We start from the raw sequence: 42,167 nt of genomic DNA, 5'->3' as shown, positions 1-42,167 counted from the left end.
TAGGCCTGCCGCTAGCGTTCATCCTGAGCCAGGATCAAACTCTCCATTGTATAATGTCCTGCACCCTGCCGAAACAGGGCTGATGTCTTGTGCTAATTCAACCCGTATTGACGAGTTTAAATCAATTTTGCGTTTGTAAAATGCTTGTCTTAATTGCTTAAGCCAAGTCTTACCATTTGTCTTTTCCAAACATTCAAAGAACGTGTGCCGATTCCATTTGAATCAGCAGTGTGGCCGACTGGCCGGTGCTTGCATCTCAACCTTTCGATTTGGGAGTGCAAAGGTAACAATATTTTTTAATTTGCCAAGTAACAGGTGAAAAAAATATTATGGTTTTTTTCTAAATCACTCCCTTTCGAACAATTTTGTTTCCCATATCAGGGAAGCGGGGTGCAAAGGTAGTTTTTTATTGCTAACTAAACAAGTAAAGGAGATATTTTATTTTCATCTTTCGCGCTACAATTCCGTTTGATTCGAAGCGGGGTGCAAAGGTAACGTTTACTTTCTAAGCAAACAAAAGATTGCGAAATTTATTTTTCAACACTTCTTTTCCCGTTCATCCGTTTGATTCGGGAGTGCAAAAGTAAAGCGCGGGTTTTGCCTGTACAAGGCATCAGAGAACATTTTTATCTACTGTCTCCGGGGTATTGCTTCGCTTTTGCACAAAGGATATTGGTAAATAGAACGTTATACGGGCAACTGTTCGTCGCTATTTTATCTGATTGTTTCAAAAACGAAGAAATCGTCCAGATTGGGTCGGTATCGACGGGGGCGAACAGCCTCGAACTGGCGGACGATTTGGCCAAAATGAGCGAGAAAGGGAAGACCAATGGTTTCGTAATCGTAGGCACCGTCATTGATAACACCATCAGAATTGACATAAAGAACTGCGCTTAGCAAGAATTCGGAATGGTACGATGAGTCAGCGAAGCAGGCCACGTCGGATAAAAAGCCATGGGACATGCCAACGATGTTGTAAATGCGTAGCCCTTGCTCAGCGGTAATCAACGGGCCGCGGCCGTAGTAAAGGTATTTTTTATATGCGTCGAAGTAGCGGGGCGCAGCATAAGCTCGGAACCCGGACTCGTGGGGCGTGGCGTGGAGGTAGCGTCGAAGGAAGTGATAGTCGGTAGCAGTAAGGTGAGGACGCTGGGAGGTGGGCGCTGATTCGGGGAAAAGCAGGTTGCGCAGGAAAGTGCTGATATCAGCCAAAGGCAGGTAATTGGCAGTGGTGAAATCGTAGGGCTGGTGGATGAGGCGTTTGCCGACTTGGTACGCATGGCCTTTAAAAACGGGGCCGAGCGGACTATTGTAAGGTATTAAATTGACGAGGGCTGGCTGCTTATACAGAGTGTCGCCGACGGAGTTGTGAAAACTGATGGGGTTGGTGTGGCGGTTAGCGGCCGTATCGCAAGGAGCGAAGCGGCGGGTGATGCGGGCGTTGGGGTAACCAAGTTGGGCAAGGCGCTCGTTGAGGGGGCGTTGGCCGAGGAATTCATAGAGGCGGTTGTAAGCGAGGTTGTCGCTTACGAGCAGCATCCGCTTGATGTAGTTGCCCACGGTAGCCGTTTGGTCAGAGTCGGCGGGAGCGGCGAAAGGAACGGGGGTCTGACAACGGAAAGCGGTGCCGGTGGCCATAATAGTGCGGCGGCTGACGCCGTCCTGATGCAGGTCGTTCAGCTTCTCTAAGGATAGAGCAACAACGGGGAGCTTGACTAGACTGGCAGGGTTAAAATATCGGCCCGGGTTGAGATGATAAGTATGAGGAGTAAAGTGGGGGTTGTTTTGGGCGTCGCGGTCGATTTGAGTGTAGATGACTTGCAGCTCATAGGTGGGATTATCGGCAATGCGGGCCAAATCGGGGGACGAGTGGAGCAGAGAATCGAGAAGTGCTGAGTCGCTGCTGTGCGGAGAGGTAATGCTTTTGCTGCGGAGTGGCACGGTGGGAGCGCAATAGGCCAAGGCAGTGAAAGTTATTGCCAATGAAAGCAGTCCTATTATGTAAGTGTAACGAAAAGCTATAAACTGGGCAAGCATAGACAGGTAAAATTGACGGGGGCCGTGGTGGGGTACCACGGCCCCCGTACGGTGGCTCGATTTAGATTGGGTGATTCAGTTGCTGATGGGGCCACGGCGGCGGGCCAGCATCAGGTTGGAATCGGTTTGTTGCCAGTTGTAGCCGGTGCCAAAAGGCAGCGGGCGGGGGCGGTGCAGGCTATCGGTGTAGGCAGCAGTTAACTCGGGCTGGTAGTGCTTGGCGAATAAGTTGATGGGCCGGCGGTAAGTACCGTAGTGGGTGAACTGCCAGGCCCCGGCGGGAAAGTACTTCATGGCAATGCCGGAATCGTCTTGCAGCAGGTAGTTGCTACGGGCCAGCACCAAGTTGCGGATTTTAGAAAAGTATGCTTTGTGCATGAGGTAGGTGGCCGACTTCACATAGGTGGTGAGGGGCCCCAGGGTACGCACGTAAGTTAGCAGGGCCGGGTGGGGCACGAGCTTGGCGTCGCTGATGTCGGCGGAGAAATAATAGATGGTTTGAATTTGGCCGTCGGGGGCCCGTACCTGAATTTCAGCCCCGGGAATGTTGGCGCGGCCGCCAGCGCGGGTAGTATCGGCGGTGCCGGGGGCGAGCTGGCCGGGGGCGGTGAGCTGCACGGGACGTACGGCCAGCACTTGGCGGTGGGTACGGGCTGCAAAAAGCATGATGAGCGGCACGGCTCCGTCCAGTTCCACCGATTTTAAATCGATGGCCATGTCGTTGGTGCGGAAAAAGCTGAAGTTTAGCACCGACCACAACGAAGCTTTGATGGCGGGGTACAGCTTGGGATTGGCAAGGGAAGTACGGGCGGGAACGCTGCCCACGGGCTCCAAGCCCACCATGACGTAGGCCTTGCTAGTGGGAAACATCGTGACGACGTTGAGGAAATCGGGGCCACTGAACGGGTAGAAGATGGTGGGGCTGTGGCGCTGCACGGAATCCAGCTCGTGGCTGGCCCATTTGGTCATGCGGCTGGTGTGGGTGCTGGTATACTTTGCCCAGCTTTTATCCTGGTCTTTAGCGAAGGCCTGGAAGGCGGGCTGCCCAGTGAGGGCCGCCAACGGGGAGTCTGGGCGGACGGGCAAGCCCCCGAGGTAAGCGGCAACGTCCTGCACGTAGGCGGTATCGGTGGGGGCCGTCGCAACAACCGGTTCAGCAGCAGGTTTGGCAGCGGGCCGGGCAGAATCGGCCGGTGCGGCTTTGGTAGCGGGAGGAGCCGGCGTGGAGGCCCGGGCGCTGGTAGCCGGTTCGGTTTTGGTGGTCGGTTCAGAGCAGGCCACCAAGACAATTAGCGCGACGGGGAGCAGCCGAATAGCGGCGGTGCGAAGCAACATATATATAAGGAATGAAAATGCAGGGGCCCCGCCGGCACCCTTATCTTGAAAACCGAAAGTTACGGGTTTGGCGCAGGCCGCGCGACGCGGAAAATGCGCGTGGTTAGCAGGTATATCACGAGGCCAGCAATCAACGTGTACAAGCCATACTTCGACTCGGTGGGCTTGTCGCGCAGGATGAAGGCGAGCGTCCAGCCGCTCAGGCCCAGGAAAAGCAGTGGCGTGAGCGGGTAGCCCCAGGCGCGGTAGGGGCGCGGCAAGCCGGGCTTACGCCAGCGTAGCACAAACAAGCCCAGCACCGTGAGGAAAGTGAACAGGTTCAGCACGAAGCCGGCGTACACCAGAACTTCTTTGAACTTGGGCCGCAGAATGAATACCAGCGTGATGGCAACTTGCAGCACAAGGGCCCGCACGGGAATGCCAGCGCGGCTTTTAGGAGCCAGGAAGCGCAGGGCCGGCAAATCTTCGCCCATTGTCTGCACGATGCGGGGGCCCGCAAATATCATCGAACTGATGGTGGACACCAGCAAGGCTGCGATGATGCCGCCCGTGAGGCGGCCCGCCGCGGCCCCGAACAGCGAGGTGGCCGCCACGAAACCGACTTCCACCTGGCCCTTCAGGCCGGCCAGCGGCGTGGAACGCAGGAACACGTAATTCAGCCCTACATATAATAGGAGTACGGCGGCGGTGCCGGCCAGCAGGATGCGCGAAAGGTTGCGGCCGGGGTTGTGAATTTCGCCGGTGAGGTACGCGGCGGCGTTCCAGCCCGAGTAGGCGTAGCTTACGTAAACCAGGCTGACGGCAAAAGCGGGGCTGAGCACTGCCCGCCAGCCGGCCGCATCGGGGGCGTAATGCAAGGGCTGCCCCTCCCCTGCCAACAGGCCGGCCCCGATAAACGCCACCAAAACGCCAACTTTCAGGGCCGTGATTACCACTTGCAGGCGGCTGCCGGCGCGGGTACTGGTGCCGTGGACCAAAGCCAGGGCGAGCACCACGCCCACCCCCAGCAGCGTAGCCCCCGTGGTGGTGGTGCCTTGTAGCAGCACCTGCCCCAGGCTGGGCCACACGCTTTTAGCGTACTCGCCCAAGGCCAGGGCCGCTAGGGCCGTGGGGGCCGCGAAGCCCACGGTGGCCGACACCCAGCCCGACAAAAAACCCAGCGCCGGGTGGTAAATCTGCCCCAGGTAGTGGTATTCGCCGCCCGAGCGCGGCATGGCAGCGGCCAGCTCGCCGTAGCACACGGCCCCGCAGAGCGCAATGAGGCCCCCCACCACCCACAGCGCGAGCAGCGCGAAGCCGCTCTGGATGTCGAGCACCTGAAACCCGAGGCTAGTAAAAACGCCCGTGCCTACCATATTGGCCACCACAATGGCCGCACCGGTGAGGAAACTTATCTTGTATGGTTGATTTTGCACGCTAGCAAATGTCGGGCTTTGCACCGTCTAAAATGAAAAAAGCGCCGAAGCGCATTTTTCCTACTGTGCCAACGGTAAAATTCGTTACTCTGCAACCGCGGCTTTGGGTTTTTTGTAGAGCGGGACGGTGCTGCACGGCTCACCGTACATGATGCTGCTCGTGACGGGCAGCAGCTTTTGCATAATGGCCACGTAGGCAAATGTGGGCACGGGCTTCTCGCCGCAGCCCTTCACTACCACCTTGGCGTCGCGGTATTCTTCGGCGTCGAGGCCGGCAATAGCTTCCTCGAACAACGATTGTTCCAGGGCCTCCAGGTTGCCGAAGACGTAGCGGTGGGCGTGGTTTTGCAGCTTGATGGCGAGCAGCATGTAGGCCCAGGTGGGCACAATGGCGTCGGCCGAGCAGACGATGGCTACGTTCTGGCCATCGTACCGGGCCCAGTCGTGGGTTTTGATGAACTCGCGAAAATCCTTTTCGCGCAGGATGAGGCCGTGGAACAGGTTGTCTTTGATGTCGTACAGCACCCGTTCTCCGGAATGAATAAATTCTTCCAGGTTGAGGGTAACGAGGCCGCTGTTGGCGACGCGGTTAGTGAAGAGCGGTTCCATATCTACAAGGAAATATCGAGAGAATAAACTAAAAACAGTGTTTCACAGGGAACAGTTACAGCGGAGGGCCACAACGAGTCAGCAACTATGAAAACGAAGTTTTGTGCACATTGCCAGCAGGAAGCTACTACGCTGTACCGCATTCAGACGCAGGCCGGCGGCAAGGGGTGGTTTTTCGTTTGCAAGAACTGTTGCATCGAAGCGAAGCCCCGACTGGGCTACCGCTACGGTGGCACCTGGCAGGGCTACCGGCATTAGCACAAAAACTCAAGACCGAGGCGTGGTCGTGTACACTTCTTTCAAATAAAACGGCTCGTAATAAGCCACGTCCTGAAACGCTTGGCGGCGAAAAGCTGCCACGCCCAGGGCCCCCACCGCCACGGCCGATGGCTCGATGCCGGCCAGAAAGCCAATGTTGGCCTGCTCCGTTACCAGCGGCTGGAACTTGACCGCGCCATTGCCAAAGCACAGCACCCGGCGGTGGGCCATTTGTTCGGCCAGGGCCCCGGGTGCGAGGATGAGCGGCGCGGGAGCCAGCACTTCCTGCCCATCGTGAGCGTAAATAGCTGTGTACACCTCCATGCGCCGCGCGTCCAGCATCGGGCAAAACAGCGTTTCTTCTGCCCCCGCCGTCACGGCCGCTACCTGCGCCGCCAGGGCCCCCAGCGTGCTCACCGCCACCAGCGGGATATCCAGCGCAAAGCACAGGCCCTTGGCCGCCGCCGCCCCGATGCGCAACCCCGTGTAGGAGCCGGGGCCGTCGCTCACGGCCACGGCGGCGAGGTCGGCCAGGGCGTGGCCAGTGTTTTCGAGCAATTGCTCAATTAATACGGTGAGGTGGGTGGAGTGCGATTTTTCCAGCCGCAGCTCGGACTGGCCAATCAGGCGGCCATCGGCCACGTTGTGTAGCGCGACGGAGCAAACGGGGGAAGAGGTTTCGAGGGAAAGGAGCATTATTTAATAAGTATTCCAACAGTTAACCAATCTAGTATACCTCATTCTTTTTGATTTTGTAACCTGTTAATCTTAACATTTCTAGACACAAATCTTTGACAGGATGTTTTTCTACATCCACAGAAACAACTTTATACTTTCCCTTATAATAAACTTCCAATGTCCAGTCAGAACCATCTGCGTGTGGCCCAGTACTATAATTACGTTGCATTTGCCAAAATTTCATCGCCTTTAATTTCTTCACAACTAATGGCGTTTTATTAGTTTCTAACAATGCAACTTGTTGTTGGTGCACGTAAGGAAACGGTTTTCCAAAACACTTTTCTCCTTTCTTAACCGGACAATCATGATTGAGACGAGATAGATTCTCTTTGTACAAAGCAAACCATTCTTCGTACAGTTTTCTAGTACCGCTTGAGTCCCGGATTTCTGGACGGTTCTCAATGCGAACGACTACATAATGGTGAAACGAGCGGTACCAGGAAAAGCGCAATGCGATTCTAGTAGTGTCGGTTAGTTTCTCATAATCCTCTTCGTTATTACGCGCAAAATAAACTTGTCCCCACTGTTTATCAGTAAGAGTACTATTAAAATGAACAGTGTCAACCCAAGCTAATGGATTGACACTGTTCATTTTTGGAATCACCTTCTCTTGTTGATGTGAACATCCCGCAGAAAGGAAACAAGTAATTGCCAGAGGACCTAAAAAAGCGGATTGCAACTTCATACTAACTAATTGTTCGTGCTACTTCGTCCCCGCCGACTTGCGGGCGCTAGCGGCTTGGCCGCTGGGTTTCAGCAGGGCGGCGTAGCGGTTGGGGTCGTTGAGGACGGCCACGGCGGCGATTATTTCTTGTTTCCACCAAGTAAGCCAAGAATGAGGTCAAGCTTGGTATCCATCGCAGCAAACTTGGTGTCTGCAACAGTTTGGTTTTCTTTCAATCCTATTACTTCACGTTTTATACCGCCCAATTCGTTTTTTATACCGCCCAATTCGTTTTTTATATCGCCCAATTCATTAAGCGCAAATTGAACGTTGTCACTTTGCTGCATTGCTATTTCAGTTTGTTGCAGGACCAAACTGACCAACTGTTTAAGCTGGGCAGTGTGGCGGTCAGCAACAGCGAGCGTTTGGGAAACTAAGGGTTCAAGTTGGTCTAATCGTTGATCGGCAGTCATAAGAAAGAGTAGATAATTGATTACGATGTAGGCGGGGCCCGTAAACTGCTACTTCGTACCGGCCGACTTGCGGGCGCTGGCGGCTTGGCCGCTGGGTTTCAGCAGGGCGGCGTAGCGGTTGGGGTCGTTGAGGACGGCCACGGCGGCGAGGATGTTGGGGTCGTCGTCGAAGCCGGCTTCGGTGCGGCCCTTCTCGTAGTAGTAGCGCGACACGATTTCCTGCTCCAGAATTTCCTTAATCTCGGGCTTGAAGCGCTGTAAGTCGTTGGCCTTGTTGACGGTCATTTTGCGGCGCATGGCTTCCAACTCGGGCTTTACGTCGTCGTAGTGTTTTTCTTCCTTCACCTTCTTGCTGAGGTCGGTGAGGGCTTTTTCGGCGTCGGTGCTGTAGCTGATGTTTTTGCCCTGGAGGTAGGCCACAAATTTCTGGTAATCAGCTTCTGAAAGCTTGAACTCGCGGGGAGGCGCGATGGTGGCGTGCTCGGACCGGAAGCGGGTGGCGTAGTCGAACAAATAGCTTTTCTGGAGCAGTACGCGGGTGATGTCGGCAATTTCGCGGTCGGCTACTTCCACGTCGGGGGCCACACCGCCGCCGTCGTACACGGTGCGGCCGGCGGTGGTTTTAAAGGCCGTGCGCAGCGAATCGGGGAATTTGCCCAGCGTGCCGTCGTCGGCGCGGTGGCTGTAATCGATTTCCTGGATGCAGCGGCCGCTGGGGATGTAGTACTTGGCGGTCGTCACCTTCAGCTGCGAGTTGTAGCTAAGGGGCCGGGTGGCTTGCACGAGGCCCTTGCCGAAGGTGCGCTCGCCCACCAGCACGGCGCGGTCGTAGTCCTGCAACACGCCCGACACGATTTCTGAGGCCGAGGCCGAGCGGTTGCTCGTGATAATGGCCACCGGAATCTGGGTGTCAAGCGGTACGTCGAGGGCTTTGTAGGTTTTGTTCCACTCCGTCACCTTGCCCTTGGTGCTCACCACGTCGAGGCCCTTGTCGATGAACAGGTTGGAAATGTTCACGGCTTCGTTGAGCAGACCGCCGGGGTTGTCGCGGATGTCGAACACGATTTTTTTCGCGCCCTGGGCTTTCAGCTTGGTAACAGCGGCACGCACCTCCTTGCCCGCGTCCACGGTGAAGCCGGCCAATTGGAAATAGCCAACTTCGGGCGAAATCATGCCCACATAAGGCACGTTTTCGACCTGAATTTTATCGCGCGTGACGGCCACTTCCAGCGGCTTGTCCTGGCCGTAGCGGGTCACGAGCAGCTTTACCACCGACTGGGCCTGGCCCTTGAGCAGCTTGCTGATATCAGCGTTCGACTTTTTGTCGACGATTACCCCGTTGATGTTCAGGATTTCGTCGCCCGGCAGCAGGCCAGCTTTTTGGGCTGGGTAGCCTTCGTAGGCGCTCTGCACCACGGTTTTGCCGTTGCGCTTCACCACCACGGCCCCGATGCCGCCGTACTGGCCGGTGGTCATGGTGCGAAAGTCCTCGATGTCGTCTTCCGGGATGTAGTTGGTGTAGGGGTCGAGCGACTTGAGCATGGCGTCGATGCCCGTTTTCACCAGCTTGCCGGGGTTAATTTCGTCCACGTAGTAGGTGTTCACCTCCCGGAAAGTCGTGGCGAAAATGTCGAGGTTCTTCGCAATCTCGAAGTAGCGCTCGTTGTCGGAGGCCGAGCGGAACGAGAACAGCAGCGCGGCGCTGCTAAGCGCCAAGCCGGCGTAAAGTTTGTGGCGGGAAGTCATGGAGCGGGCAGGGCGAAGGGCGAAGCTACGCGGTGGGCGGCAAAGCCAAACCAAGGGCCGCGGTACCGAGCAAACGATGGAAGGCGGAAATTAATTTTTTTTCCACCAACGCCAACGCACTTTTTTCCTTACCGGTATAAATAATTCCCAACACGCCCACCGGATGGCCTCCGGGGTGCTCCAGCAGCCGGTGTTTGTTGAGGCGGTAGGCCTCGCGGATGAGGCGCTTGAGGCGGTTGCGGTCCACGGCCCGCTTGAAGCCGCGCTTGCTCACGCTGATGAGCACCTGGGGCGGGGCCCCGGTGGGTGCCTCGCTTTTCAACCACACGATGCGGAGCGGGTAAACGCCAAAAGAGGAACTCTGCTTCCCAAAAAGCTCGTCGATGAGCTTTTTGCGGCACAGGTGTTCCTCTTTGGGGAAGGTATGAGACCTCTTCGGCGCGGTGGGAACGGCCTCACCCGCCGGCCCGCTCTCCGCGGAGGAGAGGAAACCGAGGGATTGGGTTGGTTCCATAGCTGAAAAGCTGCCAGCCATTAGCTTTCAGCTAACAGCTTGTGCCCTAGCGCTTGTGGCGGCCTTCGTCGGATACGGTGAGGCGCTTGCGGCCTTTGGCACGGCGGCGGGCCAGCACGTTGCGGCCGTTGACGGTTTCCATGCGGTTGCGGAAGCCGTGCTTGTTGCGACGCTTGCGCTGCGAAGGTTGGTAGGTGCGTTTCATGTCAAATCAAGTTTCGAGTTGGGCCGGCAAAGGTACGGGGCTGCGCCAAGAATAGCAAGCCCCGGGACCACAATTGGTTCCGGCCCACGGGCTTGGGCCCCGGCACGCAGCCGGGGGCGGGCCGGAACTTGGCTTCGGGCGCGGCGGCCTGCGTATGCAGGGGCCCTAGCTTTGCCCACCCAACCGTTCGCCGCCGGCCATGATTCAGTACCGCGTTTCCTACGAAAACCCGCTCACGTTTTACCTGCAAGTAGAAATGCGGCTGGCCGTGCCCGCCGGCGCAACGGCCCCGCTGGCCCTGCAACTACCGGCTTGGCGGCCGGGCCGCTACGAGCTGCAAAACTTCGCCCAAAAGATTCAAAAAGTTGAAGTCAGCGATGCGGCCACCGGCCAGCCCCTGCCCTACCGCAAAACCACCAAGGACCGCTGGGAAATAGCCGACGCAGCCGGCAAAGAACTGCGAATCAACTACAACTTCTACGCCCACCAGATGGACGCGGGCGGCTCGTGGCTCGACGAGCAGCAGCTCTACCTCAACCCGGTGCAGTGCTTTATGTACGCCGAAGGACGCGAGCAGGAAGCGTGCGAGCTGACGCTGGCCGTGCCCGAGGGCTGGCAGGTGGCCTGCGGCCTGCCCCAGGGGGCCCCCAGCGTATTGCTTGCCGCCAACTTCGACCAGCTGGCCGACGCACCGCTCATCGCCAGCCCCACGCTGGTGCACCAACAGTACGAGGCGGGGGGCCTGCCTTTCCACATCTGGGTGCAGGGCGAGGCCACGTTGAATTGGCCACGGGTGCTGGCCGATTTCAAGGCGTTTTCCGAAGCGCAGGTGCAGCTGTTCGGGGGCTGCCCGGTGGCCGATTACCACTTCCTGAACCAGCTGCTGCCCTACAAACACTACCACGGCGTGGAGCATCACAACTCGACGGTGATTACGCTGGGGCCCGCCGAGCTAATTATGACGGAGGCCTTGTACAAGGAGTTTTTGGGCGTGAGCTGCCACGAGCTGTTTCACACCTGGAACATCAAAAGCATCCGGCCCGCCGAGATGCAGCCCTACGACTACGCCCGCGAGAACTACTTCCGCACCTGCTTCATCGCCGAGGGCATCACCACCTACTACGGCGAATATTTGCTGGCCCGCAGCCACGTGCGCACCCCGGCCCAATACTTTGAGGAGCTGGGCACGGTGCTGCAACGGCACTACGCCGACGCGGGCCCCGACAACCTCTCGCTGGCCGACGCCAGCGTGGACCTGTGGCTCGACGGCTACAAGCCCGGCGTGCCCGACCGCAAGGTGTCGGTGTACCACAAGGGGGCCCTGGCGGCGCTGCTGCTCGACCTCACGCTGCGGCAGCTTTCGGGCCACGTCCGCAGCCTCGACGACGTGCTGCGGCGGCTGTACGCGGAGTTTGGCCAAACCGGCACCGGCTACGCCGAGGCCGACTACGTGCGCATCGTGGAAGCGGTGGCTGGCCGCAAAATGGGGGCCTATTTTGACAAGTTCATCTACGGAACCGAGCCCCTGGCCACCCCACTCGATAAAGTGCTGCACACCGTGGGCTGCCAGCTGCTGGTGGCCGAAAACGCCTCGGCCTCGGAGGGCCGCTTCGGCTTCCGCACCGTGGGGCGCAACGAGCGCACCGAGGTCAGCGGCATCTGGCCCGGCTCGCCGGCCGCGGCGGCCCTCACCGTAGACGATGAAATCGTGGCCGTGAACGGCCGCCGCGTGGACCTGAACCTGCAAACCCTGCTCAGCACGGGGGCCCCCAGCTACGAAATCAACGTATTCCGCCAGCACCGGCTGGTGACCGCGACGCTGACGGCCACTGCCGGCACCAGCTACGGGCCCCGGTACTCGGTGGCGAAGCTGGCCGAAGCTGACGCGGCCCAGCGCGAAGGCTTTGCGAAGTGGCTGGGCCGGGAGTTCTAGCCTGCTGGTATCTTTTGCAGCAAAAAGCCCCGCCGGAATACTCCAGCGGGGCTTTTTGGTTGTAAGCAAATTCACACAGGTTTAGTGTTTGGCATCGCCGCCTTTGCCCACTTTACCGGTATTCACCGACATGGGCTTGTTGCCCTGGGGGTTGCTGCGGATTTTCTGCACGCCTTTGCCGGCGCTGTTGCCGTCGGTGGTGTTGCCGTGGGCCGATACGTCGGTCGTGTTCGGGCTTTGCACCTGGGTGCTTTTTTTCTTGGTGTTGGCCGCGGGGTTAACGGACGTTTTGGCGTTCGTGAGGTCGGTTTCTTTCTTGGATAAAGACATGGCAACGGGGTTTGCGGTGGGAGATTAGGAGTGTACCCGCTTGGCCGCAAAAGAGTTGCCGCCGGGGCCCTACACCGCCGCTACATTGGCAATAGCCGAGGCCGGCACCACCCGCACGAGGTCGGCGAACTGGGCCTCACGGGCTTCGATTTCTTCCGCCGTGAGGTGCAGCAGGCGCTCAGTACCGAATTTCTCGACGCAGAACGAGGCCATCGCCGAACCGTGGATGACGGCCCGCTTCATGTTTTCGAACGAGCAGTCGTCGGTGGCGGCGATGTGGCCGATGAAGCCGCCCGCGAAGGTGTCACCGGCCCCGGTGGGGTCGAATACTTCTTCCAGCGGCAGGGCCGGGGCGAAAAACATCTTGTTCTTGTGGAATAGCAGGGCCCCGTGCTCGCCTTTCTTTATGATGAGGTACTTGGGCCCCATCGCCTGAATTTTCTTGGCCGCCTTCACCAGCGAGTACTCGCCCGACAGCTGGCGGGCTTCCTCGTCGTTGATGCTGAGCACGTCCACCATTTCGATGGTGGCCAGCAGCTCTTCCAGGGCCACGTCCATCCAGAAATTCATCGTGTCCATCACAATCAGCTTGGGCCGGTTCACGAGGCGCTGGATGACGAGGCGCTGCACGGCGGGCGTCAGGTTGCCCAGCATCAGGTACTTGCAGTCCTGGTAGCCGTCGGGAATAACCGGGTCAAAGTCGGCCAGCACGTTCAGCTCGGTGGCCAGGGTCTCGCGCGAGTTGAGGTCTTGCGAGTACTTGCCCGACCAGAAAAACGACTTCTCGCCCGCCTTGATTTGCAGGCCCTCGGTGTCCACGCCGTGCGTTTCGAGCAGCTGGATGTCGGACGGGGCAAAATCGTCGCCCACCACGGCCACGATGTTCACGGGCTTGAGCGAGTACGAGGCGGACAGGCTGATGTAGGTGGCGGCCCCGCCCACAATTTTGTCGGTTTTACCATACGGGGTTTCGAGGGCATCGAAGGCAACGGTACCAATGACGAGAAGACTCATTTAAGGAGAGTTAGGTTGTGGAATAGTCCGGTGGGAAATGCAAGTTGGCCCGTTTTTGAACCGGCCGGCCCGGGCCCCGGCCAGTGGCTGGCCAGGGTTAAGACACGGCAATAAATAAAAAAGTCCCCGGAACGGCTTCCGGGGACTTTTCAAAGAGGGTAAATAATGGGGCTCGAACCCACGACCTCCGGAATCACAATCCGGCGCTCTAACCAGCTGAGCTATATCTACCGTGTGGTTTTTGGTGGTGCAAAGATAGGAAAGGATGCGGGCGCAGGCAAAAAAACTTCGGAACAAGGCAAATGCCCGACCTTTGCGGGATGGAACCCACCGCTGCTTTATCGTTCAACGATTTCAAACTCAACAAACAACTCCTCACGGCCGTGGCCGAAGCCGGCTTCACCGAGCCCACGCCCGTGCAGGCCCAAACTATTCCGCTGCTCCTGGCCGGCCACGACGTGCTGGGCGTGGCCCAGACCGGCACCGGCAAAACCGCCGCCTTCGGCCTGCCCCTGCTCATGAAGGTGAAGTACGCCCAGGGCCTGCACCCGCGGGCCCTGGTGCTGGCCCCCACCCGCGAGCTGGCCATGCAGATTGAAACCCACCTCAAGGCCCTGGCTACCCAGACCGACCTGCGCATTTTCGCCATCTACGGCGGGCTGGGCCCCAAAACGCAAATCGAAACCATTGCCCAGGGCGTGGACATTCTGGTAGCCACGCCGGGCCGGCTGATGGAGATTTACCTGAAAGGGGCGCTGTTGCTGAAGGACATAAAAACGCTGGTGCTCGACGAGGCCGACAAGATGATGGACATGGGCTTCATGCCCCAGATTCGGCGCATCCTGGAAATCATTCCGCGCAAGCGGCAGAACGTGCTGTTTTCGGCCACCATGCCCGAGCGGGTGACGCTGCTGAGCCAGGAGTTCCTGGAGTTTCCGGTGCGGGTGGAGGTGACGCCGCCGGCCCAGACGGCCTCCACCGTGAGCCAGATTTTATACGAGGCCCCCAACCTGCTCACCAAAATCAACCTGCTGCACTTCCTGCTGCACCGCGACCAGGAAACCATGACGCGGGTGCTGCTCTTCACCCGCACCAAGGAGCACGCCGACCAGGTGGCCCACTTCCTGGAGCGCAAGGCCCCGGCCGGCGAGGTACGGGTCATTCACGGCAACAAAGGCCAGAACGCGCGCATCAACAGCATGGAGGCCTTCCGGGCCGGCGACGTGCGCTACATGGTGGCCACCGACGTGGCGGCCCGCGGCATCGACGTGCCCCAGGTGAGCCACGTCATCAACTTCGACGTACCCCTGATTCACGACGACTACGTGCACCGCATCGGGCGCACGGGCCGGGCCCTGCACACGGGCGCGGCCATCACCTTCGCCAACGAGGCCGAGATGGTGCACATCGCCGAGATTGAAAAGCTCATCAATCAGCCGATTGAGAACGTGCCGCTGCCGCCCGAGGTGAAAGTAGAAGAGACGCCCTTCGAGGAGCAGCAGCTGATGAGCCGCGAGTTGGACGAGCGCCGCAAGCGCCTCGACCCCGAGTTCAAGGGGGCCTTCCACGAGCGCAAGGAGTGGATTAAGCCGGGCGAAACCATCGACAAGCGCACGGGCAAAGTGTTTCAGGCCGGCAAGAAGAAAAGTACCAAAGGAGCCAAAGCCAACCCGGGCAAGAAAGGCGCTTCGGCCCCCGGCGTGAAGGCGCTGAAGCGGCGCGGGCGGTAAGGGAATTAAAAGGTGAGAGTTAAAACCCTGGCCTCAAGACGAGGCCAGGGTTTTAACTCTCACCTTTTAACTCCCTTAATGGTGAAACATGTGCCCGAAGCGAATGCTCACGAACGTGAGCACGCCGCCCCAGAATACGGCGCTCCAGAGCATGTGCAGCATGATGCGCGGGCGCGGCACCCCCAGCAGCGTGGCGATGACCGTGCCGCCGATGGGCGAGAGCAGAATGGGCGTCAGGAAGGCGATGCCGCCCATGCCGAAGCGCCGGAAGACCTTGATGATGTTGCGCGAGCGGGACGAGAAGATGGGCACCCGGCGCAGCCGGCGCTGCTGCTGCCGGTGCCGCACCCACACCCGCCCCACGCCCGAAATGATGAACACGGTGGTCATCATGCCCGCCACGGTGAGGGCCATGATGAAGCCAAACGGCAAGCCCATCGAGGCCCCGGCCAAGGGTCCGCCAAAAAACTTGACCATGCTCAGCAAGAACACGGAAGCGTATTTGAAGGCGTGGGACAACGCGGTGGGGCTTGGAACGAACGGAACAGCTTGGCAAAAAGTGAACCAGTGGCAAAGGTACCCCGGCCGGCCGGGGCCCCGGCGGCTAAAGTTTGCTCCCAAACGAGAGGTCGCCGGCGTCGCCCAGGCCGGGCACGATGTAGGCCTGCTCGTTGAGGCGCTCGTCGATGGCGGCCACCCACAGGTGCGCTTCGGGGATTTCGCGGGCCACGTGGGCCAGGCCCTCGGGCGAGGCGATGACGGCCGCGATGTGCACTTGGCGCGGCATGCCGAAGCGCAGCATGGCCCGGTAGGTTTGCACCAGGCTCTTGCCGGTGGCCAGCATGGGGTCGGCCAGAATCAGCACCCGCTCGTCGAGGCGCGGGGCCGAGAGGTAGTCCACCTGCACCGTTACCTGGGCCGTGCCCTCGATGCGGTAGGCGGCCACGAAGGCGCTGGGGCTCTGGTCGAAGTAGTTGAGGAAGCCCTGGTGGAAGGGCAGGCCGGCCCGCAGCACGGTGGCCAGCACCGGGAAGTCGTGCAGCAGCTTGCCGGTGGTTTCGGCCAGGGGCGTCTGAATGGTCTTGTCGACGTAGCTGAGGTGGGCGCTGATGCGGTAGGCGATGATTTCGCCCAGCCGCTGGAGGTTGTGCCGGAAGCGCAGGCTGTCCTTCTGGATCTTCCGGTCGCGCAGCTCGGCCAGGAAGTGGTTGGCGATGCTGGGCTCGGCGCACACCTCGTGCACGCGGGGGTTGGGCGCGGCGGCGGGGGCAATTTCGGGGGCAGGAACGGACGGGGAAACAGCCATGCAGCGGGATTTTTGAGTGGACAGGAGCGGCCGGCCACGGGCCAACCACGTCCCGAAGTTGGCACAAAAACCCCCAACCCCCAAGGCCCTGTTCCCCGCCCTGCCAACGGCCGGTTGCGTAGGTTTGTTAATTAATTGGCGGGCCGGGCAATGCGCCCGGCCCTACCTGAGTTGACTATCGTTATTATGAAGAAAATTCTTTTACTACTCGCTACCTGCGCATTACCGGCCGGCTTCGCAGCGGCCCAAACGCCCACCGCCCCGCCACCCGCCGCGCCTACGGTTCCGGCGCGGGGCAACGAAACCTCGAACTGGTACATTTTCAACGACACCCTGAAGCCCGCGGCTAAAACGCCCCCGCCAGCCCCAGTAGCCGCCCCAGTGGTGACGCCATCGCCCCCCCCGGTAGCCGCGCCGCCGCCCGCCAGGGCCCCGGCAGCCGGGGTGGCCCCGGCCAGTCCCGCGCCCTACTACACCCAAGGGGCCCTCTACGTGCCCCTCGACCCGGACACTTACCGGCTCATCGACCGCTACGCCATCAAGTACGGGCCCGACTCGCTGAACGACCCGCACACCAGCGTGCGGCCCTACACCCGCGCCGGCGTGGCCCGCCTGGGCGAGCGGCTGCTCTCGCCCGACAGCGCCGGAGTGGGCCCCGGCACCCTCTCGCGGGCCGACCGCTTCAATGCGCAGTACTTGCTGAAGGACAACTGGATGTACTCGGCGCTGGGCGACGAAGCGAATAAGAGCAAGCAGCCCATCCTCACGTATTTCTACCGCGACCAGACCGACCTTTACCACGTTCAGACCAAGGATTTTACTTTCCGCCTGAACCCCGTGCTGCTGCTGCAAGGCGGCAAAGACAGCGGCACCGGCAGCATCGACGGCCTGCGCTATGTGAACACGCGGGGCATCTCTTTTGAAGGCACCGTGGACCAGCGGCTGGGCTTCTACGGCTTTTTGACGGACAACCAGGAGGCCGTACCGGGCTGGGTGCAGCAGCGCATAGTGTGCGACAACCTGACTGGTGGGTTCGTGGCCCCGCACGAGGGGTACACCAAAACGTATAAAACCAGCGGCAGCGCCTACGACTTCTTTACGGCGCGGGGCGGCGTAACCTACGCGGCCACCAAGCACATTAACATTCAGTTTGCCCACGACCGCAACTTTATCGGTAACGGTTACCGCTCACTGATTTTGTCGGACTACAGTGCGCCGTATTTTTTCCTGAAATTCAACACCCGCGTCTGGCGGTTCAACTACCAGAACATCTTCGCCGAACTCACGGCCCAGCGCGAAAATGCCGACCAAGTGTTTCCCAAAAAGTACCTGGCGCTGCACCACCTGAGCTTCGACGTGACCAATAATTTCAACATCGGCGTGTTCGAGTCGGAGGTATCGGGCGGGCCGGGCCGCGGGCTGGAAATCCAATACCTGAATCCAGTTATTTTCTACCGTGCCATTGAGCAGCAGGTGGGCTCGGCCGATAATGCCTTGCTGGGCCTCGATTTTAAGTGGAACGTGAAGCACCGCGCTCAGCTTTATGGCCAGTTAGTGCTGGACGAGTTCAAGCTGAACGAGATTTTGGCCGGCAATGGCTGGTGGGCCAATAAGCAGGCCGTGCAGCTCGGCGGCAAGCTGCTCGACGTGGGCGGCATACAAAACCTCGATTTGCAGGTGGAGTTCAACTACATCCGGCCCTACACCTACCAGCACGTCGATATTTATACCAACTACCAAAACTACCAGCAGCCGCTGGCCCACCCCATGGGGGCCAATCTGACGGAACTGCTGGCGGTGGTGAGCTACCAACCCTTGCCCCGCTTGCACCTGGTAGCCAAGGGCTTCTACACGATGCAGGGGCTTGATGCGCTGCCTACTACTGCTAGCGCTTACAACAACAATGGGGGTAACGTGCTGCTCTCGTACAACCAGCGGGCCCCCTCCACTACCCCTGGCACCGACGCCGACCATGGCTACCGCGTAGGCAACGGCGATAAAAGCCACTTGTTCCACGCCGACTTCACGGCCACCTACCAGCCGCGCCTCAACCTGTTTCTGGACGCCACCCTCATCACCCGGCACCAAACCCTGGACCAGCCCACCTATTACGGCACCACGAGCGGCAACGAAACCTACGCTTCGGTGGCCGTGCGCTGGAACATCGCCAAGCGCCTGAACGAGTTTTAGGCCATGCCCGAAAGCACCTGCTTGTACCGCCCGGTCAATCAACAAGAGCTGGATTTGATTGCTGCCAGCGGCTGGCGCAGCTTTCCGCCCCGGCTGCCCGAGCAACCAATTTTTTACCCGGTACTGAACGAGGAATACGCCGTGCAAATCAGCCGCGACTGGAACGTTCCTTACTATGGCGTTGGGTACGTGGTGCGCTTCGCGGTCGAGACGGCTTATTTGGCACAGTTTCCGGTGCAGAACGTGGGCAACGCCCGGCACAACGAATTGTGGGTGCCGGCGGCGGTGCTAGACGAATTTAATCGGCACATCGTGGGGGCCATTGAAGTAACGGCTACGTTTCGGCGTCCTTAGCCAGCAGTACTACCGCTATGAAGACGTACCTCCGCATCCTGCAATACGCCCGGCCGCTGGCTAATTTCCTGCCGCAGTACCTGGTGTACACGGTGCTGGGCACTTTTTTCGGGTTGGCCAACTTCACGCTCATCATCCCGCTGCTGCAAGTGCTGTTCGACAAAACGGACAAGGTGCCGCAGGTGGCCCCCACCCATTTGCCGGCTTTCCACTTCGGGCTGGACTGGATTAAGGACACGTTCAACTACTTTTTTGCCGGCATGCTGGCGGCGCAGGGCAAGCTGGGGGCCCTGGCGTTTGTGTGCGTCATCGTGGTGGTGTCGGTGATGCTGAGCAACCTGTTTCGCTACCTGAGCCTACGGCTGCTGGCCACGGTGCGGGCCCGCGTGATTCGCAACCTGCGGCGGGCCCTGTACCACCGCATTGTGGAGCTACAGCTGGGGTATTTTTCGGGCGAGCGGAAGGGCGATTTGCTGTCGCGCTTCACCAGCGACGTGCAGGAGGTGGAAACCTCGGTGGTGAACACGATGACGGCCGTCATCCAGGAGCCGTTCAAAATCGTGGCTTTTTTCGCGCTGCTGTTCTACATCTCGGTGCCGCTCACGCTGTTCACGCTCATTTTGCTGCCGCTCTCGGGCGGGGCCATTGCGGGCGTGGCCAAGCGGCTGCGGCGGCAGGCCGAAATCAGCCAGAGCACGCTGGGCTCGATGATGTCGGTGATTGACGAGACGCTGGGCGGCATCCGGGTCATCAAGGCCTTCAATGCGCAGGGCTACATCAAGGGCAAGTTTGAGGAGCAGAACGACAACTACGCCCGCACCTCGCGCCGCATCGATAATACCCGCGACCTGGCCTCGCCGTTCTCAGAATTTGCCGGCGTGTCGGTGGTGGCCGGGCTGCTGTACTACGGCGGCACGCTCATTCTGGGCGGGCATTCGAGCCTGACGGGCGAGACGTTTATCGGCTACGTGGTGCTGTTTTCGCAGGTGCTCACGCCGGCCAAGGCGCTGTCGGGCTCGTTCGGCAACATCCAGCGCGGGCTGGTGGCCGGCGAGCGGGTGTTGCGCATCATCGACACCGAGCCCACGGTGCGCGACCGGCCGGGGGCCCTGGTGCTGCCGCCCTTCGCGCGCGAGATTGAGCTGCGCGACGTACAGTTCAGCTACGGCGACACGCCGGTACTCTACGACCTGAACCTGACCATCAAAAAAGGCCAGATGGTGGCGCTGGTGGGCCCCAGCGGCGGCGGCAAGAGCACGGTAGCTGACCTGCTGCCGCGCTTCTACGACGCCAGCGGCGGGCAGCTGCTCATCGACGGGCACGACGTGCGGGCCTGCACCATCCACTCGGTGCGCGACCAGATGGGCATCGTCACGCAGGAGAGCATCCTGTTCAACGACACGATTTTCAACAACATCCGCTTCAACACCGAGGCCACGGAGGCCGAAGTCATCGAGGCCGCCAAAATTGCCAACGCCCACGAGTTCATCGTGGCCAGCCCCGACGGCTACCAGACGATGATTGGCGACCGGGGCGGCCGGCTTTCGGGCGGGCAGCGGCAGCGCTTGAGCATTGCCCGCGCCATTTTGCGCAACCCACCGATTCTGATTCTGGACGAAGCCACCTCGGCCCTCGACACCGAGAGCGAAAAACTGGTGCAGGAGGCCCTGCAACGCCTGATGGCCGCGCGCACCTCGCTCGTCATCGCCCACCGCCTGAGCACGGTGCAGCACGCCGACGAAATTATCGTGCTCCAGCACGGCCGCATCGTGGAACGCGGCACCCACGACGAACTGCTGCGCCGGCCCAACGGTGTTTATCAGCGCCTTAGCTCGCTGCAAACCAACGCCGCGTTGGTGTAGGCCCCCGACGGAGCCTATCTTTATTCCCGAAACCTTCACTCAAAAAAACTCTTTCTCATGGTTGCTCTCAAGCGTTTCGTTTCGGTGGTGGTGATGGTGTACTTGCTGCTGGCGCTGTTGTTCCTGCTGGTACCGGCGGTGCGGGCGTCGGTGGCCGGGTTCGGCGCGGCGCTGTCGGACGAGGCACGGGAGCGGGATTTTTTTCAAATGCTGGCCACCATCGGGGCCGTGATAATGGCCGTGCAGCTGGTGATTGAGAACCTGGACAGCAGCCTGCTGCGCCGGAGCGTGGCCAAGCAGGACGGCCGCATCAACGAGCTGAAGGCCAAGCTCTACGACCACCAGCAAACCGCGTCCCGGGTAGTGCCCAACCCCGGCAATCCCAACTTTCCTGGCAACCCCGGCTTTCCCGGCAACCCCAATTTTCCCGCCGACCGCTACGCCGCACCCAACCGGCCCCCGGAGCCCGCCCGGCCCATGTTCCCGCAGTCGGACCCTAGCCTGCCCAACACGCCGCCGGCCGAGCGGCCCCCGCTGTAATTTTCTACCCGCGCCCAACCCTTTCCGCGTGCCCCACCCCACCCCGCTCGCCGCCCGCATCCACGCCGAACTTACCGAAGCTCGCAGTGTCCTCGACCGCTTCCTGGCCGACGAAACCAACCTGGCCCGTATCGCCCAGACGGCCGAGCTGATGGCCACCAGCCTGCGCAACGGCGGCAAAATCCTCACCTGCGGCAACGGCGGCAGCCTCTGCGACGCCCAGCACTTCGCCGAGGAGCTGAGCGGCCGCTACCGCGCCGACCGCCGGGCCCTGGCCGCCATTGCCCTCACCGACGCCTCGCACCTAACCTGCGTGGCCAACGACTACGGTTTCGAGTTCGTGTTCAGCCGCTTCGTGGAGGCCTTAGGCCGGCCGGGCGATGTGCTGCTGGCCATAAGCACCAGCGGCAACTCGCCCAACGTGCTGCGCGCTGCCGAAGCCGCCAAGGCCGCTGGCATGTTTGTGATAGCCCTTACCGGCAAAGACGGCGGCGAATTAGCCAGTGTTTGCGACGTGGAAATCAGGGCTCCGCACAGCGGCTATGCCGACCGGATTCAGGAAATTCACATCAAAGTGATTCACATCTTGATTATGCTGATTGAGCAGCTGGTATTGGCGGCCTGAGAATTCGCCTCGTTTTCCGCTTTTCTTCTCAGCAAAAACCGATTAAGCCGCGATTAAATCAACGAAATCACGGTTAATCACGACTAATCAGCGATTCATGTTAACCAAAACCTTCGGCTCGGCCGTGCAGGGCGTCAATGCCTATACCATTGTCATTGAAGTAGTGGTATCGGCCGGGACGAACTTCTACGTGGTGGGCCTGCCCGACAACGCCATCAAGGAAAGCCAGCAACGGATTGAGGCGGCGCTGAAGCTGCGGGGCTACCGGATGCCGCGCACCAAAGTGGTGGTGAACATGGCCCCGGCCGACATCCGCAAGGAGGGCGCGGCCTACGACCTGCCCATTGCGCTGGGCATTTTGCACGCCTCGCAGCAGCTCAATACCGAGCGGCTGCCGGAGTACGTCATCATGGGCGAAATGTCGCTCGACGGCGAGCTGCGGCCCATCAAGGGCGTGCTGCCCATTGCCATTCAGGCCCGCAAGGAAGGCTTCAAGGGCATTGTGCTGCCCAAGGAAAACGCGGAGGAAGCGGCCATCGTCAACAACCTCGACGTGATTGCCGTGGGCAGCATGCAGGAGGCCATCGACTTTTTCGAGGGCCGCGCGGAAATAAAGCCGACCAAGGTGGACACGCGCGACCTATTCCAGCACTCGGTGAACAAGTACACGGCTGATTTTGCCGACGTGCAGGGCCAGGAAAACATCAAGCGGGCCCTGGAAATCGCCGCCGCCGGGGGCCACAACGTGATTATGATTGGGCCGCCCGGCGCGGGCAAAACCATGCTGGCCAAGCGCCTGCCCAGCATCCTGCCCCCGCTGAGCATGCAGGAGGCCCTGGAAACCACCAAAATCCACTCGGTGGCCGGCAAGCTGGCCGGCGGCGGCCTGCTGAGCACGCGGCCGTTTAGGGCCCCCCACCACACGATTTCAGACGTGGCGCTGGTGGGCGGCGGCAGCAACCCGCAGCCGGGCGAAATCTCGCTCGCGCACAACGGCGTGCTGTTTCTCGACGAGCTGCCCGAGTTCAAGCGCACGGTGCTGGAGGTGATGCGCCAGCCCCTGGAAGAGCGCCGCGTGACCATCGCCCGGGCCAAGCTCAGCATCGAGTTTCCGGCCAACTTCATGCTCATCGCCAGCATGAACCCCTGCCCGTGCGGCTACTACAACCACCCCGACAAGGAGTGCGTGTGCGGCCCCGGCGTGGTGCAGAAGTACCTGAACAAGGTTTCGGGGCCCCTGCTCGACCGCATCGACCTGCACGTGGAAGTGACGCCCGTGACCTTCGACCAGATGACGGAATCGCGCAAGGCGGAGAGCAGCGCCGACATCCAGCCCCGCGTGGACCGGGCCCGCCAGGTGCAGGAAGCCCGCTTCAAGGACTTTCCCGACGTGCACTCCAACGCCATGATGCCGCCGCAGATGGTGAAGGACATCTGCCAAATCAGCGAAGCGGGCCGGATGCTGCTGAAAACGGCGATGGAGCGCCTCGGCCTGAGCGCCCGCGCCTACGACCGCATCCTGAAAGTGGCCCGCACCATCGCCGACCTGGCCGGCACCGAGGAGATTCAGATTCAGCACCTGGCCGAGGCCATCCAGTACCGCAGCCTGGACCGCGAAGGCTGGGCGGGGTAGCGCACGTTTCGGCCGGGGCCTGCGTACTTTGTGCTATGGAACCTCCCCATTCCCTCGACCACATCCGGCAGGTGCTAGCCGACTATTTCGCCGATAAGCCCGTGCGGCGGGTGCAGGTGTTCGGCTCGTATGCGCGCGGCGAAGCCACGGCCGAATCGGACCTGGACTTGCTGCTGGAAATGGAACGACAAGTCGGCTGGGAATTTTTCGACTACTCCCGCGACCTGGAGCAGCGGCTCGGTATCAAGGTTGACGTCGGGACCGTCGTTTCCGATTACATGATGCGCTACATTAAAAAAGACCTGACCACGCTATATGAAAGCAAGCAAAGGACGGCCGCGTGACCCTGAGCGGGTGTTACATACGTTGCAGGCAGCCCGTAACATCGAGCTTTTTTTAGTTGGTAAAACGTTTGCCGACCTCGCGTCGGACTTGTTGCTGCAATCGGGCGTAGAACGGCAATTTGAAATCTTGGGTGAGGCGGCGTCCCACGTATCGGTAGCCACGCAGCAGTTGTGTCCAAGCATCAATTGGCAGGGTACCAAGGATTTTCGCAACCTGATTTCGCACGAATATTTTCGGGTAGACTTGGCCAAAGTTTGGGATATTTCGCAGCACATTGTTCCCGGGCTGCACTTAATATTGGAAGACTTATTTGCCGACCTCGACCAGCAATTTGGCCCCGACGCCAGTGTATAAATCCCTCGTCAAACCCCTGCTGTTCAACCTCGACGCCGAGCGTGCCCACCACCTCGTGTTCGATAATTTGCGCCGGGCGGCCCGGGTTCCGGGCGTTCGGGCCCTGCTGCGCGGGCTCTACGACTACCAGCACGCAAGCTTGGAGCGGGAGGTTTTTGGGTTGAAATTTCCAAACCCGGTGGGGCTGGCGGCGGGCTTCGACAAGAACGCGGCCCTGACCGATGAGCTGGCCACGCTGGGCTTCGGCTTCGTGGAGATTGGCACCGTGACGCCCCGGCCGCAGCCCGGCAACCCGCAGCCGCGCCTGTTCCGGCTGCCGCAGGACGGGGCCCTGATTAACCGCATGGGCTTCAACAACGACGGGGCCCCGGCGGTGGCGGCGCGGCTGGCGCGGCGGCGCAACCCCCGGCTCATCATCGGCGGCAACATCGGCAAGAACAAGGACACGCCCAACGCCGAAGCCGCCGCCGACTACCTGGCCGCCTACGACGCGCTGGCCGACGTGGTGGACTACTTCGTGGTGAACGTGAGTTCGCCCAACACGCCCGGTCTGCGCGAATTGCAGGAAAAGAAGCCACTTATAGACTTGCTCCAGCAGGTGCAGGGCCGCAACCTGGCCCGCCCCACGCCGCGCCCCCTGCTGCTGAAGATTGCCCCCGACCTGACCGATGCCCAACTCGACGACATCATCGAAATAGCCGAGGAAACCCACCTCAGCGGCCTCGTGGCCACCAACACCACCATCGGCCGCGGGGGCCTCAGCACCGACGCCGGCCACGTGGCGGCCCTGGGCGCGGGGGGCCTCAGCGGCCGGCCGCTGCGGGCGCGGGCCACGGAGGTGATTCGCTACCTGCACCGGCGCAGCGCGGGGGGCCTGCCCATCATTGGGGCGGGCGGCATCCACTCGGCGGCGGACGCGCAGGAAAAGCTGGCGGCCGGGGCCTCGCTGGTGCAGCTCTACACCGGCTTTATTTACGAAGGGCCGGGGCTGGTGCGGCAGATAAATCGAAGCCTGGTGCGGTAGCCACCCGCTGGGCCCGCACCCGGCGCTGCCACCACCAAATGACGGGCAGCCCCAGCGCCGTGGGCCACAAAAAGTTGTAAGGAAAAGGAATAAACCGCAGGCTGGTGACCGAAAACGCCGACACCGCCGCGATGTAGGAAGCCATGAACCCCGAAATGTGGTTCAGCAGCCATTGGTTTTTGGCCCAGTGGCCGGCGTTGGCGTAGCCGCGCAGCTGCCGCGCCGCCGTCATGGCCCCCAGGGCCCCGAACACGCCCACGGGGATGTTGCCCGATGCAAAGGCGTAGGCCACCGTGCCCAGAAACACCACCAGGCCCCCCCCCGCCACGGCCCAGTCGAAGGGCGCCACGCGGGCGTCCCAGGCCAGCTGTTTCAGGAAAATGGAGCGGTAGCCAAAGGCCGCCATGTACAGGCTGAATACCGCCGTGAGCAGCAAAAACAAGCTGTGGATGTGCTGGGCCCCCGCCAGGGCCGTGGTACCGGCCACCGCCATCGCCCAGAAAAATACCCGCCCCCACAGCCGGTGCGCCTCCCCGCCCTTGCGCAGGGCCAGGGCCACCGGGGCCACGAAGAACCCGATGAAACCGGCCGTGATGTGCAGGTAGCGGTTGGATTGAAAAAAGGTTTCCATGCTGAAAGCGTGGCCTTTAGTGCAACCACGGCCTAAAGATTCATAAAATGCCCCAGTTGCGCGAATCTTCTTTTCCGAACCGCCCAAAACCTTCCCCAGGGCGGCGCTAAGGACCGATAGAACGCCTCACAGCTTGGCCCCTACTTTGAACTCAATCACGTCGGCCACGGCGCGGTGCGCCTTCAGGTCGATGGCCCCGAACAGGTGGTCGTTGAAGAGGTACTTCAGGCCGAGGCGCTCGTAGTACACGGTGCTGCTTTTGTAGGGGTCGTACACGTAAAAGCCCAGCTGCGTGCCGAACGCCAGCCGCCCAAACAGCAGCTCGTGCCCGGCAAACACCCCGGCTTTCAGCACGCTGGGGCCGGCGGCGCCGGGGCGCAGCGTGTCGGCCAGGTCGGCTTTCAGCGAGCGGTCGTAGAAGCCCTCCACGCCCAGCAGCAGGTTGGACTTGCGGTTGACGCGGCGGCCCACGGCCAGCGTCACGGAGTTGACGAGGTAGCGGCGTAAGTCGCCGTCGCTGCGCTGCTTGTAGCCCACGCTCGTGGCCACGTACCCGAAGGGGCGGCCCACGTCGGCGGGCGCGGGGGCGTACTCGTTCGCGTGCGGGGCCAGGCGCTGCTGGTAGTAGTTGAGGCCGAGCACCAGCGCGGGCAGGTTCACCCCGAAGTTGGGCTTGCTGGTGGCCCCGTTGGAGAAGTGGTTGAGGCCCAGGCCCACGAGCAGGCCCAGGTGCTCGGTGAGGGCGTGGTCGTACTCGGCCCGCAGCTGGATGTTGGCGTTCAGGGCCGAGCCGGCGATGGTGTTCTTGTGGTTGGTTTGCTGGTCGTAGGGGTTGGTGAGGTAGCCCAGCCCGGCCCCCAGCCGGAAGCTCAGGTCGTGCCGGGGCCCGCGCGAAAACGTCTTGCTGATGTAAGGGCTGACGGCAAAGGCCCGCCCCAGCACGGGGTTGTGAAAGTCGTAGTACACCAGCGCCAGCCCGACTTTGGGGAAGCGGTACCAACCGTGCCAGGGGGCCGCGCCGGTGGTTTGGCGCTGCGCGTTCAACTCCAGGCCCGTGGGGTGGGAAACGGCCAGGTGGCGCACGGCTTCGGTGTGGGCCACCACGATGGCCCCCTGCGCGTAGGCCCCCACCACCAGCGGGGCCCGCGGCGCGGGCACGGGCTGCGCCTGCGCTGGCCGGTGGCCCAGCCCCCACCCCAGCACCCAAGCCAACCGCTGCACGACTCCTAACACTTTCATTGCCACGAATTACGCAGTCAAACTAACGGGAGCAAAATTGGTGAGTAAGTTCTCAATTAGCGAGCTTATTTAAATTTTTATTAAGATTTAAATAAAAAAATGAAACCCAAATAATTATTGGAGCGATATAAGGCACGTTTTCGGTAGCGTATTCGTACCGCAAAACAATTATTTATATTCCCTTTTTACATTTTTTCAATCATGAAAAAAGTAATTCTTCCCCTCGCCCTCCTTGCCGGCATCGTTGGCACCGCACACGCCCAAACGGGCATTAAATTTGGTGTAAAAGGTGGCTACAACCTGGCTACTTTCTCAGGCACCGATTCGCACGGCATCGAGTACAAGTCGGGCTTCTCGGCTGGCCTCTACTCCAACTTCGGAGTAGCCGACAACTTTTCGGTGCAGCCCGAAGTGCTGTTCTCGCAGAAGGGCGCTTCGATCGATAACTTTGAAGGCCTGCCGACCACCCGCTTCAAAACCACGCTGAGCTACATCGACGTGCCCGTACTGTTGCGCTACAACACGGGCAAAACCGAGGGCAAAGGTTTTTTCCTTGAACTGGGCCCCCAGGCCAGCTTTTTGGTGCGTAACCGCGACTTTACCCAGACCGGTAACACGAGCACCCAAAGCACCGACAACACCAACAGTGCTGACATGAATAAGACGGTGCTGGCCTACGTGGGCGGCATTGGCTACCAGATTACCAGCGGCTTGAGCTTGGGCTTCCGGTACACTGGCGACTTCACGCAGGTGTACAAGCAAGGTGTATCGGCTAATTACGCCGGCCAGGCCTACGCCGGCGGTAACGGCCAGAACCCCAGCGTGCACAACTCGGTATTTCAATTCCAAGTCGGTTACGCTTTCGGCGGCAAATAGGTCTGAGTTGTTTCCAGAATTGCAAGTCCGTTCCTCTAACAAGGAACGGACTTTTTTGTGTTTATTGACAAATAATCATCAATAATTAATTTTGATTCACAAGAATAAAAATATTTTAATTAAAAAAATGTTTCTAACCAGTTGCACAAAAATATTCAGGTGTACTTTTGTGAAGTATTCACCATTTCCACACACAAAATAGTATGAAAAAAGTTATTCTATCGTTTGCATTAGTTACTGGCGCCGCCGTAGCTGCTAATGCTCAGAGCGCCTCGTTTGGCATCAAGGCCGGGGCCTCGCTCACTAACTTCACCGGCAAAGGCACCGATGGTGTTGACACAAAGAATAAATTCGGATTCAACGGCGGTTTCGTAGCCAACTTCGGGGTCAATGACGTTTTCTCCATCCAACCCGAATTGTTGTACTCGATGAAAGGCACTAAGGTCACTGAGCGCTCCCTTGGGTCAGGGCCAGATGCTACGATAACCTCTACTCTGCACTACATCGATGTTCCGGTCTTGGCTCACATCAACGCGGGAGGCCTATTTTTTGAGTTAGGGCCCCAAATCGGTTTTTTGGTTGCCGCTAAACAAAAGTCGGAGTATAACGGCCAATCTGACACGCAGGACGTTAAATCATCTATCAAAACCGTTGATTTTGGCTATGCGGCGGGCTTAGGATATCAGATGCCTGCCGGTCCCGGCGTTGGTCTGCGCTACAACGGAGGATTTACCAACATCGATAAGGACAACAACAGCAATAGCGCCTTGCATAACAGCGCGTTCCAATTGTACCTGACTTATATGTTCGGCGGCAAATAAACCCCGGCAAAGGTTTACAAAGCCCGGCTTTCTTGCGGAAGCCGGGCTTTTTGCCACCAGGCAACGCTTAGCTGGCTACTTTTGCGGCTTGCTCATTCCGTTTATTCCTATGCAAAAACCAATTTTTACCCTTGCCCTGTTGCTGGGCCTGGCCAGCGCCGCCCAGGCGCAGTACCGGGGGCGCGGCGGCAACGTATCGCTGGGCCTCAAGGCCGGCGTATCGCTCACCGACTTCGTGGGGGCCGACGTGAACGGCTACACCGGCCGCTTCGGCTTCCACGCCGGTGGGTTTGCCAACGTTGGCCTTACGCGCTTGGTGGCCTTCCAACCCGAAATCCTGTACTCGCAGAAAGGAGCCAAAGTGAACGGCAACAGCGACTACGGCACCCGCCTGCACTATATCGACGTACCGCTGGCGTTCCACGTCAACACCGACGGCTTTTTCTTCGAGGCAGGGCCCCAAGTGGGCTTTTTGGTGGCCGCCAAGGCAGAGGCCGGCAGCGCGTCGGTGGACGTGAAGGACGCCTACAAAAGCGTTGACTTCGGCTATCTGCTCGGCCTGGGCTACCAATTGAAGCACGGCCTGGGCCTCGGGCTGCGCTACAACGGGGCGTTCACCAACTTCCCCAACTCGTCCACGGTGGGCAACGTCACGGTGCAGCCGCGGGCCCGCAACAGCGCTTTCCAGCTGTACGCCACGTACTCTTTCAATTAAGCCGCCGGAGTTGCTGATAAGCTAAAAATCCCGCCGGCCGCGTAGCCGGCGGGATTTTTAGCTTATCAGCAACTCCGGCACAAAGGCGCACCTTTACGTTCCTGAAGTCCATCGGAGGCTGTTCAAGCAGGCCATTTGACAGCTGAAAAGCCGGGGCTACCGGGTTTCGGCCGCGGCGTAGTTGCGGTAGAAGTGCGGGATGGTTTCGATGCCCTTCAGGAAGTTGAACACCCCGAAGTGCTCGTTGGGCGAGTGGATGGCGTCAGAATCGAGGCCGAAGCCAAGCAGCACCGAATCGATGCCCAGCTCGGACTTGAACATGGCCACGATGGGGATGGAGCCGCCGCCGCGCGTGGGCACCGGGCGCTTGCCGAAGGTGGTTTCCATCGCATCGGCGGCGGCTTGGTAGGCGGCCGAGTCGGTGGGCGTGACGACGGGCTCGCCGCCGTGGTGGGGCCGCACCTGCACCGTGACGCCGGCCGGGGCGATGCGCTCGAAGTGCTGCTGGAACAGGGCCGTGATTTCGTCGCTGGTCTGGTTGGGCACGAGGCGCATCGAGATTTTGGCGAAGGCTTTGGAGGCGATGACCGTTTTGGCCCCTTCGCCAATGTAGCCGCCCCAAATGCCGTTCACGTCGAGCGTGGGCCGGATGCTGGTGCGCTCCGGCGTGCTGTAACCGGCCTCGCCGTAGGAGGCAGGCAGGCCGATGCTGGCCTCAAACTCAGCGTCGCTGAAGGGGGCTTTGGCCAGCTCGGCGCGGGCGGCCGTGCTCAGCTCTTCCACGTTATCGTAGAAGCCGGGGATGGTGATGTGGCCGTGCTGGTCGTGCAGGCTGGCAATCATCTGGCACAGGGCGTTGATGGGGTTTTGCACGGCCCCGCCGTAGAGGCCCGAGTGCAGGTCGCGGTTGGGGCCCGTCACCTCCACTTCGTGGTAGCTGAGGCCGCGCAGGCCTACCTCGATGCTGGGCACGTCGTTGGCCAGGATGCCGGTGTCGGAAAGCAGGATGACGTCGGCTTTCAGCTTTTCCTTGTTGGCCTGCACGAACAGGCCCAGGTTGTTGGAGCCGATTTCTTCTTCGCCCTCGAACATGAACTTGATGTTGCACGGCACGCCGCCCTGGCCGTCGCGCATCATCAGCTCGAACGCTTTGACGTGCATGTACACCTGGCCTTTGTCGTCGCAGGCCCCCCGGGCGTAAATGTTGCCGTCTTTGATGACCGGCTCGAACGGCGGCGAGGTCCACAGCTCGTAGGGGTCGGCGGGCTGCACGTCGTAGTGGCCGTACACGAGCACCGTGGGCTTGCCGGGGCCCGCGGCGAGGTAGTCGCCGTACACGATGGGGTGGCCGGCGGTTTCGCACAGCGCCAGGTTTTGCACGCCGGCTTCGGCCAGGCGGGCCTGGAGGTATTCGGCGGCCCGGCGCACGTCGCCCTGGAACTTGGGGTCGGCGGATACGCTGGGAATGCGCAGCCAGTCGAGTAACTCTTCCAGAAAGCGCGGCTGGTTATCGGCGAGGTAAGGTGTCGTCATAGATTAGGGTAGCCGGATAGAAAGTATTAAAGCGGCGAAAACTGCGCAAAAGTAGTTGTCGCCGTTGGCCGCGGGCCAAAGACCTGGAATTAGCCCGCGCGTTGCGCGTACTCGTGCCGGGTAAGGCGGTACTGGGCCAGGTCGTAGTATTGGCCGTCGCGCTTCACGTGGGCCACCAATTCGCCTTCCTGCACCATGCCGTTTTTCCGCATCACGGCCCCCGAGCCCGGGTTTTGAGTGGTGTGGGTGGCCAAAATCTTGTTCAGTCCCAGCCCCTCGAACCCGTAGCGCAGCACGGCGGCCAGGGCTTCGGTCATCAGGCCCTGGTTCCAGTAGGGCACGCCCAGCCAGTAGCCGGCCTCGGCCCGGTCGAAGCGCGGCTCAATTTTGAGGCCGATGCCGCCGATGAACTCGCCGGTGGCCTTCAGCTCGACGGCAAACGTGACGTCTTCGCCCTGCCGGTGCGCTTTCCGCGTGACGCGCAGCCAGTTGTGGGCATCGTCGGGGTGGTACGGGTGGGGCATGTTGAGCGTGTTGCGGGCCACGGCGTGGTCGCTGGCCAGCGCCACGATGCACGGCACGTCGGCCTCGGCCAGCGCCCGCAGCACCAGCCGCGGGGTTTCGAGGCGGGGGAAAGGCTCCATGCGGAAAAGGGGATAAGGAGGGGCGGGAAGCGCAGGCTAAGCGGTGGGCGTTAGGTAGCCGTTACCGGGCCCAGGGCAGGGGCACGCGGCTTTCGGTACCGGCCCGCAGCCGCCCGATGTTGGCGCGGTGGGTGTAGACGAGCATGGCCGCCAACGCAAAGCCGCACCAGACTTGCAGCGGAATATCGGGCCGGAAGGGCTTCCAGGGCAGCAGCTGGAGCAGCGCGAAAGCCACGCCCGCCGTCATCGACGACAGGGACACGTAGCGGCTGAGGGCCAGCACGGCCAGGAACACCAGGATGCACACGCCCACCGTGGCCGGCGCAATGGCCAGCATCATGCCCACGATGGTGGCCACGCCCTTGCCGCCCCGAAACTGCGCCCACACCGGGTAGATGTGTCCCACCACCGCCAGCACGCCGCAGGCCAGCCGCACGTAAAACAGATTCTGGGGCTCCAGGGCCCCGGCGTTCAGCAGGGCGTTGGGCAAAAAGTAAGCCGCCGCAAACCCCTTGAAGGCATCGACCAGCAACACGAACGAGCCGGCTTTTTTGCCCAGCACCCGGAACGTGTTGGTGGCCCCGGCGTTGCCGGAACCGTGCTGCCGGATGTCGGCCAGGCCAAAAAAACGGCGGCCCACCCACAGCGCCGTGGGGATGGAACCGAGCAAATACGCCGCCAGCAGCGCCAGCAGCAGCAAAAGAATGTTCATAGCCGGGCAAAGGTACGCCGGGGCCCGGGCCGCCCACCGGGCCCAAAAAAGGCCCCGCTGCCGGGCAGCGGGGCCTTTTCCCGGGGGGCCCGTGGGCGGCTAAGAATCGCCGAAGGGGTCGTCGGCGTTGCCCTTTTTCTTCTTCTTTTTCTTGGGGGCCTCGTCCACGGGGGCGTCGGCCGGGGCCGGCTCGGCGTCGGCTGCGGTGGCCTCCTTGTCCTTCTTCTTCTTTTTGGACGGTTGCTCGGCGGGCGGGGCCGCGGCGGGGTCGGTAGCCTCCGTGGCGGCGGCTTCCTGGCCCTTTTTCTTCTTCGAAGGCTCCGCCGCCGGGGCCTCGGCGGGCGTTTCGGTGGCCGCCGCGGCTTTCTCCTGGTCCTTTTTCTTCTTCGGGGCGTCAGCGGCGGGCGGGACCTCGGTCAGGTCGCCGCTGCCGAAGGGGTCGTTGTCCTTGGCCTTTTTCTTCTTCTTGCCGCTGGGCTCGGGGGCCGGCGCGGCGGTGGCGGCGGCCTCGGTGCCGTCGGTACCGAAGGCGTCGTCGCCCTTCTTCTTTTTCTTCTTCTTGCCGGTGTCCACGGTCGGCTCGTCGGGCTTGGACGGCGCGGCGGCGCGGGCGGCCAGCTTGCCGCTCATGCCCAGGTAGTCGCGCTGGAAGCGGCTGCGGAACCCGTCCACGTCGCCGAAGTCGCCCAGGAACACGCCGTAACTCAGGGCCGTGTTGTAGTCGCCCTTCTGGGCCCGCGTGATTTCGCCGTCGTAGGCGTCGCTCTGGCTCTTGGTCAGCAGCAGGTTGTTGGCGTACTTGAAGTAGTACCAGTCCTGGGGGCCGGGTTCGAGGTAAATTTCTACTTCGTCGGTCGAGTTGCTGCGCTTGATTTCCACGTAGCCGTCCACCAGCGCGTTCAGGCTTTGCTTGCCCACGCCGGCCACCCCGATTTTACCCACCGAGTACCAGGCCTTTTTCTTGGCGTTCCAGCGCAGGTTCACGCGGCTCAGCAGCAGCGTGTGGGCCAGCTTGGGGCTGAGCTTGGCCAGCGAAATGGCCTGGCCCTTGGTCCCCGCGTAGGCTTCGATGCCCTTGCTGCCCACAAATTCGCCCAGCTTGTACAGTTCGTTGGCCGAGCCGTCGAGGGCCTCGGGCGACCCTTTGGTCACCTTCACCATCTCCGCGCCCAGCACTTCGAGCGCCTTGGCGGGCATCACCATGTCGAGGCCCAGCAGCGCATCCACGCGGTAGGCGGCGCTGTCGGGGTTGGCCACGCCCACGCCGCTGCCCACCATGCGGTACTCCTTGCTCGACTTGATGAACGTCATCGGGCCCCGGAAGCCCATTTGACCCGTCGAGTCCTTGTAGGTCAGCACGGCCCCGTCGTAGCGGTTGGGGTCGGCCAGGTCGTTGCGCGAAATCGTGAACAGGCCCCGCTTGGCGTCGTAGCGCAGCTTGCCGTCCACGGTGAACAGCGGCACGTCGGCCTCGTTGGGCAGCGCCGCCGCAAACAGCGGAAACACGCTGTTCGACTGGTCCGACAGGAACAGGCCCGTCAGCATCGGGGCTTCGCTCTCGCCCTTGGCTTTGGTGTCGGGCAGCGTCAGCACCACGTTTTTGGGGTCGATGCTGTCCTTCACCGGAAACCAGCCGGCGCTGGTGGCGTAGTTTTTCCCGAACTGCAGCTGCACCTCGCCCGTGAACGCCAGGCCCCGGCGCTGCGAATTCAGCTGCATGTCGCCGCGGTAGCCGATGCGCGGGGCCAACGAAAACTTGGCGTTGGTTTGCACCGAAGCAGTGGCCACGGTGGCCAGCCCGCCCGCGGGGCCGGGGGCCCCGGCCCCAGCCGCAGCCTTTTTGCGGAACAGGCCCCCGCCCTTCCGCGCCGTGGCCACGGAGGCCACCGAGTCGCTCGCGAAGTTCGTGAACCGGAGGGCCACCGAGTCGGTGGCCGTTTTGAAGCTGTAGAGGGCGTCGCCCGAGAAGGCCAGGCGCGACGCCACGGTGATGTTGCCGTTGTAGAGGCGGTGGAACTTGGCCAGCGAGTCGAGCACCACCTTGGCGTTGTGCAGGGTTTTGAGCTGGGCATTGGCCAGGATGACCACCCGGCCCGAATCGGGCACAATCCAGGCGTCGGCGGCGGCCACGTAGGGCACGCCGCCGGCCTGCAGCCGGTAGTGGGCCAGGTCGTACACGCCGGTGGCCGCCCGGAACTTCAGCCCGTGCTGGGCCTCGCCGGTGGCGTAGAAGTACGACGCGGTGGAGTCGGCCCCGGGGGCCACGCGCAGCTGCACCAGCTTCTTCTTAAAGTCCCAGCGCCCGCCGCTGAGCGTGGTTTTGAACTGCGAGTACGGCAAGTCGATGCTGGCCTTGCTGTCGGGCTCGCGGGTGAAATCGGCGTAGCCCTTCTTCAAATCGTACTGAAACGCGACTTCGTTGGCCGTGAGGGCCGGCTTGTTCACCTCGGCCGATTTCACGCTCAGCGTGGCCTTGCGACCGCTGTAGCCGTCGGTTTTGAAGGTGAAGTCCGGCGACTTGATAAACGACTGGGGCCCGTCGAGGCGGCCGTTGCCGCCCGTGCCCTTGGGCGTGAGCAGCGCCCGGCCCCGGAAGCTGTAGGCGTCGTTGGCGTACAGCTTGATGGGGGCCCCGGTGCGGGGGGTGGTCAGGTACATCGAGTCGGCCTGCACCACCCAGTTCATGAGGTAGCCGGGCGGCAGGGCCATGCGCGGCGAGTTCACGCCGCCCGCGTTGCGGGCCGCGAGCTCGCCGGTTTTGCCCTCCGTCACCACCGAGTCGCGGTAAAACGTGAAGCGGTCCGAGGTGAACGTGCCGCTCTGGTACTTCACGGTGCCGTCGGCTTGCAGGCCCCGGCTGTCGAGCTTCACCTTGTTGAACACCCGCCCTTTGCCTTTGTAGAGCGGGAAGCCGTCCTTGGGCACGTCGTACACGAAGCCGAGCGAGCCGTCGGGCTGGGCGGTGAGTTTGGTTTTGATGTCGGGAATGATGCCGCCGCTGCGGAACGTGCCATCGAAGCCGGTGGCCGTCTGGCCTAGGCTGTTGAGTGAGTCGAGGCGGAAGGGCGGGATGTCGAACACCATCGTCGAGTCGTAGGCCCCGCCCAGCACGTCCTGCTTGCCGAAGAACACGCTGGCCCCGGTCTTGGAGTCAAAGGCCGGGAAGTTGGGTTTTTTCTTGCGGCCCGACTTGTTCTGCGGGTCGTTCAGGAACAGCCGGCCGCTCGACACCTTGCCTTTATTCGTAAGGGCAAAGTCGAAGTGCTTGCCGTTGTTGCGCTTGCCGGCCACCTGCTTGGGCTGGCTGCGGATGACCATCGAGTCAATCTTGGCCATGTCCACGTAAAACCCGTCGTAGTCGAAAGCAAACTCCTTGCCCTTGAAGCGCATGGCCGCCGCCACCACCGTGCCGCTGAACTTGATGTTGCGGTTTTTCTGTACCCGCACCACGCTGCTGTCGGGCCGCACGTACACGGCCAGCGAGTCGTCGGTGAAGTTGAAGCGGTCCACGCCCCGGATGAGCAGCTCGTTGGTGGCCAGGTTGAGGGTGGCGTTGCGCCCGGCCCCCGACAACGACTTGATGGCCAGGTGGTCGTAGTCTTTGCGGTCGCGGGCGGCGGCCACGTAGTGCAGGCCCTTGGGCAGGATGGTCACGTTGCCGGTCTGGCCGTTCCACTGCACGTAGCCGTCGCGGGCCAGGCCGGCCATGGCGCTGCGCAGGTTGCCTTCGGCCGTGCTCAGGTCGGTGGCAATGTCGGCCACGTTCAGGGTGCGGGCGTTGGCGTGGGCCTGGCTGTAGCCCACCAGCATTTGCAGCGGGTGCAGCCGGTTGATGCTCTTGATTTGCTGGTAGCGGGCGTCGGTATAAAACGCCTGGCTCTCAAAATCCGCCGTCTGCTGGTTTTTAGCCGTCAGCACCGCGAAGTCGATGGAAGGCTGGTGCAGGTCCCAGGTGAGCTGTTCGGAGCGGATTTCGAGCTTGTGGTACGAGTCGTTAAAGGGCGTGTTTTTATACAAGCCGTCCTCCCGCGAGAGGCGCAGCTGCTGCTTGGCCCGCAGGTAGCGCACCTGCACGCCGGGGTGCGTCAGCGAATCCTGGCCCTCGTAGATGGCCACGGCCGCCCGCCCGGCCGTCACCACCGAGTCGCTGAGCACGTAGGCCCGCGATGCGGCCCGGAACTTGCGCTGGCCGCCTTCGCTCACGGTGAGCGTGGCCAGCGAGCCGTCGAGGGCCGCGCTGAGCAGCCGCTCGCCGGCCAGCGACACGCCGCCCCGGTAGCTGATGTCGCCGCCCAGGTTTTTGAGCCGGGCGTCGTTGGTGAGGGAAATGAAGCGCGGGTAACCGGTGTCGGTCGCGCCGGGCTTGCGGCGCACGCTGCGGTAGCTCAGGGCCCCTTTCACGGGGGCTTCGAGCTGGGCCGCGTAGGTCAGCGTCACGGGCTGGGCCGTGAATTCGGGCTTGCTCAGGTCGAAGTCGAACCCGCTCAGCGCGGCCGTCACGGGGTTGTTTTTAACGGTCCAGGCAAACTGGCCGCCGGTGCCCACGAAGCGGCTGGTACCGGGCACCGCCGTGCCGCTTACCTGGCGCAGCACCACCGAGTCGCCGGCGGTGGCCAGGTACAGGTCGGCGTCTTTCACCACCAGCACCGCGCCCCGGGTGGGCGGCGGCGAATAAGCATCGTAGCCGGCGGTGGGCTCGAAACCGGCCGTGCTGGGCGCGAAATCGGCCGGGTTGGCGGCGGGCTCGGCGGGGGCCGTGGCCACGGGCTTGGCCGCGGCCGGCGCTTTGGCCCCGGCCTTGGCCACGGCTTTTTTGGCGGGGGCTTTTTTCTTGGCGGGGGCCCCCCAGCCGTCGTCGGCCTTGCCCCAGCCGTCGTCCTTGTCGCCCCAGCCGCTGCTGGCCGCCGGCGACGACCACAGGTCGGACGTGTCCCAGCCGCTGCTGGATTTCTTCTTTTTGGCCACGGGCTTGGGAGCTGCTTTCGCGGCCGGCTTGGCCGCTGCTTTGGCCACGGGCTTGGCGGCCGGCAGCGGCTCGTCTTTCGCCGGGGCCGCGGCCCCAAACTCCAGGGTGGAAACCGGGGCCGCAACGGGCGAATACGCGAACGACACGGTGCCGCCCGCCGCCCGCAGCGAGTTGAAGCCCGAGCGGTACAGGTAGCCGCCGTTCAGGAAGCGGCTGCTCGACACCAGGAACTTGTCGGTTTCCGCGGCCGGCTCCTTGTCCAGCGTCTGGCCCAGCACGTCGAGGTACTGGTCCAGCTGCGCGGCCCCGAGCTTGGCGGTGGTGGCCCCGCCGATGAGGGCCCGAAAAAACGTTTCGAACTGGGGCCGGGGCCGGAATTTCTTGGCCAGCATGGCCTGCGAGAGGGCCACGATGCGGGCCTGCTGCGGGGCTGTGAAGCTGCCGCCGCCCCAGAGCTGCTGCAATTGCGCCCCCACGGCCTTGGCGGGGGCGTTGTTGGTGCTGGCCAGCATGGCCTGCACGTCCAGCATGAACTGGGCGGGGTCGGACGACAGCCGGCCCCGCGCCGGCGCGGCGGCCGGGGGCGCCTTGGCGGCGGGCACCGCCTGGGCCGCGGCCCGCTCCCCGCCCACTACTACGGCCGCCAGCGCGGCCACAACGACGAAATATCTCATATCTATAGCTATCGAAAAGCCGACGCAGGCCCGGAATAGCTAGGCTGGCCATACCGTCGGGGCTACAATTTCGGGAATCGGCGGGATATGTGCCCCATTGGCCCGCCCGTACGTGTACTTTTCCAACCCAGCCGGCCCGTCAAAACGCGCTTTCTGATAATTTTATTGCCTCACAATAAATTTATTATCAAATAGTTGCGTATAATATTCATAAATCAATAATTTAATTATGCTTTCAAAAAAATAGCCGATACCCAGCTGCGCAGCGTGCGGTGGCGCTGGTAAACCAGGCCCTGGCGCGTCGCTTCATTCTTTATTTTATCCAAGTCTTCCTCGTAGAAGCCGCTGAACAGGATGGGCCGGCCGCTGGGCAGCAGGGCCGCGTAGGCGTGCATGTCTTCGAGCAGCACGTTGCGGTTGATGTTGGCCAGGATGAGGTCGAAGGGGGCCTCGCCAGCCAGCACTTCCACCCCGCCCAGGCGGCACTCGATGGTGCGGCACTGGTTTTCGGCGGCGTTGTCGGCGGCGTTTTCCACGGTCCAGGGCTCCACGTCCACGGCCAGCACCTGGCGGGCCTCCAGCAGCTCGGCCATGATGGCCAGGATGCCCGTGCCGCAGCCCATGTCGAGCACGCGCAGGCCGCGGTGGTCGAGGTCGAGCTGGTTCTCAATCATGAGGGCCGTGGTCTCGTGGTGGCCCGTGCCGAACGACATGCGGGGCATAATCACGATGTCGTAGTCCACGCCCGCCGGCGCGGGGTGGAACGGGGCCCGTACCGACACCCGGTCGGCGATAACCAGCGGCTGGAAGTTTTTCTCCCACTCGGCGTTCCAGTTCTGGCGGGTGATGACGCGGTGCGAATGGCTCAGCTCGCCCAGGCCCTCGTAGCGGCTCATGATTTCGGCCACCCCGTCGGGGTCGAACGCGGCCTCCGTGGTGTAGGCGCAAAAGCCGGCGTCGTTGTCTTCAAAGGTGTCGAAGCCCACTTCGCCCAGCTCGGCCACCAGGATGTCGGCCAGCTCGCGGGGGGCCTCAACGGTCAGTTCAATAAAATCCATGCGGGGCAGGGTAAGGGTTTTAGCGTTGCGCAGCAAAAGCTCCGGCCGGCGGCCGGGATTTGGCGCGTCGGCGGCTTAATTGGTTCGGCACCCGGCAAAGGAGCGCACGGTGGTGTAGTGAATCGTGAAATCGGCCAGGCCCCGGGTGGGCGTCACGAACAGGGCGTAGTCGGCAAAGTCGCGGTTGGGGGCCTCGGCCCATAGCCCGGCTTTGTCGGCAAATAGCTTGTTGGCCTCCTTGAACACCAGCAAATCGGCAAAGGCCTGGTCGGGCTCCACGTACACGATGGCGAAGCAGCCGGAGCGCCGGTTGGGGTCGGTTTCGAGGTACACCGTCCCGTAGATTTTGCACGGGTCAACGGAGCCCCGCGGGGCCCCCGCGGCCGGCCTGGGGGCCCCGGGGTGGCCTTTGGCGGCGGGTCCCAGGACCAGCAGCGCAGCGAGAAGAAAAGAGAAAAACACGGCAAACGGGCTGGTGAAACAATCCGACGGAGGCAAAAAGCAGGCCGCGCCCGGGGCTAAAACGAGCGGATGATGGCCACGAAGTCCGGGGCTTTCAGCGACGCGCCGCCGATGAGGCCGCCGTCCACGTCGGGCTGGCCGAACAGCTCGCGGGCGTTCTGGGCGTTGGCCGAGCCGCCGTAGAGGATGGACACGCTGGCGGCCGCGTCGGCGGTGTAGGCGCGGGCCACCTGCTCGCGGATGAAGGCGTGCACCTCCTGGGCCTGGGCGCTGGTGGCCGTTTTGCCGGTGCCAATGGCCCAGATGGGCTCGTAGGCCACCACCACCTGCGCAAATTCCTCGTTGCTGAGGTGGAACAGACCGTCCTTCAGCTGCTTGGCGATGAAAGCGAAGGTGTCGTCGGCTTCGCGGGTTTCGAGCGACTCGCCCACGCAAAAAATTGGCTTGAGGCCGGCGGCCAGGGCCGTTTTCAGCTTCTGGCCCAGCAGCGCGTCGTCTTCGCGGAAGTGCTGCCGCCGCTCGGAATGGCCCAGAATCACGTATTCGCAGCCCACCGAGGCCAGCATCGGGGCCGACACCTCGCCGGTGAACGCGCCGCTTTCTTTCTGGTGGCAATTCTGGGCCCCCAGGTGCAGCGGGCCGCCCTTGGGCAGCTTTTCGCCCACCCCCGCCAGAAATGGAAACGGCGGGCACACCACCACCAGCGGTTGGGCGGGGCCGGCCGGGGCCTCGGCGAGCAAAGCGGTGATTTCGTCCGTCAGCGCGAGGGCCGCCGGGTAAGTGAGGTTCATTTTCCAGTTGCCGGCAACGATTTTTTGGCGCATAACTACGGGGTGAAGTGGAACCCCGCAAAGCTACGCGGCGCACGCCGGGCTGGGGGGCCTACTTCACCGCGGCGTTGCGGCGGGCCAGGGCGGCCGTCTGGGCCTCGGCGGCGGCCGTGGCTATTTCCCAAGGCTGCCGCCGGCCGCCCACCCGCGACAGGGCCGCCCCGCCGACGGCCGCCACGGCCGCCCCCACCAGCGCGGCCCAGCCCAGCGCGGGTATTTCGCGCAGCTGCGCCACCCAAATGGCCGCCAGGGCCCACGCCACCACCAGCGGCAGCACCGCCTCCTGAAACGCCCGGCTGATGACCAGTGCCAGCGCTACCACCACCGCCAGCAGCGCCAGCGCCACCGCCACGCCCAGGTCGGGGGCCGGCTGCCAGCCCAGCTGCCGGAGCCCAATGGTGAGGTTGATGACCGTGGCCACCGATATCCAGCCCAGGAACAGGGCCAGCGGCACGCTCGTCCAGGCCGGGGCAGCGTGGGCCAGCACCCGCCGCCGGGCCCGGCCGTAGGCGGCCACCAGCGCCCCCAAAATCACGAGCATCACGCCCACGCTGGGCAAAATCAGCTCGTAGGCAAACAGCACCACCCACGCGCCGGTGGCCGCGTTGGCCAGGGCCAGGGGCTTGGCCAGGGCGTCGGGCAGCGACAGGGCCCGCTGAGCCGGCAGCAGCTGCCACACGGCATAAATGCTCAGCCCCAGAAAAATCAGGCCCCAGATGCTGAATGCGTACCCGGCGGGCGTGAGCAGCGTCGGGTACTTGCCCGACACCGTGCCCATGGTTTGCCCGTTCAGCGGGTGGGTGTTGGAATAGTAGTTGAGGAAAATGTTGCCGAAGATGGCGGCGGCGGCCAGCCAGCGCCACCCCCGGCCCGCCGCCGAACGGTCGGGGGCCGCGTAATGGTCGGGTGGGTGGGATTGGGACATGGCGAGTAAGGGCAGGGAGTAATAATTACGAATAAAATACTGGCGCCGGTTTGACCGCGTACTACTCGGTCGGCGGAGCCTTGCGCTCGCCAAACCGGGCAAACGGCTAGACCAACCGGACTGACCGACAGCCAAACAAAAAACCTAATCCGCACGGTTATCGCAGCACAAGCCGGGGCCGCAGGGTTAACGGCTTTGCCCTAAAAAATATTTCTTATGCAACTTACTTGCTTGGTACTCGCTACGCTACTGGCTCCCTTGGGCCGGGTCGCGGCGCAAACGCCCGCCCCGCCGCCGGCGCTGCAACCGGCGCTGCAACCGGCGCTGCACGCCGCCCGCGGGCAGCGCCGCGTCTTGCTTGTGGGGGCCGCTACGGCCGCCGGGCCCGATTTTAAGCGCCAGCAAGCGCTGCTGGCCGCCGTGCCCGACCAGTTGCGAGCGCGCGACCTGCAAGTGCTGGCCGTGCTCTACGACGAGCTGAGCCCGGCCGACCGCCAGCTGGCGCAGCGGCTCGGGCTGCGGCCCCCGGCCTTCGGCGTCGTCCTCATCGGCAAAGACGGCGGGGCCAAGCGCAGCAGCGCCCGGCCCTTGGCCCCGGCCGATTTATTCAGCACCATAGACCAGATGCCCATGCGGCAGCAGGAAATGCGCCGGCGCGGGCAGCAATAGGTCCTTCAGGCCCAGCGCAGTTGCAGGCCGCCGTACCCAGCAAACTTGCTGTCGCGGCTCACTAGCGTTAGGTCCTCGCTCTTAGAGGGTATAGGGTAAAAACATAGAGATTTACCTTTGCCGGATGAATCGCCGTGCTTATTCAACCGATTTGACTGCTGAACAATGGCTTCTGGTG

Annotated in this window: 39 protein-coding genes and 1 tRNA gene; 15 read left to right on the top strand and 25 right to left on the bottom strand. The window is 62.0% G+C overall.

The genetic code is table 11. From position 1 onward, the window contains the following. Positions 1 to 714: 714 nt before the first annotated feature. From HNP98_RS20610 to rpmH, 10 genes are all read right to left on the bottom strand, one after another. The gene (locus tag HNP98_RS20610; protein WP_173812073.1) at positions 715 to 1,857 is read right to left on the bottom strand and encodes a serine hydrolase; all 1,143 of its coding nucleotides are present in this window, start codon (positions 1,855 to 1,857) and stop codon (positions 715 to 717) included. A gap of 255 nt (positions 1,858 to 2,112) precedes the next feature. Next, positions 2,113 to 3,372, bottom strand: coding sequence for a hypothetical protein (locus HNP98_RS20605; protein WP_173812072.1), 1,260 nt, complete (start codon positions 3,370 to 3,372; stop codon positions 2,113 to 2,115). 59 nt (positions 3,373 to 3,431) lie between these two features. Beyond that, entirely contained in the window at positions 3,432 to 4,787 is a 1,356-nt protein-coding gene (locus HNP98_RS20600) for an APC family permease (protein WP_317171166.1), read from the bottom strand. Positions 4,788 to 4,871: 84 nt separating this feature from the next. Further along, positions 4,872 to 5,396 (bottom strand): DUF2480 family protein, encoded by a 525-nt coding sequence (locus HNP98_RS20595; protein ID WP_173812071.1) that lies wholly within the window; start codon positions 5,394 to 5,396, stop codon positions 4,872 to 4,874. Positions 5,397 to 5,663: 267 nt separating this feature from the next. Beyond that, complete coding sequence (gene tsaB, locus HNP98_RS20590; protein ID WP_173812070.1) at positions 5,664 to 6,350, bottom strand: tRNA (adenosine(37)-N6)-threonylcarbamoyltransferase complex dimerization subunit type 1 TsaB; 687 nt, start codon at positions 6,348 to 6,350, stop codon at positions 5,664 to 5,666. Between the two features lie 31 nt (positions 6,351 to 6,381). Further along, on the bottom strand, positions 6,382 to 7,077 hold the full coding sequence (locus HNP98_RS20585; protein WP_173812069.1) for a hypothetical protein: 696 nt from the start codon (positions 7,075 to 7,077) through the stop codon (positions 6,382 to 6,384). Positions 7,078 to 7,196: 119 nt separating this feature from the next. Next, complete coding sequence (locus tag HNP98_RS20580; RefSeq protein WP_173812068.1) at positions 7,197 to 7,529, bottom strand: hypothetical protein; 333 nt, start codon at positions 7,527 to 7,529, stop codon at positions 7,197 to 7,199. A 48-nt stretch (positions 7,530 to 7,577) separates the two neighbouring features. Next, entirely contained in the window at positions 7,578 to 9,275 is a 1,698-nt protein-coding gene (locus tag HNP98_RS20575; protein ID WP_173812067.1) for a S41 family peptidase, read from the bottom strand. Positions 9,276 to 9,300: 25 nt separating this feature from the next. Then, positions 9,301 to 9,789, bottom strand: a complete 489-nt coding sequence (locus HNP98_RS20570) for a ribonuclease P protein component (protein ID WP_173812066.1) — start codon at positions 9,787 to 9,789, stop codon at positions 9,301 to 9,303. Between the two features lie 46 nt (positions 9,790 to 9,835). After that, positions 9,836 to 9,994: a 50S ribosomal protein L34 gene (gene rpmH, locus HNP98_RS20565; protein ID WP_068228392.1), complete on the bottom strand. Its 159-nt coding sequence runs from the start codon at positions 9,992 to 9,994 to the stop codon at positions 9,836 to 9,838. Between the two features lie 199 nt (positions 9,995 to 10,193). Here rpmH and HNP98_RS20560 point away from each other — a divergent pair, with 199 nt between their 5' ends. Beyond that, positions 10,194 to 11,927: a M61 family metallopeptidase gene (locus HNP98_RS20560; protein WP_173812065.1), complete on the top strand. Its 1,734-nt coding sequence runs from the start codon at positions 10,194 to 10,196 to the stop codon at positions 11,925 to 11,927. A gap of 81 nt (positions 11,928 to 12,008) precedes the next feature. Here the strand turns inward: HNP98_RS20560 and HNP98_RS20555 are convergent, their stop codons facing one another. The 3 genes from HNP98_RS20555 to HNP98_RS20545 all read right to left on the bottom strand — a co-directional run bounded on the left by HNP98_RS20555 (position 12,009) and on the right by HNP98_RS20545 (position 13,502). Next, the gene (locus HNP98_RS20555) at positions 12,009 to 12,257 is read right to left on the bottom strand and encodes a hypothetical protein (RefSeq protein WP_173812064.1); all 249 of its coding nucleotides are present in this window, start codon (positions 12,255 to 12,257) and stop codon (positions 12,009 to 12,011) included. Between the two features lie 69 nt (positions 12,258 to 12,326). Next, a complete protein-coding gene (locus HNP98_RS20550; RefSeq protein ID WP_173812063.1) occupies positions 12,327 to 13,271 on the bottom strand; it encodes a PfkB family carbohydrate kinase in 945 nt (314 codons plus the stop codon). A 157-nt stretch (positions 13,272 to 13,428) separates the two neighbouring features. Further along, positions 13,429 to 13,502, bottom strand: a tRNA-His gene (locus HNP98_RS20545). 71 nt (positions 13,503 to 13,573) lie between these two features. Between HNP98_RS20545 and HNP98_RS20540 the strand changes: the two genes are divergently transcribed. After that, a complete protein-coding gene (locus tag HNP98_RS20540) occupies positions 13,574 to 15,001 on the top strand; it encodes a DEAD/DEAH box helicase (RefSeq protein ID WP_246275255.1) in 1,428 nt (475 codons plus the stop codon). 75 nt (positions 15,002 to 15,076) lie between these two features. Here the strand turns inward: HNP98_RS20540 and HNP98_RS20535 are convergent, their stop codons facing one another. Both HNP98_RS20535 and upp read right to left on the bottom strand, forming a co-directional pair. After that, positions 15,077 to 15,478 (bottom strand): hypothetical protein, encoded by a 402-nt coding sequence (locus HNP98_RS20535; RefSeq protein WP_173812062.1) that lies wholly within the window; start codon positions 15,476 to 15,478, stop codon positions 15,077 to 15,079. Between the two features lie 127 nt (positions 15,479 to 15,605). Further along, entirely contained in the window at positions 15,606 to 16,307 is a 702-nt protein-coding gene (gene upp / locus HNP98_RS20530) for a uracil phosphoribosyltransferase (RefSeq protein WP_173812061.1), read from the bottom strand. Between the two features lie 186 nt (positions 16,308 to 16,493). Here upp and HNP98_RS20525 point away from each other — a divergent pair, with 186 nt between their 5' ends. From HNP98_RS20525 to HNP98_RS20485, 9 genes are all read left to right on the top strand, one after another. Continuing rightward, the gene (locus tag HNP98_RS20525; protein ID WP_173812060.1) at positions 16,494 to 18,497 is read left to right on the top strand and encodes a capsule assembly Wzi family protein; all 2,004 of its coding nucleotides are present in this window, start codon (positions 16,494 to 16,496) and stop codon (positions 18,495 to 18,497) included. Positions 18,498 to 18,500: 3 nt separating this feature from the next. Continuing rightward, the gene (locus HNP98_RS20520) at positions 18,501 to 18,851 is read left to right on the top strand and encodes a hypothetical protein (protein ID WP_173812059.1); all 351 of its coding nucleotides are present in this window, start codon (positions 18,501 to 18,503) and stop codon (positions 18,849 to 18,851) included. Between the two features lie 17 nt (positions 18,852 to 18,868). Beyond that, positions 18,869 to 20,713, top strand: coding sequence for an ABC transporter ATP-binding protein (locus HNP98_RS20515; RefSeq protein ID WP_173812058.1), 1,845 nt, complete (start codon positions 18,869 to 18,871; stop codon positions 20,711 to 20,713). Between the two features lie 57 nt (positions 20,714 to 20,770). Continuing rightward, the gene (locus HNP98_RS22100) at positions 20,771 to 21,253 is read left to right on the top strand and encodes a hypothetical protein (RefSeq protein ID WP_173812057.1); all 483 of its coding nucleotides are present in this window, start codon (positions 20,771 to 20,773) and stop codon (positions 21,251 to 21,253) included. A 28-nt stretch (positions 21,254 to 21,281) separates the two neighbouring features. Continuing rightward, entirely contained in the window at positions 21,282 to 21,878 is a 597-nt protein-coding gene (lpcA, locus tag HNP98_RS20505; protein ID WP_173812056.1) for a D-sedoheptulose 7-phosphate isomerase, read from the top strand. 97 nt (positions 21,879 to 21,975) lie between these two features. After that, positions 21,976 to 23,511 (top strand): YifB family Mg chelatase-like AAA ATPase, encoded by a 1,536-nt coding sequence (locus HNP98_RS20500; protein WP_173812055.1) that lies wholly within the window; start codon positions 21,976 to 21,978, stop codon positions 23,509 to 23,511. 35 nt (positions 23,512 to 23,546) lie between these two features. Further along, the gene (locus HNP98_RS20495; RefSeq protein ID WP_173812054.1) at positions 23,547 to 23,855 is read left to right on the top strand and encodes a nucleotidyltransferase family protein; all 309 of its coding nucleotides are present in this window, start codon (positions 23,547 to 23,549) and stop codon (positions 23,853 to 23,855) included. Further along, entirely contained in the window at positions 23,827 to 24,210 is a 384-nt protein-coding gene (locus HNP98_RS20490) for a HepT-like ribonuclease domain-containing protein (protein WP_173812053.1), read from the top strand. Before HNP98_RS20495 ends, HNP98_RS20490 begins: the two co-directional genes overlap by 29 nt. Next, positions 24,203 to 25,234: a quinone-dependent dihydroorotate dehydrogenase gene (locus HNP98_RS20485; RefSeq protein WP_173812052.1), complete on the top strand. Its 1,032-nt coding sequence runs from the start codon at positions 24,203 to 24,205 to the stop codon at positions 25,232 to 25,234. Before HNP98_RS20490 ends, HNP98_RS20485 begins: the two co-directional genes overlap by 8 nt. Here HNP98_RS20485 and HNP98_RS20480 read toward each other — a convergent pair. Together HNP98_RS20480 and HNP98_RS20475 are read right to left on the bottom strand one after the other, a co-directional pair. Then, positions 25,179 to 25,865 (bottom strand): DUF2306 domain-containing protein, encoded by a 687-nt coding sequence (locus HNP98_RS20480; protein WP_173812051.1) that lies wholly within the window; start codon positions 25,863 to 25,865, stop codon positions 25,179 to 25,181. The two genes, HNP98_RS20485 and HNP98_RS20480, sit on opposite strands and share 56 nt — an antisense overlap. Positions 25,866 to 25,991: 126 nt before the next feature. After that, complete coding sequence (locus tag HNP98_RS20475; RefSeq protein ID WP_173812050.1) at positions 25,992 to 27,104, bottom strand: acyloxyacyl hydrolase; 1,113 nt, start codon at positions 27,102 to 27,104, stop codon at positions 25,992 to 25,994. 201 nt (positions 27,105 to 27,305) lie between these two features. On the opposite strand from HNP98_RS20475, the gene HNP98_RS20470 reads away from it, so the two are divergent. The 3 genes from HNP98_RS20470 (at position 27,306) to HNP98_RS20460 (ending at position 29,516) form a co-directional block, all read left to right on the top strand. Beyond that, the gene (locus HNP98_RS20470; protein WP_173812049.1) at positions 27,306 to 27,980 is read left to right on the top strand and encodes a porin family protein; all 675 of its coding nucleotides are present in this window, start codon (positions 27,306 to 27,308) and stop codon (positions 27,978 to 27,980) included. A gap of 203 nt (positions 27,981 to 28,183) precedes the next feature. Further along, the gene (locus HNP98_RS20465; protein ID WP_173812048.1) at positions 28,184 to 28,801 is read left to right on the top strand and encodes a porin family protein; all 618 of its coding nucleotides are present in this window, start codon (positions 28,184 to 28,186) and stop codon (positions 28,799 to 28,801) included. Between the two features lie 109 nt (positions 28,802 to 28,910). Next, complete coding sequence (locus HNP98_RS20460; protein ID WP_173812047.1) at positions 28,911 to 29,516, top strand: porin family protein; 606 nt, start codon at positions 28,911 to 28,913, stop codon at positions 29,514 to 29,516. A gap of 156 nt (positions 29,517 to 29,672) precedes the next feature. Here the strand turns inward: HNP98_RS20460 and HNP98_RS20455 are convergent, their stop codons facing one another. From HNP98_RS20455 to HNP98_RS20420, 8 genes are all read right to left on the bottom strand, one after another. Beyond that, positions 29,673 to 31,049, bottom strand: a complete 1,377-nt coding sequence (locus tag HNP98_RS20455; RefSeq protein ID WP_173812046.1) for a dipeptidase — start codon at positions 31,047 to 31,049, stop codon at positions 29,673 to 29,675. 89 nt (positions 31,050 to 31,138) lie between these two features. Beyond that, positions 31,139 to 31,693 carry a GNAT family N-acetyltransferase gene (locus HNP98_RS20450; RefSeq protein ID WP_173812045.1) on the bottom strand — a complete coding sequence of 185 codons (555 nt, stop codon included), beginning with the start codon at positions 31,691 to 31,693 and terminating at the stop codon, positions 31,139 to 31,141. Between the two features lie 61 nt (positions 31,694 to 31,754). After that, positions 31,755 to 32,405: a glycerol-3-phosphate 1-O-acyltransferase PlsY gene (gene plsY, locus HNP98_RS20445; protein WP_173812044.1), complete on the bottom strand. Its 651-nt coding sequence runs from the start codon at positions 32,403 to 32,405 to the stop codon at positions 31,755 to 31,757. A gap of 99 nt (positions 32,406 to 32,504) precedes the next feature. Next, the gene (locus tag HNP98_RS20440; protein WP_173812043.1) at positions 32,505 to 38,045 is read right to left on the bottom strand and encodes a hypothetical protein; all 5,541 of its coding nucleotides are present in this window, start codon (positions 38,043 to 38,045) and stop codon (positions 32,505 to 32,507) included. A 227-nt stretch (positions 38,046 to 38,272) separates the two neighbouring features. Next, the gene (prmA, locus tag HNP98_RS20435; protein ID WP_173812042.1) at positions 38,273 to 39,103 is read right to left on the bottom strand and encodes a 50S ribosomal protein L11 methyltransferase; all 831 of its coding nucleotides are present in this window, start codon (positions 39,101 to 39,103) and stop codon (positions 38,273 to 38,275) included. A 75-nt stretch (positions 39,104 to 39,178) separates the two neighbouring features. Further along, positions 39,179 to 39,565, bottom strand: coding sequence for a hypothetical protein (locus tag HNP98_RS20430; RefSeq protein ID WP_317171165.1), 387 nt, complete (start codon positions 39,563 to 39,565; stop codon positions 39,179 to 39,181). Between the two features lie 56 nt (positions 39,566 to 39,621). Next, positions 39,622 to 40,389 (bottom strand): triose-phosphate isomerase, encoded by a 768-nt coding sequence (gene tpiA, locus HNP98_RS20425; protein WP_173812041.1) that lies wholly within the window; start codon positions 40,387 to 40,389, stop codon positions 39,622 to 39,624. Between the two features lie 58 nt (positions 40,390 to 40,447). After that, positions 40,448 to 41,320 carry a hypothetical protein gene (locus HNP98_RS20420; protein ID WP_173812040.1) on the bottom strand — a complete coding sequence of 291 codons (873 nt, stop codon included), beginning with the start codon at positions 41,318 to 41,320 and terminating at the stop codon, positions 40,448 to 40,450. 216 nt (positions 41,321 to 41,536) lie between these two features. On the opposite strand from HNP98_RS20420, the gene HNP98_RS20415 reads away from it, so the two are divergent. Further along, positions 41,537 to 41,989, top strand: coding sequence for a DUF4174 domain-containing protein (locus tag HNP98_RS20415; RefSeq protein WP_173812039.1), 453 nt, complete (start codon positions 41,537 to 41,539; stop codon positions 41,987 to 41,989). Positions 41,990 to 42,167: the final 178 nt, after the last annotated feature.

Source organism: Hymenobacter caeli, assembly GCF_013294115.1.
Taxonomy (GTDB): domain Bacteria; phylum Bacteroidota; class Bacteroidia; order Cytophagales; family Hymenobacteraceae; genus Hymenobacter; species Hymenobacter caeli.
The sequence above is the reverse complement of the archived record's forward strand: the minus strand, read 5'-3'. Positions and strand labels throughout refer to the sequence as shown.

What these genes read in the sequence shown, in the direction of transcription:
- HNP98_RS20595 (WP_173812071.1), bottom strand. Translation starts at nt 5,396, where the DNA reads ATGGAACCGCTCTTCACTAACCGCGTCGCCAACAGCGGCCTCGTTACC.
- HNP98_RS20515 (WP_173812058.1), top strand. Translation starts at nt 18,869, where the DNA reads ATGAAGACGTACCTCCGCATCCTGCAATACGCCCGGCCGCTGGCTAAT.
- HNP98_RS20490 (WP_173812053.1), top strand. Translation starts at nt 23,827, where the DNA reads ATGAAAGCAAGCAAAGGACGGCCGCGTGACCCTGAGCGGGTGTTACAT.
- HNP98_RS20495 (WP_173812054.1), top strand. Translation starts at nt 23,547, where the DNA reads ATGGAACCTCCCCATTCCCTCGACCACATCCGGCAGGTGCTAGCCGAC.
- HNP98_RS22100 (WP_173812057.1), top strand. Translation starts at nt 20,771, where the DNA reads ATGGTTGCTCTCAAGCGTTTCGTTTCGGTGGTGGTGATGGTGTACTTG.
- tsaB (WP_173812070.1), bottom strand. Translation starts at nt 6,350, where the DNA reads ATGCTCCTTTCCCTCGAAACCTCTTCCCCCGTTTGCTCCGTCGCGCTA.
- HNP98_RS20580 (WP_173812068.1), bottom strand. Translation starts at nt 7,529, where the DNA reads ATGACTGCCGATCAACGATTAGACCAACTTGAACCCTTAGTTTCCCAA.
- HNP98_RS20420 (WP_173812040.1), bottom strand. Translation starts at nt 41,320, where the DNA reads ATGTCCCAATCCCACCCACCCGACCATTACGCGGCCCCCGACCGTTCG.
- prmA (WP_173812042.1), bottom strand. Translation starts at nt 39,103, where the DNA reads ATGGATTTTATTGAACTGACCGTTGAGGCCCCCCGCGAGCTGGCCGAC.
- HNP98_RS20535 (WP_173812062.1), bottom strand. Translation starts at nt 15,478, where the DNA reads ATGGTCAAGTTTTTTGGCGGACCCTTGGCCGGGGCCTCGATGGGCTTG.
- rpmH (WP_068228392.1), bottom strand. Translation starts at nt 9,994, where the DNA reads ATGAAACGCACCTACCAACCTTCGCAGCGCAAGCGTCGCAACAAGCAC.
- HNP98_RS20440 (WP_173812043.1), bottom strand. Translation starts at nt 38,045, where the DNA reads ATGAGATATTTCGTCGTTGTGGCCGCGCTGGCGGCCGTAGTAGTGGGC.
- HNP98_RS20525 (WP_173812060.1), top strand. Translation starts at nt 16,494, where the DNA reads ATGAAGAAAATTCTTTTACTACTCGCTACCTGCGCATTACCGGCCGGC.
- HNP98_RS20500 (WP_173812055.1), top strand. Translation starts at nt 21,976, where the DNA reads ATGTTAACCAAAACCTTCGGCTCGGCCGTGCAGGGCGTCAATGCCTAT.
- plsY (WP_173812044.1), bottom strand. Translation starts at nt 32,405, where the DNA reads ATGAACATTCTTTTGCTGCTGCTGGCGCTGCTGGCGGCGTATTTGCTC.
- HNP98_RS20460 (WP_173812047.1), top strand. Translation starts at nt 28,911, where the DNA reads ATGCAAAAACCAATTTTTACCCTTGCCCTGTTGCTGGGCCTGGCCAGC.
- HNP98_RS20570 (WP_173812066.1), bottom strand. Translation starts at nt 9,789, where the DNA reads ATGGAACCAACCCAATCCCTCGGTTTCCTCTCCTCCGCGGAGAGCGGG.
- HNP98_RS20585 (WP_173812069.1), bottom strand. Translation starts at nt 7,077, where the DNA reads ATGAAGTTGCAATCCGCTTTTTTAGGTCCTCTGGCAATTACTTGTTTC.
- HNP98_RS20540 (WP_246275255.1), top strand. Translation starts at nt 13,574, where the DNA reads ATGCCCGACCTTTGCGGGATGGAACCCACCGCTGCTTTATCGTTCAAC.
- HNP98_RS20475 (WP_173812050.1), bottom strand. Translation starts at nt 27,104, where the DNA reads ATGAAAGTGTTAGGAGTCGTGCAGCGGTTGGCTTGGGTGCTGGGGTGG.
- HNP98_RS20470 (WP_173812049.1), top strand. Translation starts at nt 27,306, where the DNA reads ATGAAAAAAGTAATTCTTCCCCTCGCCCTCCTTGCCGGCATCGTTGGC.
- HNP98_RS20415 (WP_173812039.1), top strand. Translation starts at nt 41,537, where the DNA reads ATGCAACTTACTTGCTTGGTACTCGCTACGCTACTGGCTCCCTTGGGC.
- HNP98_RS20575 (WP_173812067.1), bottom strand. Translation starts at nt 9,275, where the DNA reads ATGACTTCCCGCCACAAACTTTACGCCGGCTTGGCGCTTAGCAGCGCC.
- HNP98_RS20560 (WP_173812065.1), top strand. Translation starts at nt 10,194, where the DNA reads ATGATTCAGTACCGCGTTTCCTACGAAAACCCGCTCACGTTTTACCTG.
- HNP98_RS20605 (WP_173812072.1), bottom strand. Translation starts at nt 3,372, where the DNA reads ATGTTGCTTCGCACCGCCGCTATTCGGCTGCTCCCCGTCGCGCTAATT.
- HNP98_RS20480 (WP_173812051.1), bottom strand. Translation starts at nt 25,865, where the DNA reads ATGGAAACCTTTTTTCAATCCAACCGCTACCTGCACATCACGGCCGGT.
- HNP98_RS20450 (WP_173812045.1), bottom strand. Translation starts at nt 31,693, where the DNA reads ATGGAGCCTTTCCCCCGCCTCGAAACCCCGCGGCTGGTGCTGCGGGCG.
- HNP98_RS20465 (WP_173812048.1), top strand. Translation starts at nt 28,184, where the DNA reads ATGAAAAAAGTTATTCTATCGTTTGCATTAGTTACTGGCGCCGCCGTA.
- tpiA (WP_173812041.1), bottom strand. Translation starts at nt 40,389, where the DNA reads ATGCGCCAAAAAATCGTTGCCGGCAACTGGAAAATGAACCTCACTTAC.
- upp (WP_173812061.1), bottom strand. Translation starts at nt 16,307, where the DNA reads ATGGCTGTTTCCCCGTCCGTTCCTGCCCCCGAAATTGCCCCCGCCGCC.
- HNP98_RS20550 (WP_173812063.1), bottom strand. Translation starts at nt 13,271, where the DNA reads ATGAGTCTTCTCGTCATTGGTACCGTTGCCTTCGATGCCCTCGAAACC.
- HNP98_RS20455 (WP_173812046.1), bottom strand. Translation starts at nt 31,049, where the DNA reads ATGACGACACCTTACCTCGCCGATAACCAGCCGCGCTTTCTGGAAGAG.
- HNP98_RS20555 (WP_173812064.1), bottom strand. Translation starts at nt 12,257, where the DNA reads ATGTCTTTATCCAAGAAAGAAACCGACCTCACGAACGCCAAAACGTCC.
- HNP98_RS20520 (WP_173812059.1), top strand. Translation starts at nt 18,501, where the DNA reads ATGCCCGAAAGCACCTGCTTGTACCGCCCGGTCAATCAACAAGAGCTG.